The sequence below is a fragment of the Thalassospira sp. NFXS8 genome, assembly GCF_040148805.1.
Classification (GTDB): Bacteria; Pseudomonadota; Alphaproteobacteria; order Rhodospirillales; family Thalassospiraceae; genus Thalassospira.
Genome location: NZ_JAGEMF010000002.1, coordinates 922,747 through 980,417, shown reverse-complemented (window position 1 = coordinate 980,417; position 57,671 = coordinate 922,747). Strand labels below are relative to the sequence as shown.

The following is a 57,671-nucleotide window of genomic DNA, read 5'->3' as shown; positions in this document are numbered from 1 at the left end:
GCGAATTTTTCACATCCCTTGATGCCGAAGCCGCCCACAGCCTGCAATCCGCCGTGCGCCGCGCCTATATCAGTGGCGGCAATGATGGCAAGCGCTCATTGGTGGCATCGGCATTGGCCGTGCGCGGGCTTGCCGGCACAGCCTGAACCCCCGCATTACCTGTCTTTTCTTTGCTGTTTATCGCCAATATCCCCGGCTGTCGCGGCCGGGGATGCCGGGTGCCGCGGCTTACTGCGAAACGGCAACCATAAACTGCCCACCAGCGACTGGCTTTCGCGATCACGAAATTCATTCAGGCCAATCGTCATCTCGCGGTCGTTTTCACGCGATTTATCGGTATAGCTGGCAAAGATACGATCCCACAGCGACAGGATATTTCCGTAATTGCTGTTGGTTTCCGCCATTACTGCCGAATGATGAATACGGTGCATATCGGGCGTCACAAAAAGCCCGCGCAAGGTTTGGTCAATCAGGCGGGGCAAATGCACATTGCCATGGTTAAACAGGGCAAAGCTGCTTAGCAGGGTTTCATAAATTACCACCGCCCACGCATCGGCCCCCAAAACAACCACAAAAGCGGCCTTGTAAGCGGCTGATACCGCAATTTCGAGGGGATGAAACCGCACCGCTGTTGAAACATCAAAACCCGGGTCGACATGATGCACCCGGTGAAACCGCCACAGCACATCAAACATATGGGTAAACCGGTGTTGCCAATACACCGCGCAATCAAGCCCGATAACCGCCAGCACCACCGCCACAGGGGCGAGCAAATCCAGCATTGGCAACAGGCCCCAGCCGCGCCCTTGCGCATAGGATGCCGCAATAATCATGGCCGCCCCGATGGTAAACCGGCTAAGGGCTGCGCCACAAATCATCAGCGAAAAATTGGTCAGCCAGCGCCGGCCCCGGCTTTGCCCGGCCCCGGTGCGATAAGGCAACAAAAATTCCCACCCTGCCATTATCAGCAGCAACACGGCAAAAACAGCCAGACGAAAAAGCACAGTTTGATCCATGGCCCTGATGAAATTCCTGTGTAAAATGGGTTTGAACTGTCATGACGGCACGTATACATATGACAGATCAGGCGATAATGCGCCGGGCATAATAAATTGCCTGTCGCGCAGGCCTGAAAAAATGCCGCTTGGCTGCGTATGGGGGTGTTGCAGCCACAATATTGTTTCCCCGGTACAAGGCAATCAGCAAGGAGACCTTTATGGGTCACAAAATAGTGTTTTCCGCAATGTGTGCCATCGGCATTCTGGCGGGGGCGCTGTATGCGGCACCGGCACGCGCCGATGGGCCGCCCTTTGATTTGCCGGTGGATTGCCCCTATGGCGAATGCGATATCGTCCATTATGTTGACCACGATGCCGGGCCGGGCATTCGCGATTTTGCCTGTGGCACCAGCACCTATGACGGCCACCGTGGCACCGACTTTGCCATTCCCGACGAAGAAGCCATGATCAGTGGCGTTGCCGTACTTTCTGTTGCCGATGGCGTTGTCAGTGCAACCCGCGACGGAGTCGAGGATATCGACGCCGGACGCCTGAACAAGGATGCGCTTAGCGGCATTGAATGTGGCAACGGCATTCTGATCGACCATGAAGATGGCTGGCAAAGCCAGTATTGCCACATGCGGCGCGGTTCCATTGCCGTGCGCAAGGGCGACCATGTAACCCGGGGCCAAACCATTGGCCTGATCGGTATGTCGGGCCAGGCCACCTTCCCGCATCTGCATTTCAACCTGCGCCAGAACGACCAGTTGATCGACCCGTTTAGCGGCACCAATATGGCCGACGCCGGCACGGAAAATTGCGCGACCAGCCAGTCTGTCCTTTGGACCCCCGAAGCCAGCGCGCAAATGACCTATCGTCCGGTTCACCTGTATGCGCTGGGTTTCTCATCGGGCCGCCCCAATGCCACCGACATCAAACGCGGCTATGACCGCGGCGACACCCTGCCCGCCACCAGCCCGGCGCTGTATTTTTGGGGGTATCTGATCGGGGTAAATGACGGCGATGTCATCACACTTAATGTCACCGGGCCGCGCGGCTTTAACGGCAGCCGCGATTTCACCATCAAGCTACCCAACGACAATGGCCCGCGCGCCAAATGGTTTTACGTCAATGCGGACCGCCCGGGTGATCAATGGCGTAGCGGCACCTATCAGGGCCGCATCCTGTTTGCACGGGATGGCAAATCTCCGGTCGAAATTGGCGCAACCGAATTACACATTCCCTGACCTTGCGGGCAAAGCGGTTGACAAACCGGCACCGGGAATCGCCCGAAAAAACAAAAAACAGTGCCTTTCGTCTGATTCAAAACTGCCCTTCTGGTGCGAATCCTCGCCCGAAACCGGAACAAAAACCGGCCCATCGTGTTTAATTGGGGTTAAGATTAATAAATTTCGTGCCGCAAACCCGCAGAAAACCTTATCTATTCCACCAGGTTGAAGGTTTTTTGACGTTTTTGACTGCACAGCACTTGTAACCTGGGTCGATGCCTGCCTATATTTCTTTGGTGCACTAAACAGTGCATACGCCCTGTCTTAAGACGGAGAAAAATGATGAACAAACGCAAAGCCGCTGCTATCGCCATTGCTCGCGACCAGCAAATCGCCCGCTCGATGGAAATCCTGTTTGCCGGGACCATTGTTGCCCTGATCGCTTCGCTCCTCATCCTTTGATGGATTGACAGCTTCATCATTACCGGGGAATGTTCCCCATCTTCTCTGCCTTCGGCACTGCCGATTGCGGTGCATTTCAGAACAAGCATGACCCAACACCACATTTCTTTTTTGCAGATTACGCGAATTATTCGCCCGGTGGTCTAAGGACCCCGGGACGTTAGTCGTTTTATCTGGATTAAAGTAAATGTATGTGGATCGTCATGACCAATCATGCCCTTTTGGCGCAGGATGCGCTGTCTTCCGACTTTAAATCTGTTCATTGTTTTGCGGTTCATGCTGTAGCAGAGCCGGACGTTATGCCGCGTGTGCTGGAACTGTTTGCCAAACGCAACCTGATCCCGACAAGCTGGCATTCGATTGTTGCCAGTGACCGCCACGGCAACGAAGAACTGCAAATCGATATCCAGATCAGGCATCTAGAAACCCGCATTGCCGACCATATTGCCCGCTGTCTGCGCCAGATTGCCAATGTGCAAACTGTGCTGACATCGGAAAAGGGCTATTCCAGTTCAGCAATCGGGGCATAACAGCCAGCCCCACAAACGGCCTCGAAAACACCTGCACCCTTTGTTCCGCGCAATAACATCCGGGACAATATTGTCGGGGCACCTGAAAAGGTGGGCACATCCTTGATTGCACCATTGCACCCATAAAAGAATGTGCGCTAACACTGTTCACGTGCCCCGACGGGCGCATCGGCATTGCCGGTTTGCCTTTTAAGCGGAGCAGCCCTGATGGCTTTTATCGACCATATCCACGCCTGTAACAGTGCAAAGCCGGAACAATATGTTCCCTTCTGCATGGATGGACGTGTGATTGGGGGGACTCGCCCGGCCTTTGCCAATGCCCTGCTGGCCCATCCGGCCCGGCATGTGTTGCGCAATCATGCCAATGACGGGCTTCATCTTGCCCCGGAAATTGCCAGCCACGATTCTCGCAGCCAGGCCTTTGCCGCCCTGATTGCCGATTTGCACCGCGACGGCATGATCAAAAGCCTGCACGGCGAAAAATTTGACGTTCGTCCCACCCTTAACGATGCCCCGCTCTGCGTCATGGACCGTTCGGCCATGTCCTATTTCGGGTTTCGGTCGTGGGGCGTTCATTTAAACGGATATGTTCGCAAGGAGGATGGCATCCACATGTGGATTGCCCACCGGTCGCAATCCAAGCCAACCTATCCCGGCCAGCTTGATAACATGGTCGCAGGCGGCCAGCCCACCGGTTACAGCTTTCGCCAGAACATGATCAAGGAATGTGCCGAAGAAGCGAATATACCCGAAAACCTGACACATAACATGGTTGCCGTTGGCACGGTTTCCTACGTCCACGAAACCGAAAAGGGTATCAAGCCCGATGTCATGGTTAATTACGATCTGGAATTGCCACTTGATTTTATCCCCCGGCCCGTAGATGGCGAAGTCAGCCATTTTGAACTAATGCCCCTGTCCGAGGTCGCCAAAATGGTCCGCACCGGGTTTGACTTTAAATTCAACTGCGCGCTGGTGATTATCGATTTTCTCATCCGCCACGGGGCTATTACCCCCGATAACGAACCCGATTACGCCGAACTGACCATCGGCCTGCATCGCGATATCACACGATAAGCCCTAATCGGCCCCCAATACGGTAATGGGCAATGGTTCGTGTATTTAACCGCATACAAGCCTATCAAGTCGTGTAAACAGGCTCAGGAAAGCTGTGATCGTGCATTGATGTGACCGACTGCAAATACCCTTCCGACACAGGATCATAAATGGCACCACGTTATTCCGGCTACCACATCGGCTGCCGTAAAATCCCAAAATGGATTTTATTAATGTTCGGCCTTGTCATTCCCCATACCAAAGGCGCTTAGCGCCATCAGGGTCAGCTTCATCCGGGCATCAGGGTCAAGGGCATCCAGGTCGGCCTGCTTGCTGCGCATGGTGTTAAGTGCATCGGAAATCAGCTTTTCGCGGCCTGGTGCCTGCCCGGCCTTGGCATACCGGCTTTTTTCCTGTCCCAGTTTGTTATCTGCTGCACTTAATGCCGCTAAAATCTCGGATGATGGATTTTGCGATTCCAGCAATGTTTCGGCCAGGGCCTGGGCGCGGGCCTCGTCGGCGGTCATGCCTTCGGCTTCATGGGCAAGGGCACGATCGGCAATGCGGCGCGCCTGTTGGGCTTGCTGCGCCTGGGCAACAGGGGTTTGTCCACGGCCCGTGGCCCCCGCACCACCCCCATAGGCAGCACTGGCAGCCGCACGGCTTGCTGCGCCACTCACCGCCCCGCCGGGGCCTGACCCGGGCCGGGCAGACAATGGATCAACAGGCAACGCCTGGGCATCCTGATAGGCACGCAACGCTTCGCGTCCGCTTTTGCCAACAAAAACGCGCAATAGCGTTTCCTTAAGCATTCCCATTGCAATTCCCTTCGCACATCTACCTGACGCCAACCGGGACCGATCCATACTGGTTCGGAAAACAGCGCACACATTGTGCATCCCGGCCCACCATCATGCCGCAATGGCGACAAAAAATCATCGGCGTTTATGTATTAATCCCAAAATGCACCTTTTTGCGGCCTCTCAGGTTTATGCTGGCCCGCCTGTGCCCATTCGATTTTCTTCAATCAGCAACAAAAACCGCATCAATCCGCCGATATCACCAGTGGCAAAGTGGGCGGCATCAAAGACAAAATCCACCGTATCGCGGGCCGGATCATCGGGATTACCGATAATGCCAAACTGCACATGCTGTGCGCCCTGGGCATCCAGCGACGAAATAAGATCGGCCACCCGCACCCGGTCATCGCCTTCGACTTTCAGGCGAATAAGAGCCAGAATATCGGCATCACAGTCAATCACCTGTCGGGCAATCGATATTTCATCAGAAATGGGCGGGGCAATATCAACGTCAAACCCGCCATCGGCAAACAGGGTTGCCACCGATTTTAGCAACCGTTCTTCATCATGCGATGCGGCTGCAATCAAAATGCGGGGATGGCGCCCTTCAATTTCGGCAAACCGCGATAACATGGATGCAAGTTCAATAGAGGTCATGGCACCTCGCAAAATAACCTGACCGGTACGCAACCGGCACAAACTAAAACACGCAGCAACGGGCATGGCACTGTTGTTTTGCCATACCCTATCACAACCTGCCCGGATCAGAGCAAGGCCGCTTGCGATAATTAAGAAACAGGCCCGGCTAAAAGGCCAGAGGATCACGCCCCAGGACAAGCGGATGCAGCCAAAGGATCGTACCATACAATATGATGCCACCGATCACGTCGCGCCAGTCCAACGCACCATTTAACAATGCACGCCAGTCAAACCGCCGAGTCCCGGCAGAAATACGGGCAAACTCGTCCGGGCCAAGCTGACGAAGGCGCATTTTCTCCATCCGGCTCATGCCCAGCAGGGCAAAAAGCGCACTTCCACCAAAAAATATTATTGCTGCCAAATGACCATTTGGCAGCATATGCGCCGTCCCCCAGATCAAAACACCCAGCAACAACGGATGCCGGGTAAAACGATTGATCCCCGGATGATCGGGGTCATACCCGCGAGCACGCCCGATAGAAAGCGGACAAGGCTGGCGCACAGCCGCCACCCAAAGAACGCAAACCGGCAGCATCGCAAGGATCGGAACCCAATGTTCGCGCGGATCATAGGGCCAAAGGGGAATATAATCGGCCTGTAATTCCGCCCAGATCACCCATGCAAGAAGGGCCATTGAAACCAGCGAAAAAACCAACACATATAGGGGCGCCCCCAACCGGGCAACCAACGCACGACGAAACAAACCCGGCACCATATGACCGGCCAGAAACGCAAAAATGGAAATGAAAAACCACGTCAAAATACGATCACCTCTTTACTTTGACGGCGCAACATGCAAATTGCCCACCACGTTTCGCGCGCCCCGGACAGGCAGCCCGTTGGCTTCACCCCTTGCGCCGCGCGACTTTAGCGGATACCTCTTTATCCCTAATTGACTTTACGCAATAAAGCTGGGTTCATCCCAAACATCGGAACACGGAATATACTCGAAATGAGCTGGACACCGGAAAAGATTGAATTGCTGACTTCGCTCTGGAATCAGGGCTGGACCACGGCACGCATCGGTGAAGAGCTGGGTGTGGGTAAAAACGCCGTCGTTGGCAAGGCGCACCGCCTGGGCCTGCCCAAACGTCCGTCCCCGATCCAGCGTCGCGCTGAAGATGCATCGGAACCCAAAAAGGCACCGGCACCCAAGGTTCTGTCCAAGGGCATCAGCATCTATGACCTGGGACCGGGCATGTGCCGCTGGCCCTTTGGCGACCCGGGTGATGATGACTTCCATTTCTGTGGCAAGAAAAACATCCAGGGCAAACCCTATTGCGACGAACATTGCGCGGCAGCCTATCTCAATGGCAAAAGCCCGCGCGAAGATAACCCGCGCAACCACAATCACGGCGGCCCGAACAACAAACGTTAATTCCGTTTGTATCGGCCCGGCCATCTCGCCAATGCGTCAAAGCCGCCCATCGGGCGGCTTTTGCCGTTTCATACGCGACAGCGCTGGTATGAAAGTGCCGCATCTGCAAACAGCAAAGCCCCGCCAGCAATGACACTGACGGGGCTTTGCTTTTCTTAATTTGTCATCCGTAACAACACAACGCGATCACCCGCTTTATTTCGTCCATGTCAGAACATATTGGGCAAACCCTTCGTCGGTTTCCCCGATAAAACTGATATTGGACGGAGCATTGGCCGCGTTCGACGCCTTGGGGCTGGTCACAAATGTCACCTTGCTGGCATTGCCAACCGGGGCCAGGTGCCAGTTACCATCGGCCTTGGGATCGATGGTTTTTTCATCCATAATGTAGTTTGCCAGCACAGTGCGGTTTTCATCGGGCGCCTCAACGATAATGGTTGATCCGTCCAGCCCCGGGAAATGTCCGCCACCACCGGCCCGATAATTGTTGGTCGCAACAACGAATTTCTGCGCGCCGTCGATCGGCTTGCCATCAAATTTCAGGTTGGCAATACGGTGTGAATCCTTGTTTACAACCTCGCCTTCCCTGTTATAGCGAGCCGGTTGCGTCACATCTATTTCATAGGTCACACCGTCAATCACATCGAAATTATAGGTCGGGAAATCCTCGTTGATCAGCATCTGTTCTGCACTGCTGTTCGGATCAATCCGGTTAAACTGCCCGGCGGACATTTCCAGCCATTCGCGCACCTGATCCCCGGTCAGCAACACTGCACGTACCGTATTGGGATAGACATAAAGATCTGCCACGTTTTTAAGGGCAATCTTGCCTGCCGGGATATCGGTATAATATTCCGGCCCGCCACGGCCACCGGCCTTAAACGGTGCCCCTGCCGACAGGATCGGCAAACCGTCATATTCGGTTCCGGCCAAAATCTTTTTCAAATACCAGGTTTGCGCATTGGTCACGATCTGGATCGACGGGTCATCGGCCACCAGGGCAAAGAAACTGTTAATCGATGATTCCGTCGTCCCCACCCCTTCGCGCATATATTCGATGGTGGCTTCGTGTTCGGTTTTTACCGCTTTTAAAATCTCCGGATCTGCGTCTACCAGCGGCACAACATCGCGCCCTTCACGATGATAAATCGGCTCGGCCTCGGACAGGGAATCTGTAACATCCCAGGTGCCATCATCCTTAACCGACAGGCCAAGATCGATCACACCAACATGGCTGCCCCAAAAACCGGGCATCACGGCGGCGACCCCGTTAATGGTGCCTTTGGTCAAATCAACACCGTCAATATCGGCAAACGTCTCAGAGGGAAAAACCGTATGGGCATGGCCAAACAAAATGGCGTCAATCCCCTTTACCTTCGACAGGTAATAGGTGGCGTTTTCTTCCATGCCGTGGCGTGTTTGGGTGCTTAAGCCCGAATGGGCAACCGCCACCACAATATCGGCCCCCTTTTCACGCATTTCCGGCACGTATTTTTCGGCCATATCCACAATGTCTTTGGTAACAACGTGGCCTTCAAGGTTGGCCTTGTCCCACTGCATAATCTGGGGTGGGGCAAAACCGATCACACCAATAGTAATTGGGTGCTTTTTGCCGTCCTTATCCACCAAATCGCGTTTTAACAACTGATAGGGCGTAAAATAGGGTTTGTCGTTATCGGGATTGTTATCGCCATCATCGATAAAAATATTGGCATTCACATAGGGAAAATTCGCCCCGCCAATGGCATTGCCCAAAAATTCCAGCCCGTAATTGAATTCGTGGTTCCCGATATTGCCAACATCGTAGTCCATCAGGTTCATTGCCTTGTAAACCGGGTGAATTTCCCCTTTTTTAAGGCCGTGGCGCTTGGCCATATAGTCGCCCAGCGGGTTGCCCTGAATAAGGTCACCATTGTCAATCAGGATGGCATTGTCGGCTTCGTCGCGGGCCTTCTTGATCAGGGTGGCATCTTTCGCCAGGCCAACGGTTTGCGACGCGGCATCGCGGTAATAGTCGTAATTGACCAGATGCGAATGAATGTCGGTGGTTTCCAGTATCCGCAGTGATACCGAACTGTCGGCAAGGGCCGTGCCCGCCATCAGGCTAACCGACAGACCGATAAAAACGCTCGCCAGTGGACGATAGAAAGTCATTTAATGCACCCCTGAAAATGATGGTCAGTCTGACAAATATATTCTTGTTCGGATGGTCAGGTTTTGAAGATTTTGCGAAAATAGACGCCAACACGCAAACAAAAACGCCTGCTCGTGGGAACAGGCGTTTTGTTAATTGAATGTTTACGCCAAAAAATCAAACGGCGCGAACGGCTTACGTAAAATTACCGAGCCGCCTGGCCCATGGCACCCACATCATTGGCACCGCCCAAAACCACTTCATTGCCCGGTCGCGGGTCATGGGGCACGTTAAACGACAGAATCAACGACCCAAGCGCCAAAGCCGCACCGGTTAAAAATACCGCACTGGGCGAAATCAGCCATAACAGGCCAAACGCAGCAGGCAAGAATACAGCGGCAATGTGATTGATGGTAAAGCTCACCCCTGCGGTTGAGGAAATGTCGCCCGGATCCGCAATTTTCTGGAAATAGGTTTTCATCGCAATTGCCATGGCAAAAAACAAATGGTCAACCACATACAACCCGGCAGCCAGATGCGAATTTTGCACAAAGGCATAGCCGGTAAAGACCAGAAACAGCCCGCAATATTCAAATATCAGCGCCTTGCGTTCCCCCCATTTACCAATCAGCCTGCCAATTTGCGGGGCCAGCACCATGTTAATGGCATGGTTTAGCAAATATAGAATGGTGATGGTGCCAACATCGTAGCCAAATTTTTCCACCATCAAAAATCCGGCAAAAACGGTAAAAATCTGGCGCCGTGCGCCCGCCATAAAGGTCAGCGCGTAATAAAGCCAATAGCGACGACGCAGCACCAGTTTGCGGGTTTGCGGGTGGGCATCGGTAAATTTGGGAAACACCATCCAGGCCACAAGTGCAACAACAATCGTCAGCGCACCACCGACCACATATACCCCGCGATAGGGCATATCAAAAACTTCCATCATCACCCAGACGCCGCCAAACATCAGCAACGAGGCAATTGATTTGGCCGATAATTGTCGCCCCATCACCATGGCCGTTCGATTTTTAGCAACCCACTGCAATGACAGCGCCTGTTGCATGGTTTCAAAATAATGAAACCCGATCGACATTAAAACAGTGGTGCAATAAAGCCCGACAATGGTGGGAAAATACCCGCTAATCGCCACACCAATGCCCAGCACCATAAGCGAAATCAGGGCAAAGGTTTGCTCGCGAAAAATCAACAGGGCAAAAATGGCGCTAAAGGCCAAAAACCCCGGAATTTCGCGCAAAGACTGTAAAATGCCAATTTCACGACCGGTGAAATTGGCCATTTCGACCGAAAAATTATTTAAAAGCGCCATCCATGTTGAAAAAGATAATGGCATTGCCGTTGCCATTAAAATCAACAGGATCTCCGGGTTACCCCGCCAGCCAGTTTTGCCATTGGCTGTTAACGGCATAAAGGCCGTTTTTTCGGGGGCCGATGCCGCCAGATTACCCGGGGCATGGGCATCGGGTTCGGTCGGGTTGTGGGCGTCGGGTATCTCCGGCGTCCGTGGGGTTGGATAAGGCGTTGGCATATGCAATAATTTCCTGATGGTACAAAGGCCCGGCGGGTACGGGTCGGGGGCGTTTGCCCCGGTTGTCTGGATTTACTCCAAACTAAACCTGTCATTTTCGTCTGTCTCACGGTAATCTGCCATTGAATACGGCAAACAGGACATTTCCCCGTGCTAAGACCCGAAAAATCACCCCCGCCCCGACCGCGCCCGGATATTTTACCGCGCCCGATCTATATTCGGATCAATGATGTTGCTGCCGGGCATTGTGTTGGCTCGCATCACCATGACTGGTACCAGTTGATCTATGCCAGCGAAGGCACAATGACCGTGACCACCAATGCCGGTATCTGGGTTGTCCCCCCGCAGCGCGCGGTATGGGTGCCGCCAGGTATTGACCATGCCGTCGCCCATTCCACATTTTGCCGGGCACGACATATATACATTGCCCGCGACGCCCACGCCGGCTTACCCGAAAGCTGCATGGTGATCGAGGTCAACCCGCTTTTGCGCGAACTGGTTCAGGCCGCGATAAAATTCCCTGTCGAATATAACGAACACGGCCCGGAAGGCCGGCTGGTTGATGTCTTGCTCGATCAATTGGCGGCATCGGCCCATACCACCAATCTGCACCTTCCTGCGCCCAAAGATGCGCGGCTATCGCGTATTTGCGAACAGTTACAGGCCGATCCGGCAGATAACCGCACGCTCGAGGAATGGTCTCGCGACTGTGGCGCATCCTCTCGCACGCTGGCGCGCTTGTTCCTGCGCGAAACCGGCATGCCGTTTCGTGAATGGCGACAAAAACTGCGTCTTTTATATGCGTTGGAAAAACTTGCTCATCATCGGCCGGTCACAGAAATTGCCCTGGATCTTGGCTATGAAAATACATCGGCCTTCATTGCCATGTTCCGCAAGGCCACGGGCAAAACGCCGGGAACCTATTTAAACGTGCCTCGCTGATATCACTGCACAGGGCCCAGCACAGCCCTTTTTACAAACGAACAATGCGGCGCCTGGCTAAATTTATCCAAAACACCACCTGGCGCTGCCCCAAAGCACCCCTTGTCGCAACTGCGCGACAGACAACCCTCACATAACGCCGGGTATCCTGCCAGGTTGTGTCCTAATCCTTCGTCGACCAGAACGGATAGGTTGGCGGCAGAATATTATCATCCTCCAGCTTTTGGCGGTTTTGATAACGCGATGTCGCCTCTGGTCCGTTGCGCCCCATCCGGCGCGTTTCCGAACACAAATTATGAATTTCCACTGCGTCGGCAATCGTCCAGTTGCGCGCCCTGTCCCCCTTGCGTCGCCCTGGATGATCCACACCAAAACCACCGTCCCGGCCCTTCTCGGTCAGAAGGTTTAAAAGCCGGGTCAGATCGGGCAGTGCCTCGATAACGGAATGAAGGTTCGCAAGACTATTTGAAAGCGCCCCCAGCATCTCGGACGTATTTTCAGACCAGTCGGAAAGGTTTCCCGAGGCCTCAAGGTCAGCACCGCCCCCGGTATCGCCATCAATCATATCAGCATTGGCATTGGCATTGGCATTGGCATTGGCATTGGCAAAACGATCCTGCTGATCCATCGCCTCAGCCACAAGGTTCAAACCCTCGAATTTTGTCCATGCCAAATGGTTCGGCTCACCGCGTCTGCGGCCCGGACTTATGACTAGGCGCGTGGTATTGGGCCCACGATAATTCGCCTCGCCCTTTCTACGGGTGGGATGCTGATCACCGACCGTATGCATTTTCTCCTCCTGAGAATCCGCAATACCTTAAGTTTCAGACACTTCGCTGAAACAGGATTGTTCTTACTACCTATAAGAACGACAATATTACCAAATTTTGTAGTTTCTGGATACAGTCAGTTTTCGGTACAGGCAGGCTCATGTCGTCGCGGTCATTCAGCAACCTTTCTGCAGGACCAAATCAACAAAAAGCCGGAGACCACATTCATGATCTCCGGCTTTGTGACTGGCACAAAATGTGGCTCTGCCTCCCCCGAGCGTGCCACATCCCTGCCGGTCGAGCGCGGGCCGTTTAACGCCGTAGCGTAAAGGGTCGCGCTGGAAACATCAGGATCGACGCCGCCCTTCTCCCCGGCGATCAACACCGGACCGCCGTTCAATTCGGGACATAACAGACGAATACCCGTCACGATCAGCATGATCATCGGTCGTGAGGAAAACAGGAGAAGACGACCGCGCTGTTTGCGGACGATCCTTGCCAACATTGATCAGGGCGCCGGTAAACGCTTCTAGCGAAGCACTCAGCACCTGGTCAAAGGAAGGATCTGTGACAGCACAGCCATGAAAAAAGAAAAACGCGTCATTAGCCAGGCCATTGCGCCAGTTGCGAAATTTTTCCGGATGGCGGCGCAAACACGGGGTATCGAGCAATGCTTCACCCAGCCACATGCCATGGTCACACGCCCGGCCAAATACATGCACCGTCTGCACCATTGTACGTTGCGACAACACATTGCCAATAACGGCAAGGCCGTCTTGCGATGCGCCAATCATAAAAATTTCGGCAATTCCGGCATACCGCCAGACAATCGCTTCGATATCGACCAAAGACTGATCAATGAAAACAAGGCACCCTGCACGCCCCTGGCGCGCACCAAACCCTGCTTTACGTACCGAGGCTGACAACCGTCCAACTTTGGACCGCGTCAGCTGATTAAGGGAATAATTCCCGTTATCCATAGATGCCCCCTACCTGTGGTCATCTTGCGTTATAAAAAGTGCCCCGTTCGCCGCCCTATACCTCAGGCGACTATTATTTTACTTATACCCGTATCTGTACCCCAAACTATACGACTCGTCCAGTTATAATCACTTGCGGTTACGAACCACCCCTGTTTTCTACCGAGAGGAAGGGGTGGTACCCGTATGACCACCCACCCGGCAAGCCTCACCCTTTCGAGGGTTGATCTGCCTGCATCTCAAGCAATTTTACCATCGTATATAAAACCTGGTTGGCTGGCGTCGCCACACCAAGCTCGCCGCCCTTGCGCACGATATAGCCATTGAGATAATCAATCTCGCTGGGTTTGCCCCGCATCAGATCCTGGGCGGTTGATGAATATTGTGCCGGCATCGTTTTAATAATGCCCGCCACCGCGGCACCAACATCGCCCGGCACAACAATACCAAGCCCCCCGGCAACTGCCAGGCATTCCGCCACCACATTTTCAATCACCGTCATCACGCCGTCGCCTTTTGCAAGCTCGCCATACGGCAAGCGCGATACCGCCGACAGGGCATTATAGGCGCAATTCAAAATCATTTTCGCCCACAACGCCCCTTGGGCATTTTCCGAAATATCCACCGGAATACCCGCCGGGCGCATGGTTTGCGCAATCACATCACTGGCATCATCAGGGCCAATCACCAGTTCGCCCCGGCCAAAATGGGTCACATGCCCCGCCCCGGCCATGCCAACGGCCACATAAACCACCGCAGGTACGACCAAACGGCCAATAATCGCACTTAACCGTTCAGCGTTATCCACCCCGTTTTGCAGGCTCATAACCACCGCATTATCACCCAGATGCGGTGCAATCGCCGCCCCGGCACTGGCCGTGTCGGTTGATTTGACACAAAACAGCACAATATCCGCCCCGGCTACCGCCACCGGGTCAATACTGGCCGCAAGGCCAACCGTTGTGCGGACACCGCCACTTTCAAACAAAAGGCCGTTTTTATTGATTTCGCGCACATGGGCGGGCCGGCCGATCAACACAACATCGTGGCCATGTTGCGCCAGTTTCGCCCCGTAATAACACCCAACCGCACCTGCTCCCATAACGGCTATTTTCATTTCCGGCCTCTCGCACAAATAATCACTGAATGGATCAAACCATAGCGCGCAGCGACCGTTGTGCAAAGCGGATCAGGGTTCCTTCCACCTGGCGAGACGAAAACACATCTTCAAGCGCCAACAGGGCCGCGCCAAAAAGTTCGCTTTGCCGGGCGGGCGGAGCGGCACAAATACGCAGGTTTTGTGTCGCAGCAGGCAAACATTGCTGTGCCACCTGCTGACGAATACCATTTAATAAAACATCCCCGGCCCCTGCCAGGGTACCGCCAATAACAATACATCCCGGGTTCAAAACGCTTATCATACCGGCAATGACGTCCCCCAGAATCCGTCCGCTTTGCGCCACCAGATCCAGCGCAAGCGGCTGGTTCATCGTGAAGGCTGCCATCACATCGCGGGCGGTTTTTGCCGGGGTTCCGGCGCTTGTCAAATCACGGGCCAGCGCCCACCCTGCTGCCTGTGCCTCAACACAGCCTGTTTTGCCGCAGCGGCATTGTGGCAATGTATCTTTGCCCAAACCGGCCCGCATTTGAATATGGCCGATATCCCCGGCAACACCCCTTGCCCCGCGTAACAAACGGTTTTGCGAAATAATGCCACTGCCAATTCCCGTTCCGGCCTTGATAAAAATCAGGTCCCGTTCGGTCGCAAAACAGGCGCGATGCTGATGCAGGGTCATCGCGTTCACATCATTTTCCCCATAAACCGGGGCGGTAAAGCGCTGGCTAAAAAAGCCGGCAATATCCAGGTCTTCCCACCCGGGTAAAACAGACGGACCATAGACCCGGCAATTTTCATAATCCAAAGGGGCCGGCAGGCTTAAACTTATGGCCAGCAACATTTGCCCGGCAGCTCCCCCGGCATGATCACGGCACAAAGCCTCAAAACCATCGGCGATTTGTTGCAGGGTATGCTCTGGTGCTGCGTCGGCCTGGCGGGCACAGGTGCTTTGGGCAATCATTGCGGCCGTGGCGGTTAACATCGCCAGCTGGATTTGCGTTTCGCCAATATTGGCAACCAGCACATATCCACAGGCAGCATTAAGGGCCAACACCCGTGATGGCCGCCCGCCAGTAGCCTGCATGTCGTCGCTTTCACATATCAAACCTGCCCCCAGCAAGGCATTAACCCGCTGTGTTACCGTCACACGTGACAAGCCGGTATGCGCCTGCAAAGCCGGACGCGACACAGCAATCTCTTGCGCGATCAGCGACAATATCGACCCGGCATTTGAAAGCCCGTTCAGAACCTCAACAGGGATACCCGACACCTTTTTCACCTGTAATTTTGCATCCATCCCGCCGCAAAAACCCCACAACCATCGTCGTAAACAGCTTTCTCTAACAGCAAACATTCACTTATGTATATTTTTATACATAAGTGAATTGACTTTGTCGCCAACAGTTTGGAAACTGCCGGCAACACCACCATATACAGGCGGGCAACATGGCATCTTTTATCATTGGGCTGGATTACGGAACCCAATCCGCACGGGGGGTTCTTGTCGATTGTGCGAGCGGGCAAATCGTTGCCAGTCACACGCACGCCTATCGCCACGGTGTCATGACCGAAACCTTGCCCAATGGCGCCAAACTGCCCCGTTCATGGGCGCTGCAAAATGCACCGGATTACACCGAGGCCTGCCTTGAAATTCTGAAAAAACTGGGCCTGGGCCGCATTATTGAGGGCATCGGCATTGGCTTTACCGCCAGTACCCCGCTTCCTGCCACTGCCGATGGCACGGCGTTGTCCGTTCTTTATCCCGATGAAAAACACGCCTATGTCAAACTGTGGAAACATGGTTCTGCCCAACCCTGGGCCGACAGCATAAACCGGCAGGGCGGCGACTTTCTGGCACCGTTTGGTGGCAAACTTTCGGGGGAATGGCTTATTGCCAAAGCCGCACAAATAGCGGCTGACGCCCCCGCCATCTGGGATAAAACCGAAAAATTCATCGAGGCTGGCGACTGGCTGGTATGGCAATTGACCGGGCAGGAGTGCAGAAGCCTCGGTCTTGCCACCTATAAAGCCCAATACGACCCTGAAACCGGCCAATACCCCGATGGACTGGTGCCAGAATTGTTAAATCGCCTGTCCAAACCGCACCGTGTTGGGACATCGGCAGGCAAACTCACCAAAGGCTGGCAGGATAAAACCGGCATTCTCAACCAGCCTGATATCGCTGTTGCTGTCATTGATTCCCATGTTGTTCTGCCTGCCGTGGGCGGGGTAACGTCAGGCTGCTTTGTTGGTGCCCTGGGCACATCGGCCGTTTATTTATACCTAAACCAAACCGCCCGCGACTTCCCCCCCGGCATTGAAGGCATGGGCTTTGATGGTTCCATGCGGGATCTTTGGTGTTTCGAAGCAGGCCAGGCCGGGTTTGGCGATACCCTGGCATGGTTTGTTAATACCTTTCCGTTATCGGCCAATCGCGACGACATAGCGGAAAATTTCCGGCTTTATAACGATGAAGCCAGCAAAATAACACCAGGAAGCCACCATCTGGTGGCATTGGACTGGTGGAATGGCAACCGTGTCCCCCACGCAAATTCCGCACTTGGCGGGCTGTTAATGGGCCTTCGGACCGACACCACGGCAGCCGATATTTACCGCGCCCTTCTTGAATCCTTGTGTTTTGGTGCCCGTTCAGTGCTGGAGCTGTTTCGCGCTGGAAACTTCCCGATCAATCGCATCGTACTCACCAGCGGCCTTGCACAGAACAACCCGCTTCTGGTGCAAATTATGGCCGATATCCTGAACCATTCGGTCGAAATTCCCGAAATTGACCATGCCACCGCCGTCGGCGCCGCCATTCACGGGGCTGTGGCCGCCGGTATTGTGGCCGATTACGGCGCAGGCACCCAAAAATTCGGGGCAAAAACCTGTCGCACGGTTCGCCCTGATGCCCGGCACAGCGCCATTTATGAACAGCTTTTTGCCCAATACCAAACCATGGCAAGTAACCCGGCCCTGCACCAAACCCTGCAAAATATTGACCAAATCGCCATGTCCCCGGCAATAAATGACGGTAATGCTGAAACCGGATCAGGCACGCCGCCGTCCTGATATATCGCATTCCCCACAAATACTGCGCAGGCATATATGCGCGCACCACCGCCACACGGTCACAAGCTGCGCAAAACCACACAGGCACCACACCATTCCACGTATCTCGTCATGACAACCTTCATCACAGGAATGCCCCGATGGACTATTTAAATCAGTTTCGCCTTGATGGCCGCACCGCCTTTATCACCGGGGCGGGCCGCGGCATTGGCCTGTGCACCGCCGATGCACTGGCACAGGCCGGCGCAAATATTATCATTTCCGGCATTGACCAGGCCGACCTTGACACCGCCGCCGACCAGTTGCGCGTCAAAGGCCACAATGTTCGCGCCATGCTGCTTGATGTTACCAATTCAGCCGCCACCACCGAAATTGCCGACAAGCTGGCGGGTGATGGCACAATGGTGGATATCTTAATCGCCAATGCCGGTATTGCCTGGGCCGATACCAAAGCCGAAGATATGGACGATGCCGCCTGGGCAAAGGTGCTTGATGTTAATCTGACCGGAGCGTTTTATTCCTGCCGCGCCTTTGGCCGCCATATGCTGCAACGTCGGCGCGGGTCCATTGTCACGGTCGGCTCCATGTCGGGCTTTATTTCCAACAAGCCGCAAAATCAGGTGCATTACAATGCGTCAAAGGCGGGCCTGCATCATCTGACCAAATCGCTTGCCGGGGAATGGGCGGATCGTAATGTACGAGTTAACGGTGTTGCCCCCACTTATGTCAACACGGTGATGTCGAACGTTACGGCACAAGACCCCGACTATTTCGGCCCATGGATGGAAAACACCCCCATGAAACGCATGATCGAACCCGAAGAAGTCGCGACCACCAACCTGTTTCTGGCATCTGATGCCTCAAGCGGACTGACCGGCTCCATCGTTATGGTCGATGCCGGATACACCATCTGGTAAATCCGGGATAATCGCCACGCGCGGCATATAAAACCATCAAAGGGCCGGTGATCCCGGCCCTTTAGCTTTTATCGTGCGATTATGAACGCTGCCGTTGCCGCCCCTGCATCAGAAGGGTGGTATTTTTTTCATCAAATCCGACCCGCCCTAGAGGAATGGCACCGCCAATTGCTTCACTTATCCGGGCGTAATCCTCATCATTAAATCCGCCGCATAGCTCAATCAGTTGCATGCCTTCGGCAACCATTGCCAGCGCCTCGGCCACCAGGGCATCAATATCGCCGCTGGCAAAAATCGTACTGTTAAACCCGTCCCCCGGCAGTGTTGTTCTTAAACCTCCGGGAGGATATCCACGTGCCTTGATCAGAAATGCGTATTTTCGCAATACCATACGGGGTCCTTTCATGATCGGGCCTAGCGCATTTCCTACAGTGACAGGCGACGCTGCGGCGCACAACCCCGAACACAATTTTATGATTGATCTATTTTAATTACATATTTGAAATAAAATAGAAAACAGGCACTAAAGCCGGCTTTTTATGCCCAGCTTTTTTAAAAATTAACGGCGAAATTTAGCCAAATTTTCCCCACGTCAAAATCCGCCTGACGCAATCATAAAACCCCGTCACAGCACCACCATGCCAGCTGACACATAACGATCACAGATGCAGGTTTCGCAAAATTTCAAAACTCTACTGACACAAAGCTGTCATCACGCAGCGGTTAAAACAGGGTTTCATCAGACCTGGAAAAACCATGCCCCTGTTCGCCCACGCCACTGACTGCCGACAAACAAGCGGTTTTCAGCTTGTTTGTCTTTCGGCTGTTTTATTTAGTACCGCCGGTGTTTTCACCAAAGGTGTCAGTGCCGATGCCTGGAGCATCATCTTCTGGCGCGGCCTGGTCGCAGCCCTTTTTGCGGTTATTTTGCTGGCATTGCGCGGTGAACTGCGTCGTGAAATACGCCAGTTTCGCGGGCCTGCCATTGCGGCAACATTGCTTATGGCCAGTGGTACAGCGGCGTTTGTTCCGGCTTTCAAATTAACAACCATCGCCAATGTCGCCCTGATTTACGCCGCAGCCCCTTTTTTTGCCGCCCTGCTGGGCTGGGTATTTTTGCGCGAACGCCCATCGCTTACAATTATTGCGGGCAGTCTTGCTGCACTGAGCGGCGTTATCATTATTTTTAATGGTACCCCCACGCCAGGCGACTGGTGGGGAAATATACTGGCCGGCTGGATGACACTGGTTATGGCGGCCATCACCCTTATTTACCGGCGCTGGCCCGACACACCAACAACGCTGCCCGGCGCGGCATCGGCCATTTTATTAACCCCGATTGCCGCCAGCTTTGGCGCCCCCACCGCCACATCCATATCAGAGCTGATCATTCTGATCGGTTTTGGCGTTACCTTTGCCCTTGCCTTTATCCTGTTATCAGCAGGGGCCAAACATTTACCCCCCGCCGAAACGGCATTGTTAAGCGCGCTTGAAACACCTTTGGCGCCAATATGGGGGATCATATTTTTTAACGAACACCCCACCGGCCAAACCATGATCGGCGGCAGTTTGATCATGATTGCGGTTTTTGGGTCCTATGGCTGGCAATGGCACACCCGGCGCAAACACGCCCGGCCAGCCTAAACCTCAACCGGTAAGTTGCGGCGGACAATGCCTGTCAAATCACGCCAGCGGCGCGCAAACGGGCAATCTGGTCATCACTTAACCCGCCAATTTCGCGCAGCAATTCTTCGCTATGCTGGCCCAATATTGGCGGTGCGGTTTCACCCACAATTGGCGTTTGCGACATTTTTAGGGGGTTGCTAACTGTCGGTACTTTCCCGGCCAAGGGATGATCGAGATATTTTACCGTACCGCGATGTTTAACCTGCGGATTATCAAAAACCCGGTCCAGCGTATTAATGGGCCCACAAGGCACATTCGCCGTTTCCAGAATATCAATCCATTCATCGGTGGTTTTCATTACCATGGCCCGACGTACCATCGGCACCAGATCAGTGCGGTTGGCAACCCGGGCGCGGTTGGTTCCAAACCGCGCATCATCTGCCACCCCATCCAGCCCGGCAACCTTGCAAAAACTGGCAAACTGGCTGTCATTGCCAACAGCAAGAATGATATAGCCGTCCGCTGTTGGAAAGGCCTCGTAAGGCACAATATTGGGGTGTGCATTGCCTAACCGGCCCGGCGCATTGCCAGTGGTAAGATAATTCATCGCCTGATTGGCAAGGATGGCCGTTTGCACATCAAGCAAGGCCAGATCAATATATTGCCCCAGCCCGCTTTCATCACGGTGACGCAAGGCTGCCAAAATGCCAATGGTGGCATAAAGACCGGTAAAAATATCGGCCACGGCCACGCCCACCTTCATGGGTTGGCCGCCCGGTTCATGGTCGGGCGCACCGGTCAGGCTCATCAACCCGCCCATCGCCTGAATCATAAAGTCATATCCGGCCCGTTTGGCATAGGGGCCATCCTGCCCGAAACCGGTAATCGAACAATAAACCAGCCGGTCATTCACCGCCTTTAGCGATGCATAATCCAGCCCGTATTTCGCAAGCCCGCCAACCTTGAAATTCTCAATCACCACGTCGGATTTTGCCGCCAGATCGCGAATGATCTGCTGGCCTTCATCCGTTGTCATATCCACCGTCAGCGATTTTTTACCGCGATTGGCCGACAGATAATAAGCCGCCTCGCCGGTGTCTTCGCCATCGGCATTTTTGGCATAGGGCGGCCCCCAGCCGCGCGTATCATCGCCATTGCCCGGCCGTTCAACCTTGATCACTTCTGCACCCAGATCGGCCAGTGTCTGACTGGCCCACGGCCCGGCCAGCACACGCGAAAGATCCAGAACACGAATACCGTCAAGCGCGCCGGGCATGCTAATTTATCCTTTAAAAAGGTAATTCAGGCGAAAAATGAACGAAATATGCACCGTTAAACAGGAAACGGGTTACCCGCACCATATGCAGATAACCCGTTTTCACATCACAATCAGGCGGTAAAAGCCTGAATACCGGTTTGGGCGCGCCCCAAAATCAGGGCATGCACATCATGTGTACCTTCATAGGTATTGACCGCTTCAAGGTTCATCACATGGCGAATAACATGATATTCGTCGGCAATGCCGTTACCACCGTGCATATCGCGCGAGACCCGGGCAATATCAAGCGACTTGCCACAGTTATTGCGCTTCATCAGCGAAATGGATTCCGGTGCTGCGGTGCCCGCATCCAGCATTCGGCCCAATTGCAGCGCCCCTTGCAAACCAAGGGCAATTTCGGTTTGCATATTGGCCAGCTTTAACTGGATCAGCTGGTTTGCCGCCAACGGGCGGCCAAACTGCACCCGGTCAAGCGTATATTGACGGGCGGCATGCCAACAAAATTCAGCCGCGCCCATTGATCCCCAGGCAATGCCATAACGTGCCTTGTTCAGGCAACCAAACGGCCCGCCCAAACCTTTGGCATCGGGCAGCATGTTTTCAGCCGGCACAAACACATTATCCATCACGATTTCACCGGTGATGGAGGCACGCAGCGAAAACTTGCCTTCAATCTTGGGCGCGCTCAGGCCTTCCATACCTTTTTCAAGGATGAAACCGCGGATAACGCCCTCGTCATCCTTGCCCCAAACGATAAAAACATCGGCAATCGGGCTGTTGGTGATCCACATTTTGGCACCATTCAGGGTAAAGCCGCCATCGACCTTACGGGCACGGGTTTTCATGCTGCCCGGGTCGGAGCCATGGTCAGGCTCGGTCAGGCCAAAACAGCCAACCCATTCACCACTTGCCAGTTTGGGCAAATATTTTTTGCGCTGCTCTTCGCTGCCATAGGCAAAAATCGGATGCATCACCAGCGAACTTTGCACCGACATTGCCGAGCGATAGCCGCTATCAACCCGCTCCACTTCGCGCGCGACCAGGCCATAGGCCACATGGTTCACACCCGGTCCGCCATATTCTTCGGGAATGGTCGGGCCAAGCAGGCCAAGTTCGCCCATTTCGCTCATGATTTCGCGATGGAAAATTTCGTGGCGGTTGGCTTCCAACACACGCGGCATCAGGCGTTCCTGGCAATAATCATGTGCGGCATCACGGATCATGCGTTCTTCTTCGCTTAACTGGGCATCAAGCCCCAGCGGATCTTCCCAGTGAAAATGTGCGCGGCCAGCCATGTGTGTCATCCCTTGAAAAATACGAAATCGGAAATGCCGCTACGGGCCATAAGGCCCCGTGGGCGAGACGGCGGCATTTCCGAAACTTTGATGTTTTGTTTCTAACACCAAGCTAGGCATTGGCAGTCACTTTCGCAAATGATAAATCCGCTGTAGTTTATGCAAAAAAATCATGAACTTTGGCAATAAGGGCATATCGCATGGCACGACGCATTCCGGGGTTAAAGGCCCTGTCCTGTTTCGAACAAACTGCACGACACGGCAGTGTTTCACGCGCAGCCGAAGAACTTTATTTAACCCAAAGTGCCGTCAGCCGCCAATTACAAGGCCTTGAAACCTGGTTGAACTGCAAATTGTTCATGCGAAAAAAGCAACGGTTGATCCTGACCCCGGAAGGTGAAGACTATTTACAGGCCATTCGCCCGGCCCTGGACCAGCTTGAAACCGCCACCCTTAAATTACTATCGGGGGGCAGTGATGGCGGGGTGCTGACCATTGCCGCCCCGCCCACCTTTGGCAGCCGCCGCCTGATCCCGTTTTTGCCCGATTTTCGCGCCCGCCACCCCGATATCGTCATCAATTTCATTTCGCGCATCGGCATGCCCGATTTTGACCGCGAACAAATTGATATCGCCGTTCTGTTTGGCAATGGCGACTGGAACGGGCTGGAAGCCCAACGGCTGGAAGGCGAAGACATGGTCCCGATATGCAGCCCCGGCCTGATCGCCAATATGGACCACACGCCCAAACCCGACGATTTACGTCAGTTTTCCCTGCTGCATATCGCCACCCGCCCCAATGGCTGGCGGGACTGGTTAAAGGCCGCCAATCTTGAAGGCATTGATGGCGAAAACGGCCCGAAATTTGAACATTTCACCATGGCGATGCAAGCTGCCATTGCCGGGTTGGGGGTGGCATTACTGCCGACATTTGCCATTGGCGATGAAATGGCCAATGGCCGCATCATCGCGCCCTTTGGCCCGCCACGCGCCAGCCCGCACCATTATTTCGCCGCCTGCCCGCAAAGCCGGGTCCGCACCCCGAAAATTCGTGCTTTCATGAAATGGCTGGCTGACCGGGGGCAAAACTGAAACGCCATAAAACAATACTGGCGTTCCCTGCAACCGAAGGGAATTTACCCCCGCCCTTCGATGGCGCGCAGGGCCGACATCCCCCGACGTCGCAATAAATCGGCGTCTTCCGGCCCGTCAATAATTTCCAGCAAACGGACAACGGCCATCAAATGCCGTTGGGCATTGGCATAATCGGCCATTGTCAGGCGACTCATCCCGTCAACACCGGCCCGGCCAACCTGGTTCAGTTTCTTTTTAATCTCGACCACGGCCTTCGTGGCCGAACTTTGCGCGGCAAGAATATGCGAAATACTTGCCGTCTCCGCTATCGCCTCGGCAGATTGTTCGGCTGCCAGTACTTTTTCACCATCAAACGGCAGGGCAAACAGCGGGGCCACAGTACCACCGCGCGGCACAGGCCCCCGTGGCGGTTGCGGCAGGGCCTCGGTTACGCGTTCGGGGCTGGCACCAAACATGGTATTGGCAATGGCCTGGCTCACCCGACGACGCGTGCCAAGCAGGCGTTCGCCCCATGGGCCATCCTTGCGAATGTTTAATTCACGGGTAATACGAACAAATTCGGACGCATACCACCGCGCAAGCTGCAAAATCTGGTGTTCATCCTTGCCGCGTTGTACGCCCTGTTCCACTTCGGTCACGATCTCGGCCAGCATATCAATCACCATGTCCCCGGCACTGGCAAGGTTGGTACTGCCAAGGGATCGATCATCCGCCTTGCTTGACAGCACGCGGATCACCTTGAACAATTCGCTGGGCCGTAATAACCGCATCAGAATTGCCGACATGAACTGGGTTTCGTAGCCGGTTTTTTCCTTCGAAACCTCGATAAATTTTTCCCGCAACCATACCAGATCTGAATTGCTTAGACTTCGGATCGGGGCGGATGGAAAACGGATCCGCATATCAATAATAGGTTCCGCCACGCGCAGCATCCGGGCAATAGCGGCAAACGGCTTTAAATGCACACGTGACCCCAGGCGCGTTGCCAGGGCGCGTTCCTGCTTAACGCCCTGTTCCGAAATTGCAATCTGCTGTTCAATGCAGGTTGCGGCTTCTTTCCACAGCAGCCTTTCACAATTATGAATACGCGCCTTGTCATTCGCCTCGGCAGCAATTTCCAGGTCCTTGCAGGCTTTGTGAAATTCGGCCGATGCACTTTCACATACCACATTCCAGATCGGCATCAGGGATGGCCGCCCGATGCGAAGACTTGTTTCGCCGGGAATATCGGATGTTAAAAGATCCTCGAACGGTGTGCAAAACTGCCGCATCGGCGTTGGGTAACGTTCCGGCTTTAACGATGCCAGCCGGGGTCGCAAAATTTGCAGGATCTGATCATGAGGTAACGGCAAACGCGGTGCGTTGCGGTCACTTTCAATCGCCCGGGTAAATTTGGTAATTTCAGCTGTGCTTAGTGAATCGAATAATTGTTCAAGCTGCGAAATGGATGGGCCTGCACCCCCGGCTGCCGTCATTCGGATGCCTCCCGAAAACGTTCCAGTCGATTGACCATATCCGCATCCATATCGCCAGATCCCAGCTTGCGCACCTCGGCGGCCCACATAACCTGATTAACGCGAATATCCGTCCAGAATTTATATTCTTCCGGTTCCAGTTCACCAATCGGAATAACCGGCAAAAAGCTTGCCAGTTCTTCCAGTGCGTCGCGTTGTTCGGTCCTGTTCACCAGGGTTGCCGCCCGCCAACGGGCAATCAATTCTTCCCAACCGTCAAGCAACCACCACAGCCGGTCAATGCTGCGGTCAATTTCGCGTTGTGCCTTGGGCCAATCCACCAGAACAGCCCCGATATCGTTGTTCCAGCGATCAATAGCCCGCAACCATCGCACCGCATGGTCATAGGTGGCCCCGGCCCCGTTCACCACATGGGTGGCCATAAACCGGATATTCGACATTTCCGATAGTGACCATTCCTCAAGCTCGCTTGACAACCGGCGCAACCCGTTCACCAGATCGCGCAGTGGTCCGGCGCACCCTTCGGTTGCCAGGCCAACCGGGCTGGTCAGGATGCTCCATTGTTCCAGGCTATCAATCACAGACTGGTTGGCCGCGCCGGCGTTGCGGGCAAACTGGTCCAATGCGGCGCGTGCGCGTTTTTGCCCCTCCAGGGTTGCAAGATCGGTTATTTTCATATCCTGCACATCGTCGCCGCCCAGCTTGCACAGCGCCTGATACACCAGGGTCAATTGGCCGGTGTCGCGCTTGATTTTTTCCTGCGCGTCAAGCTGGTCTGCCTCGCGCGCCAGGCGAATGCCCCCAACACCGGTACGGGCAATGTTGCGCGAAATACGGCGTAAAATTTCGGGGGTAGGTTTTGACACCGGGGCCAGGTCTTCAAACAGCATCCGGTCATGTACAGAAAGATCAAAAATCTGCCGCATGGTTTCAAGGGGCATTTCATAGGTACCCAAACCACCCGACAGCCCCGGCAGGTTGATAACCAGCTTGTTATACGGATCGCGAACAACGCGGGCAAATCGCAACGGGCGCGTTGTAAAAGGTGTTCTCACCCCGCGCGCTTCAAATGTTTTGGGCAAAGCCGACAATGGATCCGGTCTGCCAGAAACACTCCCGACCGTCTCCTCCTGGCCCTGATGGCCACGCTGCAGGTTTTGTTGTCTGGTCATTCTGCCTATCGTTCAGCCTTTCGTCGACCGGGGTCCCCCGTCCACAAGTATAACCTGTCCTATAAGTCAGATTACACTGTATCTCCCCAAAACCATATTTCATAAAAGCGCACAGGCCGACAACCCCATTGGCGCATAAAAACCGTATCGCAATGCATCTTTTGCAAAAATGACATTTTTGCCCCCAGCAAACGGCGAAAAATAGCGCCAGCTATCCTCAAACCCGCATATTTTCGCGAACTTTCCCCATCAACATCGCGGTAAAATAGCATGCCTTTACGATCGGCACCCAAGGGGCCGTTCGCGATACCAGTTCAAATATTTGGGAACACACACGGCATAAAAAAAGACCCGAACCTGACATTCGGGCCTTTTAAAAACTGGTGCGCCCGACAGGATTCGAACCTGTGGCCCCCAGATTAGGAATCTGGTGCTCTATCCTGCTGAGCTACGGGCGCGCACTTTGATAAAGGAGGATTTGACTTAGCAGGTTCATCCGCACGGATCAATTATTCGATGCCCCGGATAACCAATTTCAGTCGCCAAACCACTGAGCGCTGGTACATTTGCCCCGGCAAAGCTTCTTTCCCGGGGCAAATACATCGTATTCTAGTTAAAAATTGCCGAAACCGGCACCGTATATGTCAGCGACAACACTTCGGCCCCGGGGTTTGTATCGCCAATATCGGCGTTCGATATATGGGCAAAACCCAGCCCGACACGTGATTTATTATCAAACCGGTAGGCAACTTCAACACCGGACCGAAACTCGATCCAATGTCCCAGATCTTCGCCGTCGCCATCGTGATAGGCCCCGACCGAACTGTAAAACGATGTGGCAAAATGGTCACCCCACAGCAAATCGGCCATCAACCCGCCATAGCCGTGAACGGCCTTGTCCGACGTTACCATAACACCGCCAATGGGGCGTAAAACGCCAAACAGCGCATGGTCATCGCGATAATCCAGCCGCATTTCTGCCGCCGTTTCATCTGAACCAATATTAAAAATACCCGTTGAAAATCCGATCTGTGCAACGTCATTGCTGCTATTTGAAAATTCCTGCGCCTGGCATGTACCAACCGCAAAAAATGCTGCCAATCCGGCCAGCATCCCCCCAAAAATCACGCGCATTCGCCAATCCTCGAACATTGCTTTGATATAATCTTAGCAAAGCAATCCATAGAGGCAATCTTCTAAATACAAAAAACGCCTTATGGCTCAGGATGTTTTTCTGCAAACCTGTCCGTTGCCCGAACCAGTTCGCGCACAATTCCCGGTTCACTGGCGGCATGTCCGGCATCATCGACAATCACCATGTCTGCTTCCGGCCATGCCTGCGCCAAATCAAACGCGCTGATTGGCGGGCAGACCAGGTCATAGCGCCCCTGAATGATGGTGGCCGGCAAATGACGGATTTTATCAATGTTTGCCAGTAACTGGTTTTCTGAAAAGAACCCCGAATGAACAAAATAATGATGTTCCAGCCGGGCCAGCGCCAGGGCAATTTCATCCCCTTCAAAACTGTCCACCAGTCCCTCATCGGGTAACAGGGTACAACAGCGCGCTTCATAGCCGCTCCAGGCGCGTGCGGCCTGGTTGGCTGCCTCGGCCCCGAATTTGCCCGCGAAATAATCGCCATATAAATCCAGCAATCGTTGCGCACCGGGGTTTTTCGTTAATCCGACAGCCCCTAAAAACTGCTGTTGCGCGTCGGGCAAAAAATTGCCCATTCCGGTCATGAACCATTCAATTTCGGATGGACGGCACAAAAATATACCGCGCAGCACAAACCCCAATGCCCGTTCCGGGTGGGCCTGCCCATAGGCCAGCGCCAGTGTCGAGCCCCACGACCCGCCAAAAACCAGCCATTTTTCAACCTTGCAGGCCACACGCAGGGCTTCGATATCACCAATCAAATCGGCTGTTGTGTTATTTTCAAGCGATCCAAACGGGCGCGACTTGCCTGCACCGCGCTGATCAAACAAAATCACCCGGTATTTTGCCGGATCGAAATAACGCCGATGATTGGGCGAAATCCCGGCACCGGGTCCACCGTGCAAAAAAATCACGGCAATTCCATCGGGGTTACCAACTTCTTCCCAATAAATTTCATGTCCGTCAGGGCGCGTCATCCAGCCGGAAACACGTGGGTCAATTTCTGGATACAACATGGCTCGCCCCTATAACATTAATACAGTCGTGGTTACTGGTAACACCACACACCCTTTCCCTGCATCAGTTATTATCAGGCCCTACCCCGCCCACACAAACCCACGCCAGATCATTTGGTGCAACATATGGCCCACCCCGGTTTTCAATCATCCCGCGCACAATAATCGTGCGTCCCACCCAGTCGGCCGGGGCCACACCGGCCCTGGCCAAATTACCAATCTGGGTGCGATCAAGCGCGATGGTGAAATCATGCCGCCAGTCAGCGCCGAAATTCAGATAGGCGCGATATTTCTGCATCTCAACCGATTTTAGCCTGCCCTGTACAATGGCAAACTGCCCCTTCCCGTCGCCGGCAAAGGGCACCAGGGCGCCTTTTTCCCGCACCGGGTTTGCGCTAAAAAAATAGCGCCGGTCTGTCGTTGTGTCCTTTTGCAAACCGGGTGCCCACATGCCAATTCCGGCACGACGCGCCTTTTCCTCCTGCGCAACGAGGCGCGAAATTATAGCATGTCTGGATATAACACGGGCAGCACCCGCCGCCGGGCTGCCGCCCATTTCCCCGCCATCTGCCGTCACCGGCAATGATATCGCACAATTGGCATCAAGGCCTGCGACGGGCAAAACCATTGCCAAACCGGCACCAACCAGCTGCTCCTGCCACACCCCGCCATCTTGCATGACAAAATACACGGGGTATCGCGGGTCCTGCCCCGGTGCGGCTGAACCAATATCAGCCAGATGTTTCTGCCCCGGGGGGACGACCGCAACAACATCACGATAATGTCGTTGCATAAAGGCCAATACCGCCCCCTGCATCGCCGGGATGACGGCGATATCGGCCAGGCGCATAGCCGCTATTTGGGGTTTTCCGGCCGGGCCATCGGCAAAAACAGCGTCGATATCAACCGGCGCCTTTAAACGCAAAGGTACGAACGAGGATAAAGACAAATCTGAAAGCGGGATATCGGGTGCAAGACCACATTGATATGGTGTCAGGTCAAGGCGATTGGCGTTTGGCGATGCTGCAACATTTTTTACCCGCGCCGAACTTTTCACCTGATATTGCGTTAAGGTTTTAACGTCTGGCGACTTTGCTGTTGTGGTGGCGATATAAGGCACTTCTGACGCGGCCTGTAACGGCCCCGCCAATGCCACACCGGCAAAAAAAGCAACGACACCGCATTGGCTTAACATCAGCAGAAATTTTCCGGCTTTTTTGCCAAACCGGGTCATATAATGCAGGGCCCTTTCATGGATGATTGATCCCGAACGCAACACACGCTACGAAACTAATGGTTGTCGGATCCCCCCGACAGGCACAGACACCGGCAAAGACAGAAACCACAACAGGGTCATCTCCCTGTTAATGCACCGGCCCCCATACCGGACATAAAGCGGAGGCAAAGATAGTGACAGGTTGGCAGCACAAGCGCAAAGCACGAACAGCATCCCTGTGGGTTGCTCTTGGATTTATGGGTGCCCTTGCGGGTTGTTCGACCAACCCCGCCACCGGCGAAGACACCTTTACCGCCTTTATGCCCCCGGCACAGGAAGCCGAAGTTGGCGCCGAGGAACACCCGAAAATCCTTAAGGAATTTGGTGGCAGTTATGACGCCAAGGACCTGCCGTCCTATGTTACGGAAATTGGCAACAAACTGGCCGCCGTTACCGAAACGCCGAACCAGAAATTCACCTTTACCGTGCTCGATTCGCCCATCGTCAACGCCTTTGCCTTGCCCGGCGGTTATGTCTATGTCACCCGTGGCCTGTTGGCACTGGCATCAAACGAAGCCGAACTGGCCGGGGTTCTGGCCCACGAAATAGGCCATGTCGTTGCCCGCCATTCAGCCCAGCGTTATAGCCGGGGCGTCTTAACCCAGGTCCTGGCCGGTGGTTTATCCGCCGCCATTGGCAATGGTGCGGGCGATGTGATTGGCATGGGGGCCAACGCCTATATGCAGTCTTTCTCGCGCGAGCATGAATTTGAAGCCGACAAACTGGGTGTGCGCTATCTTTCACGTGCCGGCTATGACCCGGCGGCAATGGCAAGTTTCCTTAAAAAGCTGCGCGCCCATTCGCAATTGCAGGCCGAACTGGCCGGGCGTTCGCCCGATGATGTTGACCAGTTCGACATCATGGCAACCCACCCGCGCACTGTTGACCGTATTGAACAGGCCCGTGCCGCCGCCAACACCCCGGTATCAGGCACCCCGCGTCTTGAAGCCGTTAAATACATGACTGAAATCGACGGCATGATGTATGGCGATGGCCCCGAAAACGGCTTTGTTCGCGGGCGTAAATTTGTTCATGTACCGCTGGATTTCTATTTTGAAATTCCCGACGGCTTTTCAATGATCAACCAGCCCGACGCCGTGGTTGCCCAGGATAATCAGGGCGCGACGATCATTTTTGAAGGTGCCCCCGCTGCGGCACAAAGCAACCCCGGTGCCTATCTGCAACGCGGCTTTTCCAAATCGGTACAGTTGCGTGATATTCAAACCATCGACGTCAACGGCCAAAAAGCCGCGACCGGCTCGGCCGACGTATCGCTTAAATCAGGGACAAAAGCACGCCTGCGCGTCGTTGCCATCGTACATGGTAAATCCGCGTTTCAGTTCCTGTTCCTGACCCCGCTTGACCGGGCTGACAGCTATAATCTTGCCCTGCGCCGCACAACCTATAGCTTCCGCTCCCTTACCGCTGCCGAGAAAAAACAGTATCACGCCCTTTCGATCAAGGTTCGCGCCGTTAACCCGGGCTATACCATTGATACATTTGTAAAATCGATGGCGGTTGATCGTCGGCCCGAAGAAACGTTTGACGTTTTGAACGGCATTGAAAACGGGCAACTCCCGCCCGAAGGGTCGCTGGTCAAGGTGATCAAGGAATAGCTTTTCGCCCAAAACAGACAAAACCCCGTCAGTTCCAGTTGAACTGACGGGGTTTTTTATATCCGGCTGGCGAAATGATATATCTGCCTAGGCATCCATCATTCCATCAACAATACGACCTTAACTTTCAATACGGTCAACAATCTGACCATTCGGCCCGATCGCGGCAGCAACCAGTTTACCGCCGCGCCCGGCCCCCCCATCAAGGGAAAGGGTATATTCGCGTTCGGAAATGCCCGGGGTTGTATTCGATGCCCCGCGAATAATGCGCGTGCAATCATAATACTGTTCGGTAATCGCTTCGAACATAGACCCACCCCACCAGAAGGTATCGGTTTGGGCCGTCAGGGCACGCGATGAATCCAGACCCGCATGCACAAAAATAAGCGACCCGTCGCTGACATAGGCCGCATGTTTTAAATCCGCCATCAACGCCCCATGCCCGCCATGGCGGCGCAAGGCATCGCTAAGCTGGCTGGTCCATTGCGAAATAAGATGTGCCCCCTGGCGCATGGTGGCCTGCACCGTTGCCGGGTTAAAACCATAGGCACGGACAATTCCGGCCGCCCCGCGCGACAACATCCATTCAAAGACTTCACCGGGGTTGGGCGCAAATTGCAATTGCTGCAATTTGGTTAGCATTTCTTCGGCAGCACCGCGTAAAAACACGATATCGCCCAGATCAACACCATCCTGGGCAATGAAAAACCGGCGAAACAGCAATACTTCGTTAATCGCGGCAAGCACGTTTTCGCCGGGGCCATCGCCCCAGTAGTTGCCGGTATATACCAGCCGGTCACCCGCACGAATTTTGCGCGCCAGCTTGGCGTGCACCGCCTGCAATGCAGCAAAATCGCCATTAACAGCCCCGACAACCCAGATACGGTCGGCAGGTTTTAACGACGCCAGAACGACAGCTGCTTGCGCCATGACATGCTCCTGATGAAAAAACCGGCCCAAGAATAAACCCCGGACCGGTTTTAAGAAAGTATATGCTGATGGTACGCCCGCAAACGCGGATCAGGCAGCTTTTTGCAAAAGTTTTTCCAGCTTGCCCGATGCCTTGTCCTTGTCGATCTTTTCGATCGCGGCCAGTTCGTCTACCAGGCGCTCAAACGCAGCTTCGTAAATCTGACGTTCGGAAAAGGACTGTTCAGGCTGGGTCGCCGAACGGTGCAAATCGCGCACAACTTCGGCAATTGAAACCGGGTCACCCGAATTGATTTTGGCTTCATATTCCTGGGCGCGGCGTGACCACATGGTCCGTTTAACGCGCGCACGGCCTTTAAGGGTGATCAGGGCAGAATCCATCTGCTTTTTCGAAGACAGCTTGCGCAGACCCGAGTTGCCCACCTTATTCACCGGCACCCGAAGCGTCATACGGCTGGAGTCAAAAGTGATCACATAAAGGCGCAGTTCCTGACCTGCAATTGCCTGGGTTTCAAGGCCATCAACACAGCCAACACCATGCGCAGGGTAGACAACAAAATCGCCAACAGCAAAGGGCAACTTATCCGACATCAAAGCTTCCTTCCGGCCTGAAAAGGCCTGGTCATTTAAAACACCTTGGTCCCAACGACGCGAAGGCACAACACGACCATGCTTTTGGCTTAGTCGCGGTAACAGACAGGTAATAAAACGGAAATCCGACAGTGCGGAATGGAGCCTGCCGAGCCCTCAACGCGAAGAAGGACCATAACACAACTGACCGGCCGATCACAGAACTTTTCTGTGCGGCCGGGTCAATGCTGCCATGCGCAGAAATTCATCCTGCGCTGTTTTACAGGTCTTTCAGGCCAGTATGACCAATCAGTCACCCGTGCCAGGGGCTTCGGACAAAAGCTCGGCCTTGCCGGGTTTGCCATCCCATTCCGCCGCATCGGCCGGTGCATCGCCCTTGCGGGTAATATTCGGCCAGATTTCGGCAAATTTGCGGTTCACTTCCAGCCAGTTATCCAAATTCGGTTCCGTATCTGGAATAATGGCTTCGGCCGGACATTCGGGTTCGCAGACACCGCAATCAATGCATTCATCAGGATGAATAACCAGAAAGTTTTCACCTTCATAAAAGCAATCGACGGGGCAAACCTCGACGCAGTCCTGATACTTACACTTGATGCAGTTTTCTGTCACCACATAGGTCATGGTGTAACTCCGTACAGGTTGCGGGGCCTGTGGCGGCTGCGCCCACCGTCGGCCTTATTTCTCTCTCTCGGCCATTGGTTATCACGCAGGGATGCTGTGTGCAACTCTCATAAAACACTACTTTTTGCAGTAGTATTTGCCACATTCATTCACCGCCCGATAATGATCGAATCACGACATCATTTTGTAATTATTGTCAAAATCCAAATCCGGTTCATAAAATATATTTCCAAAACCCGTCCCGAACGAGCCTTGCAACAATTGCAATTCTGCTGCCCTTAACATACTGTTTGCATCCTCGAGTGGTCGCAGAACCATATTTTGGGGTGTGGATAGCGGAGGCTGGCCTGACGAATGCGAGGCTCCAGTGGCAGAATCGCCTGTCTTTCAAACAGGCGCGGGCCGCTGTCATCATAACATTGTTGATTGGCGTTGGCTTCAGTGCGCTCCAGATTTTCTGGGACCTGCATGGAGAACGCAACCAGATTGACCGAACCGTTAACCAGGTTCTCTCAACAGTTCGGGAATCGGCAACCCAGGCGGCCTATGGTCTGGATGAAACCCTGGCTGAACGGGTGGTTTCGGGTCTTTTTGAATATGAACCCATTTACATTGCCCGCTTGCGCGATGATTTCGGCAATGTTCTGGCCAAACAGCAACGCCAGCAGACCTCGTCAAACCTGAACTGGCTCACCTCGTTAATGTTTGGTGACAACCAGCATTATGAAATCCCGCTAACCATTGGCGACTCCGCCGATCTGGTTGGCTATCTTGAAATTGATGTCGATACCGGCCTGATTGGTGCGGGCTTTATTAACCGTTCCGTCATGATCCTGGCATCCGGGCTGGTGCGCAATTTCCTGCTGGGCATAGCCTTGACGGTGTTTTTCTACATCGCCCTGACCAAACCGCTTTTGCGGCTGGTGCATTCCCTGCGCCAGGTTGACCCGGCAAGCCCCGCCACAACCAAAGTCGATATTCCCGCCAACCATATGACCGACGAGCTGGGCCTGCTGGCACAGTCAACCAACGGCCTGTTGATGGAAATTGACGACAATTTATGGCGCCTGCGCGAAGCAGAACAAAGCCTGCGCGAACGCGAAAGCCGCCTGCGCGGCATTATGCAAAACGTCGCCGACGGCATCTTAAGTGTCGATTCGGATTGCCTTATCCTGCAATGCAATCCGGCCTGCCTGCAATTGTTGCACCTGCCCGAAAACACCGAACTGATCGGGCGCAGCCTGTATGACTTTATTGTGGATGCGTCCCAGCTCAACCTGTCGCAGGCGCTGGAACAAACCGAACGCAAGGACGCATCCTTTCGACCGGTTCTCGATCAATCGATTGAACTGGTGTTGCGGTGTGCTGATGGTGGCAAAATTCGTGTTGCCGCTGTTTTCCGGCCCATGCAATTTGAAGACAACCTTCTGTACACAGTTGTCTTTCACGATGTGACAGCACAGCGGCGCTATGAGGAGCGTCTGGTCTATATGGCCAATCACGACCCGCTCACCGACCTTCCCAACCGCTCGATGCTGGAACTTAGCCTGCACAAGGCCCTGGGCGATTACCGCGAGCCCAACACCCTGCCCCCCGACGAAACCGCACCGCCCCTGACGGCCACGGCCTTGCTGTTCATCGATCTGGACCGCTTTAAACTGGTCAATGACAGTTTGGGTCACGATTTTGGCGACCTGCTGCTCAAGGAGGTCGCCCATCGCCTGCGCAGTGTTATCCGCCGCAGCGACACGCTGGGGCGTTTGGGCGGCGATGAATTCCTTATCATCATTCCCCATCTGACCGAAACACAGGAAGCCGCAACGCTTGGGCAAACCGTGCTGGATGCATTTTCGCCCGCTTTTGAAATTCGCGGTCGCCAGTTATTTGTTTCGCCGTCAATCGGCATTGCGCTAAGCCCGGCCGATGGCGACGACTTTGCCACCCTGATGCGCAATGCCGATGCTGCAATGTACAGCGCCAAGGCCCGCGGTGGCGGCACCTATCATTTCTTTACCAAGATGATGAACGAAAGTGCCGTGGCCCGCCTGGCAATGGAAAACGATCTGCGCGACGCCATCAAGCGCGAACAGTTCGAAGTTTATTATCAGCCCAAAATTCATCTTTCCACCGGCCGCCTTTCCGGGCTGGAGGCCCTGCTGCGCTGGAACCGGCCCGGGCGCGGGTTTGTTTCGCCCATGCAGTTCATTCCCATCGCCGAGGAAACCGGCCTGATCGCAAGAATTGGCGAATGGGTCCTACGGCGCGTTTGTCAGCAAATCATCGAATGGGATGCCGGTGGTGTGGCCCCGGTGGTGATTGCGGTAAACCTTTCCACCCGCCAGTTGATCGAAGGGCGCATCACCGAAACAATTTCGAATATTTTGCAGGAAACCGGCGTGCCCGCATCGCGCCTTGTGCTGGAAATTACCGAAACCGTGATGATGCAGGGCATGAACCGCGCCGTTGCGATTTTAACCGAAATCCGCCGTTTGGGTGTTCAGATCGCAATTGACGATTTTGGTACCGGCTATTCATCGCTCACCTATTTAAAACGCCTGCCCATCAATTCAATTAAGATCGACAGGTCGTTCATTCGCGATATCACAACCGACCCCGACGATGCCGCCATCACCAACACCATTATTCTTATGGGCCGAAATCTGGGCCTGCGCGTCATTGCCGAAGGGGTTGAAACCACCGAACAGCTGGAATTTTTGCGTGCCCATGATTGCGACGAAATTCAGGGTTTCCTGATTTCCGAACCAAGGCCGCCCGCCGAAATCGTGGTATTGATGGAACAACTGGAACAGGCATAACAATCTGCCCTATACTGGCGAAATCGTTTAAACTGGCAATGCCCCGGCAGGGCTTCCAGGCAAACAGCTTTATGCTGCACCATTTTGAGGATTTCATGTCGCATCCCCGTTCCGTCCTTCTGGTTGATGACAGCAAATTTGCCCGGCTTCTGGTCAAGGCATTTATCGAAAGCAGCTTTCCCGGCTGGGCGGTTGACGAAGCCGCCGATGCCAGCGAGGCCCAGATAAAGGCCGACAGCCAGTCCTATGACTATTTCATCATCGATTTCAACATGCCCGGTAAAAACGGTCTTGAACTTGGTGCCGACATTCGCCAGCAACATCCTCATGCCGTGGTCGCCCTGCTCACGGCCAATATCCAGCAGGACATCCAGAAAAAGGCCGACCTGCTGGGCATGGACTTTATCGCCAAACCGCCGACCCAGGAAAAAATCACGGCCTATTTCACAGGCAAAGAATCAGCCCATGATTGATTTATCCGACCTTGAACGCGATACCATCACCGAGCTGATCAATATCGGTGTCGGCCGGGCTGCGGCATCACTTTCGGAAATGGTCGATCAATCCGTTGAACTGACTGTACCGTCCATCAGCTTTGTCCAGCGGTTTTCAGATGCCAATCTGATCGCCGCCCCCAGCGAGGTGGTCTCTGCCGTCACGCAAAGTTTCAATGGCCCGTTTAATGGCGATGCCCTGCTGGTTTTTCCTGAAAGGCGCAGTCTGGAGCTGGTGCGCCGGCTGCTTCAGGTTGATGTCCCGCTTGACAGCCTGAGCGACCTTGAGCAGGAAGCCCTGATGGAGGTTGGCAATATCATTCTCAATGCCTGCCTGGGCAGTATTTCAAACGTTCTGGGCCATCCGATCAATTGTTCAATGCCGGTTTTCCGCAAATGCGAAACCCGCGATCTGATGCCAGACATCAGCCCGGTTCACAGCCTGGATGAAGAAACGACGGCCCCGTTTTTGCTTATTTTGCATGTTCAGTTCATGCTGCGGGAAAACGATATCGACGGCTATGTTCTGTTTGTCATGGATCTGGACTCGATCCAGACCTTGAAACAAATGGTCCAGCGTTATCTGGCGCACGCGCTCAGCTGACATAACAAGCCCTAGTGCTACCGGCACCTCCGGCTGCAAGGAGCAACCAGGCCATGCCTCATGGCGACAAAAACCGACCCGACAATGACGCTCAGCTGCCAGACAGCCCCGCCACCTGGAGCGGCGATCTTTACCTAACCCTGCTTGAAACCGCAGATGTCGGGATTATCACCATTGACCAGGACAGAAAAATTCTTTTCTGGAACAACTGGATGGAAAAGGCATCGGGGCAAAAGACCGCATCAGTAACGGGAAAAACCCTGGCAGACGTGTTTGGCGATGCCATCCCCACCCGGCTGAATAATGCCATTCGCGATTGCCTGAGCCTTGGCATGCCCGCCATGATTTCCCCATCCCTGAACAAATCGGTTCTGCCGCTGCGCCCCTTGCCGCAATTTGCCGAGAAATTTCCGCAAATGCAGCAATCGATCCGTATTCAGCCTGTCCGCATTTCACCAAACGTCCTGCTATGTTCAATCACGGTGCGCGATGTGACGCTGGCCGTACAGCGCGACCAGCTGTTGCGCCGCCAGGCGGCTGAACTGGCCGAACTGGTGACCAAAACCCGCCGCAGCGAAGACCGCACAAGGGCAATTTTACAAAACACCATCGATGCCATTCTGGTCGCGTCCGAAGATGGCACACTCGAACCGCTTAATGCACGTGCCCAGGAGCTGTGCGGCCCGCAGGGCGACCCGGAAATTAAAAACATCATCCGGTTTTTATTGCCCGATAGCGGCAACAACCCGCCGCCCAAGCCCCCCAGCGACCGCTTGCTAACCGATCTTGGCACCGGTGTTATCGAAATTCTGGCGTGCCCGGCCAACGGCCACAATATTCCGCTTGAAGTGGCCATCAGCCATTTTACCGCCTATGGCCGCTATCACTATATCATCACGCTTCGCGACATTTCCCAGCGCAAACGCCACGAAATGGAAATCCAGAACACAATGCAGGAGCTTGAAAACTCCAACGCGGAACTGGAACAATTTGCCTATGCCGCCTCGCACGATTTGCAGGAACCGCTGCGCATGGTGTCAAGTTATACCCAGCTTTTGGCGCGGCGCTATCGCGACAAGCTTGATGATACCGCCGACGAATTTATTCATTATGCCGTTGATGGCACCCGGCGCATGCAACGCATGATCGACGACCTGTTAACCCTGTCTCGGGTCGGGCGGCATGGCAAACCATTTCAGTCTGTCGCGCTGGCAGGGCTGTTTGATGCCATCGAAGCCAACCTGAAACGCGCCGATGCCGCCCCGGCGGGTAATATCATGCGCGCACCGGACCTGCCTGTTGTCGTCGGGGACCCCAGCCAGCTGTTGCAGCTGTTTCAAAATCTGGTGTCAAACGGGTTGAAATACAGTAACCCCGAGCAAGCCGAGGTCCGCATTTCTGCCCGCGAATTTGACAGTTTCTGGCGCATTTCGGTGTCCGACAACGGCATTGGCATCGACCCGCAATATCACGCCAGCATTTTTGAAATTTTCAAACGCCTGCATGGCTATGGCGAATATGCCGGTACCGGCATTGGTCTTGCCCTTTGCAAAAAAATTGTCGAACGTCACGGCGGCAATATCCATGTCGAAAGCGCGCCCGACGAAGGCAGTACCTTCCATGTCGATTTGCCAAAGGACCACAGTGTATTGTGATTATGGGCAAAACCATGTAGCTTTCGTTTACGTAAGCGTAAACTTAAAAGAAATACATGACTGACAGTTTTTCCATTACCGATCTTGCCCGCGAATTTGATGTCACAACCCGCACCATTCGTTTTTACGAAGATCAGGGGTTGATTGCACCACAGCGCCAGGGACAAACCCGCATTTATGGCCAGCGCGACCGTGTACGCTTACGCCTGATCATGCGTGGGAAACGGCTGGGCTTTGCACTTAAGGAAATTCGCGATCTTCTCGATCTTTATGAAACCGATCGCAGCGAAATTACCCAGCTTACCATCCTGATCAACAAAATCGACGAACGCCGCGATGCCTTGCGCAAACAACGCGACGACATCAACGCCACAATTGATGAACTCGACCTGCTTGAAGAAAACTGCCAGCAGGAACTTAGCCGTAAATCTGCCGGATAATGTTTCCCCCGCCAATATCGGGCACTTCAGCCTGGGCCGGGTTAGGTCGCAATATGCTTAACCACCAGGTCAACAAATGCCCGCAAACGGCCGAGATCGCGTAAATCGCGGTGATATCCCATCCAGATAGACCGCGTCGGTGGCTCGTCCATCCCGCCAAGCTGGCGCAAATTGGGCACCTGATCGCCAAGGGGCCGGGGCAACACGGCAATCCCAAGGCCACTTGCGCACATACGCGCCTGAATATGGCGGTTATTGCTACGCAAGCCAATCCCCGCCCGGGGAAACCGGTCCTGTAACCACATGGTATCGGGATAGCTGCCGGTCGAGGCATCCATTGTCAGTAATCGTTGTCCTTCGCCGTCGCCCACCGTTGGATCAGGCAAATTTCGGGCGATATAAACCCCATAGGGCATATCAAGCAACCGGCGTTGAACGATATCGCGGTTGTTGAACGGTACAATGCGAAAGGCCAAATCGGCTTCGCGCCGGGCCAGATTATACAGCCGGGCGCTAATCAGCATTTCAACCTCGACCGCCGGATATTTTTCGCTAAATTCCTTCAGGACCGGGGGTAAAACATATCCCCCAAACCAGTCAGCACAGGATAATCGCACAATCCCTTCCGGTTCCTGTCGTCCGCCAGCCAACCGGCGCTCCAGCGCAAGGGCATTTTCTTCCATCTGCTCGGCCAGGGCAAAGACCGATCGCCCCTCGTCCGTCAGGATATAGCCTTCGGCTGTTCGCTGAAAAAGCACCTGTCCGGTGGCTTCTTCCAGCGCGCGCAACCGCCGCCCTGCGGTGGGATGACTGATTTTCAACGTGCGTGCCGCCGCACCAAGCGTTCCCGCCCGCGCCACCGCCAGAAAAACCCGCACATCGCTCCAGTCCATATTGGCGTCCCTCCGGTTTGCCTGACAATGCTGTAAACAACATCCATCACCAGGCCCGTACAAATTTGAACGAACAAAGTGCATCATTGTTCATTGATAAACAATGATCATCGGCGCACAACAGCACAAATCCAAATTCCCGATCACAGGAAAAACAATGTCCATATCGAACACTGCCGATGCGCCGTTCAGGCTGCGTCGCCCCCTCGTTTTTGCCATGTCCGCGGCCACCGGCATTGCCGTTGCCAATATCTATTACAACCAGCCGATGTTAAATATCATCTCGCAGGATCTGCCCCATGCAGCATCCCTCATATCGCCTGTCACCCAGCTTGGTTATGCGCTGGGTCTGTTTTTGCTTGTGCCTTTGGGGGATATGTTTAACCGCCGCAAACTTGTCATCGGGCAATTTATCATTCTGGCGGCCGCGCTGTTATTGCTTGCTACCGCTGCGTCAACCGCCATGATTGTCGTTGCTTCAATCCTTGTCGGCATGAGCGCAACAGTCGCCCAGCAAATTATCCCGTTTGCCGCCCATCTCAGCGCCCCTGAACGGCGCGGTGCCACCGTTGGCACCCTCATGTCGGGGCTTTTGGCCGGAATATTGCTAAGCCGGACCATCGCCGGATATGTCGCAACCGGCATGGGCTGGCGGGCAATGTTCTTTATTGCCGTACCCGTGGCACTGGCTGCGGCGGCGGCCATGTTTGCCGCCCTGCCGAACGACCATAAAACAGCCCCGGCCAGCTATCCCAAACTTATTGGATCGATGCGTCATTTATGGCGCGACTACCCCGAATTACGCCGTGCAGCCCTTACCCAGGCCCTGCTTTTCGCCGGGTTCTCGGCATTCTGGACGGTGCTGCCCTTTTTGCTGGCGCAGCCACAATTTGGTTTCGGGGCTGAAATTGCCGGCTTGTTTGGTATCGTCGGCATGATCGGTGTGCTGGCAGCCCCGATTGCCGGGCGACTGGCCGATCACCGTGGCCCGCGAATTGTGGTACGCTTTGGTGTATCGGTCGTTCTTGCATCATGGGTGCTGTTTGCGACCTCAACCAGTATTTCCGCCCTGATCATTGGCGTTATCCTGCTTGATTTCGGCATTCAGTCCGCCATGGTTTCAAACCAGCATATTATCTATTCGCTCGAACCTGCCGCCCGCGCACGTATCAACACCATTTTTATGGCGACCATGTTTATTGGCGGGTCGGTGGGCTCTGCTTTGGGGATATGGGTATGGAATCACGGTGGCTGGGCCGATGTTACAGCCATAATCATTGCAGCCAGCATTCTGGCTATTTTGCTACAACTCCGTCCCCCGCGCCCGCAGCAAAATCCCGGCGCGAATTAACCCTTCCCCGCCCTGGCCTTTGGCAAAAGCGCCCTAAAAACAGATACAACACAGGGACGATCGAATTTTTCGATCGTCCCTTGCGTATTGGCAAACCACACGGGGCTGCAGGTTATTTTTTGCTAACAGTGCCGTTGCGCGCGGTGCCCGACAGCAGGCTAATCCGTTTCAGAAACCGAAACGCGCGGGCTGGACGGGCGCGAAAAAATGAAAATACACACTGGTACGGCAACCATTACCTGGACCATAATCACCCACGGCGTTTTAACAAAAATAACCGATGCGCCAATCATAAGGACAAAGGCACTTGCTGCCATGATTTTGGCCCGACGGCTGATTACACCATGTTCATTCCAGTGCCGCAGCGACGGCCCCAAATGCGGATGATTATAAAGCCAGGCATGCGCACGCGGAGACCCTTTGCCAAACAGCCATGCTGCCAGCAAAATAAACGGGGTCGTTGGCAATAACGGTAAAAAGATGCCCAACACACCAAGACCAACTGCCAACCAACCAAAAACAAGATAAATATGACCAGGATGCACGTTTTTATTCCCACAGGGCCCGCCACAGCATTGACGAAGCAATTTCATACAATGTAGTCAGCCCATTGGGAAACTTCAATTGCACTTATGCAAACAATAATGATTTTCATTATAAATTGCTGCCGTGCGGGAACAGGAACCATGATTGATATTGGCAGCGGCCTGTATTTTGACGAACGCCATCTGGAATTTCAGTTCATCCGGTCATCAGGGCCGGGCGGGCAGAATGTCAACAAAGTTGCCAGTGCGGTTCAAATGCGCGTGCGAATTGATGATTTGCACGAACTGCCCCTGCGCGTGCGCGACCGGCTAAAGGAAATTGGCGGCAACCGCGTCACCACGCAAAACGAACTGATCATAGAAGCCCAGCGTTTTCGCACCCAGGAACGCAACAAACAGGATGCAATCGAACGGCTTGTCGCCATGCTGCGCAAGGCAACGGAACGTAAAAAATATCGCGTAAAAACCCGCCCAACGCTGGCCTCGAAACGCCGCCGCATTGACACCAAAAAGAAACGTGGCGACACCAAAAAAATGCGCCAAAGCCCGACGGACTAACGAAAGCCGCACGCAATAATCCCGGTTTAACCGGCCCTGTTATGCCCTGTTTACGATAATCCGCTTGGCCCGCCTGCCATGTTAATACTCAGTCGCACCCCTGTCGTTTTTCAGCGATGCACCGCGCTAATTTATTGTCCATCACCACACGCGGCTCCGGCCCCTTTGTTGCCCTGCCCTTGGCCTTTTGATCAGATTGCCCGGTCGGTTTAACCGGCCTATCGTTGCATAATGTTGTGCGCCCGCCCCGCCCCAAAATGAAGCAAAATACAGGAACGCCCCATGCCCGATCCTGACTGGACCAAAATTGCCGCCGCCGCCTTGCCCGATAATTGTGGCTGGCGCGGGCAATATCGTGTGCGCTATTCCGAAATCGGCCAAAACGGTTTGGCCACCCTGCCTGCCCTGGCCGATTATATGCAGGATGCAGCAGGTTGCGGGGCCAAACGGTTGGCACTGGCCTATGATGATACCGTCGATCGGGGTGTGGCATGGGTTTTGGCGCGCATGGCTATTATCGTGCGGCACTATCCGGCCAATGGCGAAACCATCACCATTGAAACATGGCCCTCGGGGTTCTCCCATCGCATGGCCTGCCGCGATTTCCGCCTGATCGACGAAAGCGGGTCTGTCTGTGCTGTTGCACAAAGTTTCTGGGCCCTGTTTGATTTACAGGCCCGGCGGGCCGCGCGCTGGCCAGACTGGCTCATCGCGCGCCTGCCCGATCCCCCCGGCCCGAAACTGATCGAGGTTTCCCAGCGCCCGGCACATCCCCCCGCCAATATGACAATGACAGACCATATTACCGCCCGGGCATCTGACCTTGATATTTATGGTCACGTCAATAACGTACGGCTAATGCAATGGGTGCTGGCCACCAGTGGACCGGACAAAACAGCTGATTTTCAACCCGCCAGCTTCGATATGCAATTTCGCACCGAATGCCGCCTGCATGACCGGGTTGAAATCCGCCAGGCAGACGGCTACGCCACCATTTCACGCCACGATACGCAGGATGGTAAAACCAGCGACACCGACCTCGTTCGTGCGCAATTTGTCCTTTAATTAATCTTCCCGTAGAACCACATCACCAAATCGTCATGCTCAGATTTCGTTTGTCTCCATTGCGTCCCACAACAGGGCAACAGGCTTGAAACTGCGGCGATGGTGTACCGTTGGCCCGGCAACATGCAGGCCCGCCATATGCTTTTTCACGCCATAACCGGCGTTGCCTTCCCAGCCAAAATGCGGATAACGCACTGCAAGCCTTGCCATGGCGCGATCACGCACCACCTTGGCAACAATGGATGCCGCCGCAATCGACAGCGATTTGCTATCGCCCTTGATCACGGTTTGCACCGCGCAAGGCAGCCCCGGATCCCGGTTGCCATCCACCAATGCCTGGTCAGGTAATTCCGGCAGGCGGGCAACAGCGCGACGCATCGCAACATAGGTCGCCTGCAAAATATTGATCCGGTCAATTTCGCGCACCGATGCCGCACCAATGCCAACAATCGCGCACTCCATAATCCGGGCTGCAAGCAGGTCACGCTTTTTGGCTGACAGCTTTTTGGAATCATTTAGCAGGTCATACAAATCGCCAATGCGTGCATCTTCGCGCGGCAAAACAACAGCAGCCGCAACCACCGGCCCGGCCAGCGGTCCGCGCCCTACCTCGTCAATCCCGGCAATGATACCGCGATACTGGTCTTCAATTGCAAAGTCGGGCATGCCCGTCATCTACCTGTTTTGCATATACCCTGCCGGGCTGGCCAGGATGGTTCCCAACCCTTTCGGAAACGCCCCTTCTTACCACGTAGCGCCACCTGGAAAACAGTTCGTTTCGGCCTTCATTGCTACTGGCATTATCCTGGCTTGCAACACACCGCCAGAAACATGGGCATTTGATTATTGTCTTGGTAGGAAGACTGTTTAATAGCAGGCTTGGTTAATCTGAAAATCCATTCATCTGATGACAAAATCAGGAAATCTTTTCGGAAAATTTTTGTGGTGGCTCCCGCATCGCCGTATTGATCGAAAACCTTGGACTAAAGCGACGCCGGCACGTTCATGCAGTTGGAAAGAACTTGCAAATATTCAGCACATTACAGATGCTCATAATCACGCCACTGAGCATGTTTGAATTTGACAAGCGCTCAAACAATTAAAATCGGTAACATTATGCAAATTGACGTCACGGAAATATATGCCGAAAACTTGAATGCACCCAATGATGTTTACCTATTAGAAAACCAGCTGGCAGATTTAAAACTGGCCGGATTCACTTGGCTAACGTCAATGCGCCATAAAAACAACGGATTGAATATTTTATTCAATCACGTTTTTGAAGAAATAAGATCTTGGGACACTAGCCTAACACCGACATTAATATCCGGCAACTCTGCCTGGAGGCTCGAAACACGAATCACTAATTACAAAAAATACTTAAAACACCGACAGGAAACCCTTAGTCAATCATCTTCATTTAAAGAAAGCATCGAAGAAAAAATCACGAGAAACAAAGAAGTGAAGTATTTTGCCGCCGCAAAATTAAAAAAAGAAAACTTAATCGATGCTTTTGACATTTTAATGTCCGACAGAATTACTGCGATAGCATTTACTAATGGTGAGAAGGATACACACGATCTGCTCTGCAATGGTTGGGAAGACGAATACCCTGTGGATCACGATCTTCTTGCAAGAATTTGCAGAAACGGTGGGATTTTATTAAAGAAGGTCGGAGAGTTTGACGACCTGAAAATTGGATTTACAGCATTTTTTCCTAAATATTTGATCGATCCTTCTATTATGGAATCGAAAAAATTTTATCGGATTAATACTTCATCTTCAGGGATATGAAACTTCAATTCCCGCCTTATTAGCTAGAAGCCCTACAAGACGAACATTGCAGACGTTTCTGCATTAGTAACCTGCTATCAACAACAACACCTGCCCTGTCGCCAGAACCGGCGTTGTTGATTTTCATTCCTGCCTTCGCAGCAATACCAACATAGCATCATTCCGGGGCGTAACATACGGCTTGCAATTTATTACCGTCCGGGTCGCGCACATAAGCTGCATAATAATCCGCCCCGTAATGCGGGCGCTCGCCCGGTTCGCCTTCGTTCATGCCACCATTTTTCATAGCCAGTTCATGAAAGGCACGCACCTGTTCGCGCCGGTCTGCCAGAAAGGCGATATGGGTGCCGTTGCCCCATGTTGCCGGACGGCCATCTTCGGGACTGTAAATATAAATCATGGGCATCTCGCCACCACGTTCATAGGCCAGCGGTTTTTCAGGCGGCTTTGGCAGGCGTTCAAACCCGATAGCCCCTAAAACCGCATCATAAAATCTTGCAGATCGGGCTTTGTCATTGGTGCCCAGAGTAATGTGGCTAAGTACGGCCATGGAACGCCCTCTCAATTTGCGATTATTCGTTATTCGGTTTGCAACTTTGCCACAGTATAGCAAAAACCATCTGCTGGTGTTTCATCGAAAACCATTATGCTGCAACCCTCATGACAGTTCCCAACACAAACAAAAACACCGGTCCCGCTGCCGGAACCGGTGTTGATCATATGCATCCTTGCGCGCAAATAGAAGCCGATTGCTCAGTCCGTTTTGCGGGCTTCTTCCTGCGGTAATTTACCCGGATCTTTGGGGTATTCTTCGGGATGGCGGGGGTCAAACGTGGCCCAGCCTTCCTTTTCGCCGGTATGGGGCAATTCTTCATGCGGATCGACATGGCGCAGCAGATACGCCTTGCCAATCAAATTGGCGGTAATCGGTGCTGTCAGAAACAAAAAGATCGTGATCAGCAATTCATGAATGGTGAATGTGCCCTGTTCGATCCAGAAAAACAGCATCGATGCGATCAAAATCGAACCAACGCCCACGGTCGTTGCCTTGGTCGGGGCATGCAGGCGCATCAACAAATGGGGCAGTTTCACCAGCCCGAACGAACCGATCAGGGTGAACAACCCGCCGATCACAATCAGAACAGAAATGACAAGTTCAGCAAAAAATTCCATCACATCCATTCCTATTCGATGATGTCGCCGCGCAGCACGAACTTGCAATAGGCCACGGTGGACACAAAACCAACCATCGCAAACAGCAAGGCGGCTTCAAAATACATCGATGTTGCCCGGCCAATGCCATACAGCACCAAAAGCGCGATGCCATTAATCGCCATCGTATCAACCGCCAAAACCCGATCCGCAATGGTTGGCCCGAATGACAAACGCCACAAATTGATCAGCAACGACAGACCCGCGCACACAAACGCAAAATTCAGGGCATATTCTATCATTCGAAAATCTCCTTCAAACGGCGTTCGTAGCGCGATTTGATATCGTCAATCACCCCTTGCGGGTCAGGGGCATGCAGGCAATGCACCAGAAGCGACCGTGCATCGCGCGACAGATCGACCGTAACAGTACCAGGCGTCATGGTAATGGTACCGGCAAGGGCGGTAATGGCTTCGGGCGATGTCAAATCCAGCGGCACGGTAACGCTGGCAGGTTCCAGGCTGTCTGCCTTGCGAAACAGAACCAGCCCTGCCACCACGACATTGGCAACCAGAATATCCCACAGAACAATCAGGCCATATTCGCAAATCGCCCAGATATTGCCGACCTTGGGCCGCCCCGGCCAGAAGCTCTGGCTGATCAACGGAATAATTACAGCCAGAATAACGGCAAACACCACCGTACCAACCGAAATCTCGTTGGCCAGCATCACCCAGATTACAATCAGGGCCACGCTGAGCAGCGGGTGGGGAAGATAACGTTTCAACATCATCACTGTCCTTTCTGCTGCTTATTGCGCAAACGGCGCAACGGTGGTGATCTCGGCAACGGGGGTATCGGCCCCCATTACCGCGCGGATATAGTCGGTGGTATCAAACAGTTCGGCACTGGTATCGTGCAAATAACCGGTGATCGGCCCGGCAAACACGGTTAACGCCACCAGCATCGCCAGCATCATGCCCGCCGCAATAACGGTTTGTTTGGGAAATGCCTGGTCCGATGCGGTTTGAATTTCGCCTTCTACCGCCGAACTTTTCCAGAAAAGAACACTGCCCGCGCGGCCAAAACCAACGATATTCAGGAACGATGTTCCCAGGATAACCACCCAGATCCACACCGCATATTGCGATTCACGCGCCGCAGACAGGATTTGCAATTTCCCCAAAAACCCGGACAAAGGCGGCAGGCTTGCCATGGCAATAGCCGCCATAAAAAACATCACCGCAATCAAGCCGCTTTGACGAATATCGGGGGCTGAATTAAGGCTGCCGCCATACTGGCCGCGTCGTGAAATAATCAGATCGGCGACCAGAAACATTGCCGCACCGGCAAAGGTGGAATGCAGCATGTAATACAAACCGGCAGCCACAGAATCCGGGGTGAACAGGGAAACCGAAATCATCATGGTCCCCATCGACCCTACCACGGCAAAGGCCACCATGCGGTTAAGCTGCCTTGCCGCCAGCACACCGACCATACCCACAACCAGCGTCACAATCGCCGCGGGCAGTAAATAAGGCGCAACCAGCCACGACAAATCGCCCGCCGACCCGCCAAATGCCAGCGAATACAACCGCAAAATCGAATAGGCACCCACCTTGGTCATAATGGCAAACAGGGCCGCAACCGGGGCCGGGGCATTGGCATAGGTGCCCGGCAACCAAAAGTGCATTGGCACCATGGCGGCTTTGATGCAAAACACCAGAAACAAAATCAGCGCGCCTGCCTTTAACAAGGCCAGGTCGCTATCGGGAACCAGCGGCACTTTCAGGGCCAGGTCCGCCATATTCAGCGTGCCTGTTACGGCATAAATCAGGCCAACGCCAATCAGAAACAGGCTGGAACCGGTCAGGTTCACAACAATATACTGCATCCCGGCTTTAAGGCGGTTTTCACCCGCACCATGCAACATCAGGCCATAAGACGCGATCAGCAGGACTTCAAAAAACACAAACAGGTTAAAGAAGTCACCGGTCAGAAACGCGCCATTCACCCCCATCAGCTGGAACTGAAACAGGGCATGGAAATGTTTGCCACGTTTGTCCCATTCGCGGGCCGAATAAAACCACACGATGGCGGCCAGAATAGATGTCAGCAACACCATCATCGCCGACAGGCGGTCCAGAACCAGCACAATGCCAAACGGGGTCGGCCAGTTGCCCAGTGCATACATTTCCGGGCCGGTATGGGCGGCATGAAAGACCAGTGCCACCGATACCGCCAGCAAAGCCAGCACGGTTGCCGCGGAAAAAACCCGCTGCAATACCAGGTCATGGCGCACCGCCAGAACAGTCAATGCTGCCATAACAGCCGGCAGCACGACGGGAACAATCATCCAGTTACCCATTATTTCTGTTCTCCGGTATCAGTGGGGCCACCGGAAAGTCCATCAACATGGTCATTGCCGATCTCGAGATAGGTTCGCAGGGCCAGCACCACGATCAGCGCTGTCATGCCAAACGAAATAACAATCGCCGTTAACACCAGCGCCTGGGGGATCGGGTCGGTATAGCCCGTTGCGGTATCGCGAATGATCGGCGGCAGGTCTACCTGCAACCGGCCCATGGCAAACAAAAACACGTTCACCGCATAGGACAATAACGACAACCCGATCACGACAGGAAACGTCCTGCCACGCAACAGCATGTAAACGCCACATGCTGTCAGAAGGCCGATACTGCTTGCTACCAGAAACTCCATAATATCAGGCCTCGTTCTGCTGTGGCGACGACAGGGGCCGCCCCGATGACGGATCGTGATCCATCGGTTCGGTATTGATATCGATATGTTCGGCCATGCGTTCAACCTGCGACAGTTTGGCCAGGGCCAGCATCACCGCCCCCACCACTGTCAGGAACACGCCAAGGTCAAAGCCCATGGCACTGGCAAGTTCAATATCGCCAATAAACGGAATATGGAAATGACCAAAGGTACTGGTCAGGAACGGATAGCCCGCAACCCATGCCCCCATGCCCGTTAACGCGGCCGCAATTACGCCCAGCGCGATCATGGCATGGTAATTGGCCCGCATGCGGTTCTGGGTCCAGCCAAAGCCGGATGCCATATATTGCATGATCAGGGCGATGGAAACGACCAGACCGGCAATAAAGCCGCCACCCGGTTCGTTATGCCCGCGCAGGAAGATGTAAACCCCCACCATTAGCGACAATGGCAACATCACACGCGTTGCAATCACCATCATCAACGGGTGACGTTCGGCTGATTCACGGTGGTCCTTCACCCAGTTCGCCAGGCGTGCCGCAGCCTTGCCGCTGGCAACACTTTCGATCAGGGCAAAAATCGTCAGGGCTGCAATGCCCAGCACCGTAATTTCGCCAAACGTATCGTAACCACGGAAGTCGACCAGAATAACGTTCACAACGTTATGCCCGCCGCCCTGCGACAACGAATTTTGCAGGTAATAATCGGCAATGGTGACACCATCACGGGTCATTACTGCCCACACGGCACCGCCCATGCCAAGGCCCGCGACCACCGCAATCAGTATATCGCGGAAACGCCGCCCGGTCGTGCTTTCACGCGGGGTTTCCTTGGGCAGAATGTTCAGGGCCAGCATCATGAGAATAACGGTCACAACCTCGACCGAAATCTGTGTCAGGGCCAGATCAGGTGCCGACAGGTAAATAAAGCCCAGCGACACAATCAGGCCGATCACACCAACGAACAGCAACACCAGCAAACGGTTATAGTGCAAAATCAGGGTTGCCGCACAGGTCAGCATCAAAAGCGCCCAGCCGATCACCACCGGCACACTCACCGGCAACAATTCGCGCGTTCCGGCAACATATCCGTCATGGGTATAAAAACCGGCCAAACCAATGGCAATGGCCGCCACCACCATAATCGACAGATAAAGCTGCAACGATCCGCTGTGGAACAGGTCCGTTATGCCACGCGCCAGTCCGACCAGCTTTTGGATAAAGCAATCAAACATTGCCTTGGCTTCGGGCCGCGACAGGTTTTTGGTTGCAGTCATCAGCCCCGGATGGCGCCACAACAGTAACAAACCACCAATAATCGCAATCGAACTTAACATCAGCGGCGTATTAAAACCATGCCACAGGGCCAGATGAAATTCCGGCAAAGCCCCGCCAATAACCGCACGCGATGTAACCTCGACCAGCGGCCCCGCCGTTGCCGCCGGGAACAGGCCGATTAACACCACCAGCACGGTCAATAATGCAGGCGGGCCCCACAGGCCAATGCCCGGGTCATGAGGGTGATGCGGGTATTCCGGCTGTTTGGGGCCAAAAAACACATGCACAATAAAGCGGAACGAATAAGCCACTGAAAACAGCGCCCCGACCGTAACAAGAACCGGGAAAACCCAATCCTGCCCCAGCCACGCCATATGCAGCGATTCATCAAGCATCATTTCCTTGGACAGGAACCCGTTAAACGGCGGCGTGCCCCCCATCGAGGCCGCGGCAATAACACCAATGGTTGCCGCAATCGGCATCAAGGATGCAAGACCGCCAAGGCGGCGAATGCTGCGCGTGCCGGCTTCGTGGTCAATAATGCCCGCTGTCATAAACAGGGCGGCCTTGAAAGTGGCATGGTTGATGATGTGAAACACACCCGCCACAGCCGCAAGCGGCGTTCCGAAACCAAACAGCATGGTCACAAGGCCAAGGTGACTGACGGTTGAATAGGCCAGAAGCCCTTTCAGATCATCCTTGAACATGGCAATCCAGGCCCCCATCACCATCGTGATCAGGCCCGATGTCGCAACGATGTAAAACCATTCATCCGTGCCCGACAGAACCGGCCACAGCCGCGCCATCAAAAACAACCCGGCTTTCACCATGGTTGCCGAATGCAGATAAGCCGAAACAGGGGTCGGTGCCGCCATGGCGTGGGGCAACCAGAAATGAAACGGAAACTGTGCCGATTTGGTCAAACAGCCCAGCAAAATCAGCACGGTTGCCAGCGCATAAAGCGGCGATGATTTGATCATGTCGCCATGCTGCAAAATCACGCTGATGTCATAGGACCCAACGATATTGCCCAAAATCAGCATCCCGGCAATCATCGAAAGGCCACCGGCCCCGGTCACGGTCAGCGCCATTCGCGCGCCCTGACGACCTTCGGGCAGGTGTTTCCAATACCCGATCAGCAGGAACGAACTTAACGACGTCAATTCCCAGAAAATCAGCAACAGCAAGATATTATCAGATGTAACGATGCCGACCATCGCGCCCTGGAACAGCAACAGGAACACATAGAACCGGCCCATCGGATCGCTTTTCGACAGATAAAACCGGGCATAAATAATGATTAACAGCCCGATCCCCAAAATCAGGGTGGCAAACAGCAACCCCAACCCGTCGAGGAAGAAATTCACATTAAGGCCCAGGGCGGGCAGCCATTCATATCGGACATGAATCACTTCACCCGCCATAACCGCCGGGGCCAGTGATGCCAGCAATATCAATGCTGTTGAAGTCACCAATCCGGCGGCAGTGGCACAGGTGTTACGTCCGGCCCTGATCAATATCGCTGGCAGCAGCGCGCCAAGGAAGGGAAGCAAAACAATGAGGGTAAGACTCATGAAAGACCCTTGTTTTTTGGAAGATGACGCAACGCCCCCGCGCGCGCAGCAAGAAAATTCTGGCAGAACCTAATATTTGTCCTGAATATGGTCAAGAAAACCCCACCCGTGCATTTTTATTACCAAGGGTGCAAACCCACGAACCTGATCGTCGCGGCAACCAATATAAGAACAAATTCCTGCCCGCCCCGGTAAGGCACCCCTGAAACCAGGGACTGGTCATAGAAATTTGCTTTTATATTGGCTCCCCATTCACCCCCCGCACCTACTAGGCTGCATGGGCGCAAAACCTTGAAAGATTGTTATCTTTTCACAATTTCACGCCAGACATCCGCACAAATCCGGGCGATCACGACAATCCTATTAATGGGATCGCACCCTAATGGGTCAAGTGATCCTGATCACCCATGAAAAAGCGCCGTTTTTGCTTTTCTGGCAATATTTTTTTGCATTTTTCCTATGCAAAAGAACGACTAACGCCGTCCTTGCGCCAGTTTAACAGCTTCGGGCATGGCCCGTAATCGCGTCATGGCTATAACCCCCATCACAGGACCAATCGCCAGCATCGCAAAAGATGCCCACCAGCCAAAGGCATCGGCCACCAAAGGCACCAGATGTATCGATATCAACGCAATCAAAAAACCCACCGCATTTTGCAATGTCAGGGCGGTGCCGATATGGGCGGGCTCGGCAAGTTCGATCACACAGGACGAAAACTGGGCAGAATCGGCCACAACCGAAATTCCCCAGATCAGACACACAATCACCAGCACCGGCAACGGTGCCCCGGCCAGTGCCCCTGTTACAAGGGCACAAAACCCGCTAATCGTCATTGCTGCAATCGTAATGGTGGTTCTGCCCCAGCGATCAGCAAATATCCCGCCCAGCAAACTGCCCAGCGCCCCGATGCCCACAATGGCAAAGGTGGTTAAGGCGGCCCATGCGGCAGCATTATCCATGCCGCGTTCCTGATAGGTGCGAAACAGGAACAACCCCGTCCAGCCCCACATGGCATACAGTTCCCACATATGGCCGAAATAACCATAACCGGCATAGCGTAACGGTTTATCGGCAATAATATGCCCCACCACACGCGGGTCGAACCGGGGCGATCGTGCCGGCGTGCCCCCCAGTTTGACAAACATCACGCCAAAGGCCGCCAGCCATGCCGAACAACTTGCCGCCACGATCACCCAGCGCCAGTCAAGTGGCAAGGCAACCGAAAACAAATGCGGCAAGGCCGACCCCAATGTTAGCGCCCCCACCAAAAGCCCGACCAGAAACCCGGTATCACCGCGTGCCCAGGTCGCCACCATTTTCATGCCAATCGGATAGATGCCCGCCATGCACATGCCGGTTAACAGGCGCAGCAAAATAACCACCACACCATCAACCGGCACGGTTAAAATCAGGATATTAGCCGTGCCTGCCACCAACGCACACAGGGCAAAAAAGCGGCGCGGGTCCAACCGGTCGGCCAGGCCCAGAAATGCGCTGATCAGGGTACCAGCAATAAACCCCATCACCACCGAACTGGTAAACAGCGACGATTGCAGCGCGCCCAAATGAAATTCAGCCCGCAATTGCGGCAAAACCGCCGTTGCCGAAAACCACAATGACAGCGCCAAAAGCTGACAAACCGTGATCAGGCTGACTTCAATGGTTTTTGTACCCCGCACCCCGATCCCCTTTTTTAAAATGATTTTATAATCATACACATATCCCCCGCCCTGCCTATCGCGAACCATTGGCAGGGCGGGGGTGGTTGTTATTGCGGGGATGGCGGTTCTGGTTTCGGCCGGTTTCGGCCGGTTCAGGCCGGTTCAGGCCGGTTGATGCCGGGCGATGGCCGCAAGGATCGGGGCCAGGTCGGCCCACAAGTCGTCCGGGTCTTCCATACCAATCGACAGGCGCAAAACAAGGCCACTGGGGGCATTACCAACAAACTGGCGCATGGTGCCAATTGCCATGGGCACCATCAGGCTGTGGGTGCCGCCCCACGATGCGCCAATGGAAAATGTCTGCGCCTGGTCGATCAGGCCATCCAGCTCGTCCGTCATATCCGCCGGAATCATAAGGCTGAACAAGGCACTGGCGCCGGCAAAATCGCGGAGCCACATGCCGTGTTGCGGGTGGGTTGGCAAAGCCGGATGCATGATCAGCGCCGGGTCAATAATTTCCGCCATGCGTTTGGCAAAATCCAGGGCAACGTCGCTGCCATGTTTCAAGCGAACAGCCATGGTTTCCATGCCGCGCAACACCAGCGAACAGTCATCAGGCGACACGCCGATGCCCAGCATGGTCATGGTGGATTTCAATTTGTCGTATAACACATCGTCATTAACCGACACCGACCCCATCAGCAAATCGGAATGGCCGCCAAAATATTTGGTCAGGGCTTCCACCACAATGTCGGCACCATAGGCCAGCGGTTTAAAATGCAGCGGGCTGGCCCAGGTGTTATCAATCCCCACCGGCACGCCCCGGTCGTGGGCAGCCTTTGCAATGGCGGGTAAATCCTGCACTTCCATTGTTGCCGAACCAGGGCTTTCAACCCAAACCAGCTTCACGCTATCGTCAATCAACCCGGCAATATCGCCACCAATCAACGGGTCATACACCCGGTGCGCAATGCCGCGTTCCGCCAAATAGCCATTGCACAGCGAACTCACCGGCGGATAGGCACAATCGGGGATCAAAACAGTATCGCCCGGCTTTAACAATGCCAGAAACACCACCGAAATAGATGCCTGCCCCGAGGGTTGCAACATGGTGTGCGCCGCCCCCTCCAGGGCAGAAATGGCGGCTTCCAGTGTGCGGCTGGTCGGGGTGCCATGCAGGCCATAAACATATCCGTTTGGTCCACGATCCGCCCTGTTGGCAAAGGCCGCTGCATTGGGAAAAGCAATGGTCGATGCCCGATATACCGGTGTTGCCAGGCTGGCAAAACCTTCATGCGATACTTCGGGCGGGCAAACACAAACAGTTTTGTCTTTCATGCGGGGCGCTCCTTGGGTGGGGACAATGCGGGTGTGTGAAACACGGTGCAAATAGTGGTGGCGGCGATAACAACGTCAGGCGACGGTGTGTAAACAATTTGAATTCTTAACAAATCGCATTTCATCACACCGCGCAAGGCTGTTCTGGCGGTTTCAAAACGCCGAAAAAAAAGGCTGCACGATAAAAATCGCACAGCCAGTTTATTCCCGAGCGGGAATGAAAGCCCGGCAGAGACAAAAGCCACCACCGGACTTGTTCAAATAACCCGGTTAAATTTCAACTATAGTCGCGCTGATCATCAATCACCTTGCCGTCATTGGGCAGGCTGCCCAATGTTGCGGGTTCAACCACACCTCGCAGTTTGCACACGTCATGAACGGTGCTGCCCACCGCGTCAGCATTAAAATCGGCGGCATCGGTTTCACAGGCCAGTGTCATCACATCATTATCATTCACGCGTGAAACAACCAGCCGTGCCTTGGCAATTTCCGGGTGACGCCGCACCACTTCGGCCACTTGTTGCGGGTGAACAAACATACCTTTAACCTTGGTGGTCTGGTCGGCCCGGCCCATCCAGCCCTTGATGCGCTGGTTCGTGCGCCCACAGGGGCTTTGGCCCGGCAAAATCGCCGATAAATCGCCGGTAGCAAACCGCACCAGCGGATAATCCATATTAAGGGATGTTACCAGAACCTCGCCGACTTCACCGTCGGCCACCGGGGTGCCGGTGCCGGGGCGGACAATCTCAACAATAATATCCTCGGCAACGATCATGCCGTCGCGGGCATCACTTTCATAAGCAATCAGGCCCAGATCGGCACTGGCATAACATTGCAGCATCGTTACGCCGCGTTCGGCAAACCAGCCGCGCAATTTCTCGGGCAGGGCCTCGCCCGACACCAGCGCACGGCTGATCGATGATACATCCGCGCCCATTTCGTCGGCTTTTTCCAGCAGGATTTTCAAAAACGATGGCGTTCCGGCATAGCCGGTCGGGCGGATATCGGCAATGGCCTTAACCTGCACTTCGGTTTGCCCCACCCCGGCAGGGACCACCGCACAACCGCATGCCCGCGCGCCGCTATCAAAAATAAAGCCACCCGGCGTTAAATGATACGACATGCAATTATGAATAACGTCACCGGGGCGAAAACCGGCAGCAAAATAGGCCCGCCCCATGCGCCACCAGTCATCCCCCTTGCCTTCAGGGTCGTAAATTGGCCCCGGGCTTTGAAAAATGCGGGCAAGCGCGCCAATGGGCGTTGCGTTTAATCCGGCAAAAGGCGGCTTTTCTGCCTGCATCGCAATCAAATCGGATTTACGCGTTACCGGCAGCTTTGCCAGTTCCTGCCGGTTGGTAACCGCAACACTGGCAATATTTTGCAATATTGCGCCAAAGCCGCTGGATTTATCGCGCGCATGGGCAATCAACCCCGGCAGGGATGCCAGCAAACGGCCTTCGCGGGCATCGGGGGCCTGGGTTTCCTTGTCGTCGAAATAGGTTTGCAATGTCATGGCCCGTCCCGTTTGATAGAGTTTCACCTAAAAGGTGGCCTGTTTCCCGCCCGTGCATCGACTTGAAAACAAAGCCGGAAACGCCGTTTACAGCCAGCGTTTGCGCCGTTTATAGGATTTGATGTTTTTGAAACTTTTGCGGTCTTCCGACCCGCCGCCAAGGTAAAATTCCTTAACGTCCTCGTTGTTCAAAAGTTCATCGCGCGTGCCGTCCAGCACCACCTTGCCACTTTCCATAATGTACCCGTAATCGGCCACTTTTAAGGCAAAATTGGCGTTCTGCTCGACGATCAGCATGGTAATACCCTGATCGCGATTGATTTTCTCGATAATGCCAAACACTTCTTTCACCAGCAAGGGTGACAGGCCCATCGAGGGTTCATCAAGCAAAATCATTTTCGGGCGCGCCATCAG

The 57,671-nt window shown here is 54.1% G+C and carries 57 protein-coding genes and 1 tRNA gene (2 of these 58 only partly in view); 21 read left to right on the top strand and 37 right to left on the bottom strand.

Annotated features, from left to right (window positions below):
* Positions 1-146, top strand: partial view of a class I SAM-dependent methyltransferase gene (locus tag J4E05_RS13635; protein WP_085587214.1) — the 3' end only. Its footprint begins 649 nt before the window's first position; only the last 146 of its 795 coding nucleotides appear in the window; its start codon lies beyond the left edge, outside the window; it ends in the stop codon at positions 144-146.
* Positions 147-155: 9 nt separating this feature from the next.
* On the opposite strand, the gene J4E05_RS13630 is transcribed toward J4E05_RS13635, so the two are convergent.
* Positions 156-1,016 (bottom strand): sterol desaturase family protein, encoded by an 861-nt coding sequence (locus J4E05_RS13630; RefSeq protein ID WP_349596460.1) that lies wholly within the window; start codon positions 1,014-1,016, stop codon positions 156-158.
* Between the two features lie 200 nt (positions 1,017-1,216).
* On the opposite strand from J4E05_RS13630, the gene J4E05_RS13625 reads away from it, so the two are divergent.
* The 4 genes from J4E05_RS13625 to J4E05_RS13610 all read left to right on the top strand — a co-directional run bounded on the left by J4E05_RS13625 (position 1,217) and on the right by J4E05_RS13610 (position 4,296).
* Positions 1,217-2,245 (top strand): M23 family metallopeptidase, encoded by a 1,029-nt coding sequence (locus J4E05_RS13625; RefSeq protein WP_085587212.1) that lies wholly within the window; start codon positions 1,217-1,219, stop codon positions 2,243-2,245.
* Positions 2,246-2,566: 321 nt separating this feature from the next.
* On the top strand, positions 2,567-2,689 hold the full coding sequence (locus J4E05_RS13620; RefSeq protein ID WP_256376725.1) for a hypothetical protein: 123 nt from the start codon (positions 2,567-2,569) through the stop codon (positions 2,687-2,689).
* Positions 2,690-2,892: 203 nt separating this feature from the next.
* A complete protein-coding gene (locus J4E05_RS13615) occupies positions 2,893-3,219 on the top strand; it encodes an ACT-like domain-containing protein (RefSeq protein ID WP_085587271.1) in 327 nt (108 codons plus the stop codon).
* A gap of 207 nt (positions 3,220-3,426) precedes the next feature.
* Positions 3,427-4,296: an NUDIX hydrolase gene (locus J4E05_RS13610; RefSeq protein ID WP_349596456.1), complete on the top strand. Its 870-nt coding sequence runs from the start codon at positions 3,427-3,429 to the stop codon at positions 4,294-4,296.
* 209 nt (positions 4,297-4,505) lie between these two features.
* On the opposite strand, the gene J4E05_RS13605 is transcribed toward J4E05_RS13610, so the two are convergent.
* The 3 genes from J4E05_RS13605 to J4E05_RS13595 form a co-directional block, all read right to left on the bottom strand.
* On the bottom strand, positions 4,506-5,093 hold the full coding sequence (locus tag J4E05_RS13605; RefSeq protein WP_349596453.1) for a hypothetical protein: 588 nt from the start codon (positions 5,091-5,093) through the stop codon (positions 4,506-4,508).
* A gap of 171 nt (positions 5,094-5,264) precedes the next feature.
* Positions 5,265-5,732, bottom strand: coding sequence for a methylmalonyl-CoA mutase (locus J4E05_RS13600; protein WP_349596451.1), 468 nt, complete (start codon positions 5,730-5,732; stop codon positions 5,265-5,267).
* 148 nt (positions 5,733-5,880) lie between these two features.
* Positions 5,881-6,534: an NnrU family protein gene (locus tag J4E05_RS13595; protein ID WP_349596448.1), complete on the bottom strand. Its 654-nt coding sequence runs from the start codon at positions 6,532-6,534 to the stop codon at positions 5,881-5,883.
* A gap of 192 nt (positions 6,535-6,726) precedes the next feature.
* On the opposite strand from J4E05_RS13595, the gene J4E05_RS13590 reads away from it, so the two are divergent.
* Positions 6,727-7,152: a GcrA family cell cycle regulator gene (locus tag J4E05_RS13590; protein WP_085587207.1), complete on the top strand. Its 426-nt coding sequence runs from the start codon at positions 6,727-6,729 to the stop codon at positions 7,150-7,152.
* Between the two features lie 195 nt (positions 7,153-7,347).
* On the opposite strand, the gene J4E05_RS13585 is transcribed toward J4E05_RS13590, so the two are convergent.
* Together J4E05_RS13585 and J4E05_RS13580 are read right to left on the bottom strand one after the other, a co-directional pair.
* Entirely contained in the window at positions 7,348-9,306 is a 1,959-nt protein-coding gene (locus J4E05_RS13585) for a bifunctional 2',3'-cyclic-nucleotide 2'-phosphodiesterase/3'-nucleotidase (protein ID WP_349596444.1), read from the bottom strand.
* Positions 9,307-9,491: 185 nt separating this feature from the next.
* Positions 9,492-10,835: an MFS transporter gene (locus J4E05_RS13580; protein ID WP_349596442.1), complete on the bottom strand. Its 1,344-nt coding sequence runs from the start codon at positions 10,833-10,835 to the stop codon at positions 9,492-9,494.
* 150 nt (positions 10,836-10,985) lie between these two features.
* On the opposite strand from J4E05_RS13580, the gene J4E05_RS13575 reads away from it, so the two are divergent.
* Complete coding sequence (locus tag J4E05_RS13575; RefSeq protein ID WP_349596439.1) at positions 10,986-11,777, top strand: AraC family transcriptional regulator; 792 nt, start codon at positions 10,986-10,988, stop codon at positions 11,775-11,777.
* A 163-nt stretch (positions 11,778-11,940) separates the two neighbouring features.
* On the opposite strand, the gene J4E05_RS13570 is transcribed toward J4E05_RS13575, so the two are convergent.
* The 4 genes from J4E05_RS13570 to J4E05_RS13555 form a co-directional block, all read right to left on the bottom strand.
* Positions 11,941-12,567, bottom strand: a complete 627-nt coding sequence (locus tag J4E05_RS13570; RefSeq protein ID WP_349596436.1) for a hypothetical protein — start codon at positions 12,565-12,567, stop codon at positions 11,941-11,943.
* A gap of 327 nt (positions 12,568-12,894) precedes the next feature.
* Positions 12,895-13,527, bottom strand: a complete 633-nt coding sequence (locus tag J4E05_RS13565; protein WP_349596434.1) for a DUF4347 domain-containing protein — start codon at positions 13,525-13,527, stop codon at positions 12,895-12,897.
* 208 nt (positions 13,528-13,735) lie between these two features.
* A complete protein-coding gene (locus J4E05_RS13560) occupies positions 13,736-14,644 on the bottom strand; it encodes a ketopantoate reductase family protein (protein WP_349596431.1) in 909 nt (302 codons plus the stop codon).
* Between the two features lie 34 nt (positions 14,645-14,678).
* Positions 14,679-15,914, bottom strand: a complete 1,236-nt coding sequence (locus tag J4E05_RS13555; protein ID WP_349596428.1) for an ROK family protein — start codon at positions 15,912-15,914, stop codon at positions 14,679-14,681.
* Between the two features lie 176 nt (positions 15,915-16,090).
* Between J4E05_RS13555 and J4E05_RS13550 the strand changes: the two genes are divergently transcribed.
* Positions 16,091-17,713 (top strand): FGGY-family carbohydrate kinase, encoded by a 1,623-nt coding sequence (locus J4E05_RS13550; protein WP_349596425.1) that lies wholly within the window; start codon positions 16,091-16,093, stop codon positions 17,711-17,713.
* A gap of 140 nt (positions 17,714-17,853) precedes the next feature.
* Positions 17,854-18,630, top strand: a complete 777-nt coding sequence (locus J4E05_RS13545) for an SDR family NAD(P)-dependent oxidoreductase (RefSeq protein WP_349596422.1) — start codon at positions 17,854-17,856, stop codon at positions 18,628-18,630.
* Between the two features lie 79 nt (positions 18,631-18,709).
* Here the strand turns inward: J4E05_RS13545 and J4E05_RS13540 are convergent, their stop codons facing one another.
* Positions 18,710-19,036 (bottom strand): DUF6506 family protein, encoded by a 327-nt coding sequence (locus J4E05_RS13540; protein WP_139835433.1) that lies wholly within the window; start codon positions 19,034-19,036, stop codon positions 18,710-18,712.
* A 350-nt stretch (positions 19,037-19,386) separates the two neighbouring features.
* Here J4E05_RS13540 and J4E05_RS13535 point away from each other — a divergent pair, with 350 nt between their 5' ends.
* Entirely contained in the window at positions 19,387-20,274 is an 888-nt protein-coding gene (locus tag J4E05_RS13535) for a DMT family transporter (protein WP_349596419.1), read from the top strand.
* Positions 20,275-20,308: 34 nt separating this feature from the next.
* On the opposite strand, the gene J4E05_RS13530 is transcribed toward J4E05_RS13535, so the two are convergent.
* Together J4E05_RS13530 and J4E05_RS13525 are read right to left on the bottom strand one after the other, a co-directional pair.
* Positions 20,309-21,532: a CaiB/BaiF CoA transferase family protein gene (locus J4E05_RS13530; RefSeq protein WP_349596416.1), complete on the bottom strand. Its 1,224-nt coding sequence runs from the start codon at positions 21,530-21,532 to the stop codon at positions 20,309-20,311.
* A gap of 113 nt (positions 21,533-21,645) precedes the next feature.
* Complete coding sequence (locus J4E05_RS13525) at positions 21,646-22,830, bottom strand: acyl-CoA dehydrogenase (RefSeq protein WP_210402793.1); 1,185 nt, start codon at positions 22,828-22,830, stop codon at positions 21,646-21,648.
* 200 nt (positions 22,831-23,030) lie between these two features.
* Here J4E05_RS13525 and gcvA point away from each other — a divergent pair, with 200 nt between their 5' ends.
* Positions 23,031-23,921 carry a transcriptional regulator GcvA gene (gcvA, locus tag J4E05_RS13520; protein ID WP_085587148.1) on the top strand — a complete coding sequence of 297 codons (891 nt, stop codon included), beginning with the start codon at positions 23,031-23,033 and terminating at the stop codon, positions 23,919-23,921.
* A 44-nt stretch (positions 23,922-23,965) separates the two neighbouring features.
* Here the strand turns inward: gcvA and J4E05_RS13515 are convergent, their stop codons facing one another.
* From J4E05_RS13515 to J4E05_RS13485, 7 genes are all read right to left on the bottom strand, one after another.
* Complete coding sequence (locus J4E05_RS13515) at positions 23,966-25,399, bottom strand: hypothetical protein (RefSeq protein WP_349596413.1); 1,434 nt, start codon at positions 25,397-25,399, stop codon at positions 23,966-23,968.
* A complete protein-coding gene (locus tag J4E05_RS13510) occupies positions 25,396-26,571 on the bottom strand; it encodes a hypothetical protein (protein ID WP_349596411.1) in 1,176 nt (391 codons plus the stop codon). Before J4E05_RS13510 ends, J4E05_RS13515 begins: the two co-directional genes overlap by 4 nt.
* 71 nt (positions 26,572-26,642) lie before the next feature.
* Positions 26,643-26,864, bottom strand: a complete 222-nt coding sequence (locus tag J4E05_RS13505) for a hypothetical protein (RefSeq protein WP_349596408.1) — start codon at positions 26,862-26,864, stop codon at positions 26,643-26,645.
* A gap of 88 nt (positions 26,865-26,952) precedes the next feature.
* Positions 26,953-27,029, bottom strand: a tRNA-Arg gene (locus J4E05_RS13500).
* Between the two features lie 151 nt (positions 27,030-27,180).
* Positions 27,181-27,705, bottom strand: a complete 525-nt coding sequence (locus tag J4E05_RS13495) for an acyloxyacyl hydrolase (RefSeq protein ID WP_085587145.1) — start codon at positions 27,703-27,705, stop codon at positions 27,181-27,183.
* Positions 27,706-27,785: 80 nt separating this feature from the next.
* Positions 27,786-28,745 (bottom strand): prolyl aminopeptidase, encoded by a 960-nt coding sequence (gene pip, locus J4E05_RS13490; RefSeq protein ID WP_349596405.1) that lies wholly within the window; start codon positions 28,743-28,745, stop codon positions 27,786-27,788.
* Positions 28,746-28,809: 64 nt separating this feature from the next.
* Complete coding sequence (locus tag J4E05_RS13485) at positions 28,810-29,979, bottom strand: hypothetical protein (RefSeq protein WP_349596402.1); 1,170 nt, start codon at positions 29,977-29,979, stop codon at positions 28,810-28,812.
* Between the two features lie 176 nt (positions 29,980-30,155).
* On the opposite strand from J4E05_RS13485, the gene J4E05_RS13480 reads away from it, so the two are divergent.
* A complete protein-coding gene (locus tag J4E05_RS13480; protein ID WP_349596399.1) occupies positions 30,156-31,637 on the top strand; it encodes a M48 family metalloprotease in 1,482 nt (493 codons plus the stop codon).
* 120 nt (positions 31,638-31,757) lie between these two features.
* Here the strand turns inward: J4E05_RS13480 and J4E05_RS13475 are convergent, their stop codons facing one another.
* The 3 genes from J4E05_RS13475 to fdxA form a co-directional block, all read right to left on the bottom strand.
* Positions 31,758-32,567, bottom strand: coding sequence for a hypothetical protein (locus J4E05_RS13475; RefSeq protein WP_085587141.1), 810 nt, complete (start codon positions 32,565-32,567; stop codon positions 31,758-31,760).
* Positions 32,568-32,657: 90 nt separating this feature from the next.
* Positions 32,658-33,158: a CarD family transcriptional regulator gene (locus tag J4E05_RS13470; protein ID WP_085587140.1), complete on the bottom strand. Its 501-nt coding sequence runs from the start codon at positions 33,156-33,158 to the stop codon at positions 32,658-32,660.
* Positions 33,159-33,446: 288 nt separating this feature from the next.
* On the bottom strand, positions 33,447-33,782 hold the full coding sequence (fdxA, locus tag J4E05_RS13465) for a ferredoxin FdxA (RefSeq protein WP_085579562.1): 336 nt from the start codon (positions 33,780-33,782) through the stop codon (positions 33,447-33,449).
* Positions 33,783-34,084: 302 nt separating this feature from the next.
* Here fdxA and J4E05_RS13460 point away from each other — a divergent pair, with 302 nt between their 5' ends.
* The 5 genes from J4E05_RS13460 (at position 34,085) to J4E05_RS13440 (ending at position 39,791) form a co-directional block, all read left to right on the top strand.
* On the top strand, positions 34,085-36,598 hold the full coding sequence (locus J4E05_RS13460) for an EAL domain-containing protein (protein ID WP_349596395.1): 2,514 nt from the start codon (positions 34,085-34,087) through the stop codon (positions 36,596-36,598).
* 95 nt (positions 36,599-36,693) lie between these two features.
* Positions 36,694-37,071, top strand: coding sequence for a response regulator transcription factor (locus J4E05_RS13455; RefSeq protein WP_349596392.1), 378 nt, complete (start codon positions 36,694-36,696; stop codon positions 37,069-37,071).
* Positions 37,064-37,696, top strand: coding sequence for a chemotaxis protein CheC (locus tag J4E05_RS13450; RefSeq protein ID WP_349596390.1), 633 nt, complete (start codon positions 37,064-37,066; stop codon positions 37,694-37,696). Before J4E05_RS13455 ends, J4E05_RS13450 begins: the two co-directional genes overlap by 8 nt.
* 53 nt (positions 37,697-37,749) lie before the next feature.
* Positions 37,750-39,351, top strand: a complete 1,602-nt coding sequence (locus tag J4E05_RS13445; RefSeq protein ID WP_085587138.1) for a PAS domain-containing sensor histidine kinase — start codon at positions 37,750-37,752, stop codon at positions 39,349-39,351.
* A 56-nt stretch (positions 39,352-39,407) separates the two neighbouring features.
* Complete coding sequence (locus J4E05_RS13440) at positions 39,408-39,791, top strand: MerR family transcriptional regulator (protein WP_085587137.1); 384 nt, start codon at positions 39,408-39,410, stop codon at positions 39,789-39,791.
* Between the two features lie 41 nt (positions 39,792-39,832).
* On the opposite strand, the gene J4E05_RS13435 is transcribed toward J4E05_RS13440, so the two are convergent.
* Complete coding sequence (locus tag J4E05_RS13435; RefSeq protein ID WP_085587136.1) at positions 39,833-40,684, bottom strand: LysR family transcriptional regulator; 852 nt, start codon at positions 40,682-40,684, stop codon at positions 39,833-39,835.
* Positions 40,685-40,841: 157 nt separating this feature from the next.
* Between J4E05_RS13435 and J4E05_RS13430 the strand changes: the two genes are divergently transcribed.
* Positions 40,842-42,035 carry an MFS transporter gene (locus J4E05_RS13430; RefSeq protein WP_349596387.1) on the top strand — a complete coding sequence of 398 codons (1,194 nt, stop codon included), beginning with the start codon at positions 40,842-40,844 and terminating at the stop codon, positions 42,033-42,035.
* Positions 42,036-42,193: 158 nt separating this feature from the next.
* Here J4E05_RS13430 and J4E05_RS13425 read toward each other — a convergent pair whose 3' ends face one another.
* Positions 42,194-42,580: a YbaN family protein gene (locus tag J4E05_RS13425; RefSeq protein ID WP_139835431.1), complete on the bottom strand. Its 387-nt coding sequence runs from the start codon at positions 42,578-42,580 to the stop codon at positions 42,194-42,196.
* A 141-nt stretch (positions 42,581-42,721) separates the two neighbouring features.
* Here J4E05_RS13425 and arfB point away from each other — a divergent pair, with 141 nt between their 5' ends.
* Complete coding sequence (gene arfB / locus J4E05_RS13420) at positions 42,722-43,138, top strand: alternative ribosome rescue aminoacyl-tRNA hydrolase ArfB (protein ID WP_349596384.1); 417 nt, start codon at positions 42,722-42,724, stop codon at positions 43,136-43,138.
* Positions 43,139-43,420: 282 nt separating this feature from the next.
* Positions 43,421-44,203, top strand: coding sequence for an acyl-[acyl-carrier-protein] thioesterase (locus J4E05_RS13415; RefSeq protein ID WP_349596382.1), 783 nt, complete (start codon positions 43,421-43,423; stop codon positions 44,201-44,203).
* A gap of 39 nt (positions 44,204-44,242) precedes the next feature.
* Here the strand turns inward: J4E05_RS13415 and rnhB are convergent, their stop codons facing one another.
* On the bottom strand, positions 44,243-44,869 hold the full coding sequence (rnhB, locus tag J4E05_RS13410) for a ribonuclease HII (protein ID WP_349596378.1): 627 nt from the start codon (positions 44,867-44,869) through the stop codon (positions 44,243-44,245).
* Positions 44,870-45,319: 450 nt separating this feature from the next.
* Here rnhB and J4E05_RS13405 point away from each other — a divergent pair, with 450 nt between their 5' ends.
* Positions 45,320-45,997, top strand: a complete 678-nt coding sequence (locus J4E05_RS13405; protein ID WP_349596375.1) for a hypothetical protein — start codon at positions 45,320-45,322, stop codon at positions 45,995-45,997.
* A gap of 157 nt (positions 45,998-46,154) precedes the next feature.
* Here J4E05_RS13405 and J4E05_RS13400 read toward each other — a convergent pair whose 3' ends face one another.
* The 11 genes from J4E05_RS13400 to J4E05_RS13350 all read right to left on the bottom strand — a co-directional run.
* Positions 46,155-46,547, bottom strand: a complete 393-nt coding sequence (locus tag J4E05_RS13400; RefSeq protein WP_349596372.1) for a VOC family protein — start codon at positions 46,545-46,547, stop codon at positions 46,155-46,157.
* Between the two features lie 203 nt (positions 46,548-46,750).
* Positions 46,751-47,170 (bottom strand): Na+/H+ antiporter subunit G, encoded by a 420-nt coding sequence (locus J4E05_RS13395; RefSeq protein WP_085587130.1) that lies wholly within the window; start codon positions 47,168-47,170, stop codon positions 46,751-46,753.
* Between the two features lie 11 nt (positions 47,171-47,181).
* Positions 47,182-47,451, bottom strand: a complete 270-nt coding sequence (locus tag J4E05_RS13390; protein ID WP_085587129.1) for a K+/H+ antiporter subunit F — start codon at positions 47,449-47,451, stop codon at positions 47,182-47,184.
* The gene (locus tag J4E05_RS13385; protein ID WP_246832784.1) at positions 47,448-47,942 is read right to left on the bottom strand and encodes a Na+/H+ antiporter subunit E; all 495 of its coding nucleotides are present in this window, start codon (positions 47,940-47,942) and stop codon (positions 47,448-47,450) included. The genes J4E05_RS13390 and J4E05_RS13385 overlap by 4 nt, the downstream gene beginning before the upstream one ends.
* An 18-nt stretch (positions 47,943-47,960) precedes the next feature.
* Complete coding sequence (locus J4E05_RS13380) at positions 47,961-49,517, bottom strand: monovalent cation/H+ antiporter subunit D (protein WP_085587127.1); 1,557 nt, start codon at positions 49,515-49,517, stop codon at positions 47,961-47,963.
* Positions 49,517-49,870: a Na+/H+ antiporter subunit C gene (locus J4E05_RS13375; protein ID WP_085587126.1), complete on the bottom strand. Its 354-nt coding sequence runs from the start codon at positions 49,868-49,870 to the stop codon at positions 49,517-49,519. The genes J4E05_RS13380 and J4E05_RS13375 overlap by 1 nt, the downstream gene beginning before the upstream one ends.
* A 4-nt stretch (positions 49,871-49,874) precedes the next feature.
* Positions 49,875-52,742 (bottom strand): monovalent cation/H+ antiporter subunit A, encoded by a 2,868-nt coding sequence (locus J4E05_RS13370; protein ID WP_349596367.1) that lies wholly within the window; start codon positions 52,740-52,742, stop codon positions 49,875-49,877.
* Positions 52,743-53,215: 473 nt separating this feature from the next.
* Positions 53,216-54,421, bottom strand: coding sequence for an MFS transporter (locus J4E05_RS13365; protein ID WP_349596364.1), 1,206 nt, complete (start codon positions 54,419-54,421; stop codon positions 53,216-53,218).
* A 144-nt stretch (positions 54,422-54,565) separates the two neighbouring features.
* A complete protein-coding gene (locus J4E05_RS13360) occupies positions 54,566-55,741 on the bottom strand; it encodes a trans-sulfuration enzyme family protein (protein ID WP_349596361.1) in 1,176 nt (391 codons plus the stop codon).
* Positions 55,742-56,018: 277 nt separating this feature from the next.
* Positions 56,019-57,257 (bottom strand): phenylacetate--CoA ligase family protein, encoded by a 1,239-nt coding sequence (locus tag J4E05_RS13355; protein ID WP_349596358.1) that lies wholly within the window; start codon positions 57,255-57,257, stop codon positions 56,019-56,021.
* A gap of 87 nt (positions 57,258-57,344) precedes the next feature.
* Positions 57,345-57,671, bottom strand: partial view of an ABC transporter ATP-binding protein gene (locus tag J4E05_RS13350; RefSeq protein ID WP_085587120.1) — the 3' end only. The gene runs 495 nt beyond the window's last position; the window shows 327 of its 822 coding nt (coding positions 496-822); its start codon lies off the right edge, out of view; its stop codon occupies positions 57,345-57,347.

What these genes read in the sequence shown, in the direction of transcription:
- J4E05_RS13630 (WP_349596460.1), bottom strand. Translation starts at nt 1,016, where the DNA reads ATGGATCAAACTGTGCTTTTTCGTCTGGCTGTTTTTGCCGTGTTGCTG.
- J4E05_RS13625 (WP_085587212.1), top strand. Translation starts at nt 1,217, where the DNA reads ATGGGTCACAAAATAGTGTTTTCCGCAATGTGTGCCATCGGCATTCTG.
- J4E05_RS13620 (WP_256376725.1), top strand. Translation starts at nt 2,567, where the DNA reads ATGATGAACAAACGCAAAGCCGCTGCTATCGCCATTGCTCGCGACCAG.
- J4E05_RS13615 (WP_085587271.1), top strand. Translation starts at nt 2,893, where the DNA reads ATGACCAATCATGCCCTTTTGGCGCAGGATGCGCTGTCTTCCGACTTT.
- J4E05_RS13610 (WP_349596456.1), top strand. Translation starts at nt 3,427, where the DNA reads ATGGCTTTTATCGACCATATCCACGCCTGTAACAGTGCAAAGCCGGAA.
- J4E05_RS13605 (WP_349596453.1), bottom strand. Translation starts at nt 5,093, where the DNA reads ATGGGAATGCTTAAGGAAACGCTATTGCGCGTTTTTGTTGGCAAAAGC.
- J4E05_RS13600 (WP_349596451.1), bottom strand. Translation starts at nt 5,732, where the DNA reads ATGACCTCTATTGAACTTGCATCCATGTTATCGCGGTTTGCCGAAATT.
- J4E05_RS13590 (WP_085587207.1), top strand. Translation starts at nt 6,727, where the DNA reads ATGAGCTGGACACCGGAAAAGATTGAATTGCTGACTTCGCTCTGGAAT.
- J4E05_RS13585 (WP_349596444.1), bottom strand. Translation starts at nt 9,306, where the DNA reads ATGACTTTCTATCGTCCACTGGCGAGCGTTTTTATCGGTCTGTCGGTT.
- J4E05_RS13580 (WP_349596442.1), bottom strand. Translation starts at nt 10,835, where the DNA reads ATGCCAACGCCTTATCCAACCCCACGGACGCCGGAGATACCCGACGCC.
- J4E05_RS13570 (WP_349596436.1), bottom strand. Translation starts at nt 12,567, where the DNA reads ATGCATACGGTCGGTGATCAGCATCCCACCCGTAGAAAGGGCGAGGCG.
- J4E05_RS13565 (WP_349596434.1), bottom strand. Translation starts at nt 13,527, where the DNA reads ATGGATAACGGGAATTATTCCCTTAATCAGCTGACGCGGTCCAAAGTT.
- J4E05_RS13560 (WP_349596431.1), bottom strand. Translation starts at nt 14,644, where the DNA reads ATGAAAATAGCCGTTATGGGAGCAGGTGCGGTTGGGTGTTATTACGGG.
- J4E05_RS13550 (WP_349596425.1), top strand. Translation starts at nt 16,091, where the DNA reads ATGGCATCTTTTATCATTGGGCTGGATTACGGAACCCAATCCGCACGG.
- J4E05_RS13545 (WP_349596422.1), top strand. Translation starts at nt 17,854, where the DNA reads ATGGACTATTTAAATCAGTTTCGCCTTGATGGCCGCACCGCCTTTATC.
- J4E05_RS13540 (WP_139835433.1), bottom strand. Translation starts at nt 19,036, where the DNA reads ATGAAAGGACCCCGTATGGTATTGCGAAAATACGCATTTCTGATCAAG.
- J4E05_RS13535 (WP_349596419.1), top strand. Translation starts at nt 19,387, where the DNA reads ATGCCCCTGTTCGCCCACGCCACTGACTGCCGACAAACAAGCGGTTTT.
- J4E05_RS13530 (WP_349596416.1), bottom strand. Translation starts at nt 21,532, where the DNA reads ATGCCCGGCGCGCTTGACGGTATTCGTGTTCTGGATCTTTCGCGTGTG.
- J4E05_RS13525 (WP_210402793.1), bottom strand. Translation starts at nt 22,830, where the DNA reads ATGGCTGGCCGCGCACATTTTCACTGGGAAGATCCGCTGGGGCTTGAT.
- gcvA (WP_085587148.1), top strand. Translation starts at nt 23,031, where the DNA reads ATGGCACGACGCATTCCGGGGTTAAAGGCCCTGTCCTGTTTCGAACAA.
- J4E05_RS13515 (WP_349596413.1), bottom strand. Translation starts at nt 25,399, where the DNA reads ATGACGGCAGCCGGGGGTGCAGGCCCATCCATTTCGCAGCTTGAACAA.
- J4E05_RS13510 (WP_349596411.1), bottom strand. Translation starts at nt 26,571, where the DNA reads ATGACCAGACAACAAAACCTGCAGCGTGGCCATCAGGGCCAGGAGGAG.
- J4E05_RS13495 (WP_085587145.1), bottom strand. Translation starts at nt 27,705, where the DNA reads ATGCGCGTGATTTTTGGGGGGATGCTGGCCGGATTGGCAGCATTTTTT.
- pip (WP_349596405.1), bottom strand. Translation starts at nt 28,745, where the DNA reads ATGTTGTATCCAGAAATTGACCCACGTGTTTCCGGCTGGATGACGCGC.
- J4E05_RS13485 (WP_349596402.1), bottom strand. Translation starts at nt 29,979, where the DNA reads ATGACCCGGTTTGGCAAAAAAGCCGGAAAATTTCTGCTGATGTTAAGC.
- J4E05_RS13475 (WP_085587141.1), bottom strand. Translation starts at nt 32,567, where the DNA reads ATGGCGCAAGCAGCTGTCGTTCTGGCGTCGTTAAAACCTGCCGACCGT.
- J4E05_RS13470 (WP_085587140.1), bottom strand. Translation starts at nt 33,158, where the DNA reads ATGTCGGATAAGTTGCCCTTTGCTGTTGGCGATTTTGTTGTCTACCCT.
- fdxA (WP_085579562.1), bottom strand. Translation starts at nt 33,782, where the DNA reads ATGACCTATGTGGTGACAGAAAACTGCATCAAGTGTAAGTATCAGGAC.
- J4E05_RS13455 (WP_349596392.1), top strand. Translation starts at nt 36,694, where the DNA reads ATGTCGCATCCCCGTTCCGTCCTTCTGGTTGATGACAGCAAATTTGCC.
- J4E05_RS13450 (WP_349596390.1), top strand. Translation starts at nt 37,064, where the DNA reads ATGATTGATTTATCCGACCTTGAACGCGATACCATCACCGAGCTGATC.
- J4E05_RS13445 (WP_085587138.1), top strand. Translation starts at nt 37,750, where the DNA reads ATGCCTCATGGCGACAAAAACCGACCCGACAATGACGCTCAGCTGCCA.
- J4E05_RS13440 (WP_085587137.1), top strand. Translation starts at nt 39,408, where the DNA reads ATGACTGACAGTTTTTCCATTACCGATCTTGCCCGCGAATTTGATGTC.
- J4E05_RS13435 (WP_085587136.1), bottom strand. Translation starts at nt 40,684, where the DNA reads ATGGACTGGAGCGATGTGCGGGTTTTTCTGGCGGTGGCGCGGGCGGGA.
- J4E05_RS13430 (WP_349596387.1), top strand. Translation starts at nt 40,842, where the DNA reads ATGTCCATATCGAACACTGCCGATGCGCCGTTCAGGCTGCGTCGCCCC.
- arfB (WP_349596384.1), top strand. Translation starts at nt 42,722, where the DNA reads ATGATTGATATTGGCAGCGGCCTGTATTTTGACGAACGCCATCTGGAA.
- J4E05_RS13415 (WP_349596382.1), top strand. Translation starts at nt 43,421, where the DNA reads ATGCCCGATCCTGACTGGACCAAAATTGCCGCCGCCGCCTTGCCCGAT.
- rnhB (WP_349596378.1), bottom strand. Translation starts at nt 44,869, where the DNA reads ATGCCCGACTTTGCAATTGAAGACCAGTATCGCGGTATCATTGCCGGG.
- J4E05_RS13405 (WP_349596375.1), top strand. Translation starts at nt 45,320, where the DNA reads ATGCAAATTGACGTCACGGAAATATATGCCGAAAACTTGAATGCACCC.
- J4E05_RS13400 (WP_349596372.1), bottom strand. Translation starts at nt 46,547, where the DNA reads ATGGCCGTACTTAGCCACATTACTCTGGGCACCAATGACAAAGCCCGA.
- J4E05_RS13395 (WP_085587130.1), bottom strand. Translation starts at nt 47,170, where the DNA reads ATGGAATTTTTTGCTGAACTTGTCATTTCTGTTCTGATTGTGATCGGC.
- J4E05_RS13390 (WP_085587129.1), bottom strand. Translation starts at nt 47,451, where the DNA reads ATGATAGAATATGCCCTGAATTTTGCGTTTGTGTGCGCGGGTCTGTCG.
- J4E05_RS13385 (WP_246832784.1), bottom strand. Translation starts at nt 47,942, where the DNA reads ATGATGTTGAAACGTTATCTTCCCCACCCGCTGCTCAGCGTGGCCCTG.
- J4E05_RS13380 (WP_085587127.1), bottom strand. Translation starts at nt 49,517, where the DNA reads ATGGGTAACTGGATGATTGTTCCCGTCGTGCTGCCGGCTGTTATGGCA.
- J4E05_RS13375 (WP_085587126.1), bottom strand. Translation starts at nt 49,870, where the DNA reads ATGGAGTTTCTGGTAGCAAGCAGTATCGGCCTTCTGACAGCATGTGGC.
- J4E05_RS13370 (WP_349596367.1), bottom strand. Translation starts at nt 52,742, where the DNA reads ATGAGTCTTACCCTCATTGTTTTGCTTCCCTTCCTTGGCGCGCTGCTG.
- J4E05_RS13360 (WP_349596361.1), bottom strand. Translation starts at nt 55,741, where the DNA reads ATGAAAGACAAAACTGTTTGTGTTTGCCCGCCCGAAGTATCGCATGAA.
- J4E05_RS13355 (WP_349596358.1), bottom strand. Translation starts at nt 57,257, where the DNA reads ATGACATTGCAAACCTATTTCGACGACAAGGAAACCCAGGCCCCCGAT.